The sequence below is a fragment of the Synechococcus sp. GFB01 genome (assembly GCF_001039265.1).
Classification (GTDB): domain Bacteria; phylum Cyanobacteriota; class Cyanobacteriia; order PCC-6307; family Cyanobiaceae; genus NIES-981.
Window position 1 is genome coordinate 1 of record NZ_LFEK01000008.1, and the last position, 47,407, is coordinate 47,407.

General features: G+C 64.1%; 45 protein-coding genes, 1 tRNA gene and 8 pseudogenes. 40 read left to right on the forward strand and 14 right to left on the reverse strand.

The features are described 5' to 3' along the window. Positions 1-155 precede the first annotated feature (155 nt). Positions 156-240: transfer RNA gene (locus SYNGFB01_RS01400), tRNA-Ser, on the forward strand. A gap of 554 nt (positions 241-794) precedes the next feature. Beyond that, on the forward strand, positions 795-1,088 hold the full coding sequence (locus SYNGFB01_RS16055; protein ID WP_072061509.1) for an Arm DNA-binding domain-containing protein: 294 nt from the start codon (positions 795-797) through the stop codon (positions 1,086-1,088). A 143-nt stretch (positions 1,089-1,231) separates the two neighbouring features. On the opposite strand, the pseudogene SYNGFB01_RS01405 reads toward SYNGFB01_RS16055, so the two are convergent. Then, a pseudogene (locus SYNGFB01_RS01405) lies at positions 1,232-2,210 on the reverse strand (IS5 family transposase). 247 nt (positions 2,211-2,457) lie between these two features. On the opposite strand from SYNGFB01_RS01405, the gene SYNGFB01_RS01410 reads away from it, so the two are divergent. From SYNGFB01_RS01410 to SYNGFB01_RS01460, 19 genes and pseudogenes are all read left to right on the forward strand, one after another. Next, positions 2,458-2,766, forward strand: a complete 309-nt coding sequence (locus SYNGFB01_RS01410; RefSeq protein WP_048016624.1) for a nucleotidyltransferase family protein — start codon at positions 2,458-2,460, stop codon at positions 2,764-2,766. Beyond that, positions 2,756-3,109, forward strand: coding sequence for a DUF86 domain-containing protein (locus SYNGFB01_RS01415; protein WP_048016625.1), 354 nt, complete (start codon positions 2,756-2,758; stop codon positions 3,107-3,109). Before SYNGFB01_RS01410 ends, SYNGFB01_RS01415 begins: the two co-directional genes overlap by 11 nt. A 540-nt stretch (positions 3,110-3,649) precedes the next feature. Further along, positions 3,650-4,102, forward strand: coding sequence for a pentapeptide repeat-containing protein (locus SYNGFB01_RS14470; protein ID WP_072061510.1), 453 nt, complete (start codon positions 3,650-3,652; stop codon positions 4,100-4,102). A gap of 427 nt (positions 4,103-4,529) precedes the next feature. Continuing rightward, positions 4,530-4,985 (forward strand): annotated as a pseudogene (locus SYNGFB01_RS16060) (DUF1353 domain-containing protein); the annotation flags it as partial. A 442-nt stretch (positions 4,986-5,427) separates the two neighbouring features. Further along, a complete protein-coding gene (locus SYNGFB01_RS01425) occupies positions 5,428-5,763 on the forward strand; it encodes a type II toxin-antitoxin system PemK/MazF family toxin (RefSeq protein WP_048016648.1) in 336 nt (111 codons plus the stop codon). Between the two features lie 143 nt (positions 5,764-5,906). Further along, complete coding sequence (locus SYNGFB01_RS13950) at positions 5,907-6,416, forward strand: HEPN domain-containing protein (RefSeq protein ID WP_152669461.1); 510 nt, start codon at positions 5,907-5,909, stop codon at positions 6,414-6,416. 285 nt (positions 6,417-6,701) lie between these two features. Then, positions 6,702-6,974: a winged helix-turn-helix domain-containing protein gene (locus SYNGFB01_RS16065; protein WP_082325796.1), complete on the forward strand. Its 273-nt coding sequence runs from the start codon at positions 6,702-6,704 to the stop codon at positions 6,972-6,974. Between the two features lie 181 nt (positions 6,975-7,155). Next, a complete protein-coding gene (locus SYNGFB01_RS16005) occupies positions 7,156-7,632 on the forward strand; it encodes a restriction endonuclease (RefSeq protein ID WP_304413508.1) in 477 nt (158 codons plus the stop codon). A 159-nt stretch (positions 7,633-7,791) separates the two neighbouring features. Further along, positions 7,792-8,034, forward strand: coding sequence for an AbrB/MazE/SpoVT family DNA-binding domain-containing protein (locus SYNGFB01_RS12825; protein WP_072061512.1), 243 nt, complete (start codon positions 7,792-7,794; stop codon positions 8,032-8,034). Continuing rightward, entirely contained in the window at positions 8,034-8,393 is a 360-nt protein-coding gene (gene mazF, locus SYNGFB01_RS01435) for an endoribonuclease MazF (RefSeq protein ID WP_048016626.1), read from the forward strand. Before SYNGFB01_RS12825 ends, mazF begins: the two co-directional genes overlap by 1 nt. Positions 8,394-8,514: 121 nt before the next feature. Beyond that, positions 8,515-8,844 carry a hypothetical protein gene (locus SYNGFB01_RS14755; RefSeq protein WP_152669462.1) on the forward strand — a complete coding sequence of 110 codons (330 nt, stop codon included), beginning with the start codon at positions 8,515-8,517 and terminating at the stop codon, positions 8,842-8,844. Continuing rightward, positions 8,795-9,061 carry a HEPN domain-containing protein gene (locus SYNGFB01_RS16070; RefSeq protein ID WP_161795828.1) on the forward strand — a complete coding sequence of 89 codons (267 nt, stop codon included), beginning with the start codon at positions 8,795-8,797 and terminating at the stop codon, positions 9,059-9,061. The genes SYNGFB01_RS14755 and SYNGFB01_RS16070 overlap by 50 nt, the downstream gene beginning before the upstream one ends. A gap of 416 nt (positions 9,062-9,477) precedes the next feature. Then, positions 9,478-9,759 carry a hypothetical protein gene (locus SYNGFB01_RS13960; protein ID WP_152669463.1) on the forward strand — a complete coding sequence of 94 codons (282 nt, stop codon included), beginning with the start codon at positions 9,478-9,480 and terminating at the stop codon, positions 9,757-9,759. 10 nt (positions 9,760-9,769) lie between these two features. Continuing rightward, entirely contained in the window at positions 9,770-10,750 is a 981-nt protein-coding gene (locus tag SYNGFB01_RS01440; RefSeq protein WP_048016627.1) for an IS5 family transposase, read from the forward strand. 580 nt (positions 10,751-11,330) lie between these two features. After that, a pseudogene (locus SYNGFB01_RS01445) lies at positions 11,331-11,636 on the forward strand (class I SAM-dependent methyltransferase); the annotation flags it as partial. An 819-nt stretch (positions 11,637-12,455) separates the two neighbouring features. Next, positions 12,456-12,995, forward strand: coding sequence for a hypothetical protein (locus tag SYNGFB01_RS13965; RefSeq protein WP_152669464.1), 540 nt, complete (start codon positions 12,456-12,458; stop codon positions 12,993-12,995). A 273-nt stretch (positions 12,996-13,268) separates the two neighbouring features. Next, positions 13,269-13,826, forward strand: coding sequence for a hypothetical protein (locus SYNGFB01_RS01450; protein ID WP_048016629.1), 558 nt, complete (start codon positions 13,269-13,271; stop codon positions 13,824-13,826). After that, complete coding sequence (locus SYNGFB01_RS01455; RefSeq protein ID WP_048016630.1) at positions 13,778-14,218, forward strand: hypothetical protein; 441 nt, start codon at positions 13,778-13,780, stop codon at positions 14,216-14,218. Before SYNGFB01_RS01450 ends, SYNGFB01_RS01455 begins: the two co-directional genes overlap by 49 nt. After that, positions 14,203-14,871 (forward strand): hypothetical protein, encoded by a 669-nt coding sequence (locus tag SYNGFB01_RS01460; protein ID WP_048016631.1) that lies wholly within the window; start codon positions 14,203-14,205, stop codon positions 14,869-14,871. Before SYNGFB01_RS01455 ends, SYNGFB01_RS01460 begins: the two co-directional genes overlap by 16 nt. Positions 14,872-14,982: 111 nt before the next feature. On the opposite strand, the gene SYNGFB01_RS15105 is transcribed toward SYNGFB01_RS01460, so the two are convergent. From SYNGFB01_RS15105 to SYNGFB01_RS01470, 3 genes are read right to left on the reverse strand one after another with little or no spacing between them, the layout of a single operon-like run. After that, positions 14,983-15,498 (reverse strand): hypothetical protein, encoded by a 516-nt coding sequence (locus SYNGFB01_RS15105; RefSeq protein WP_235299850.1) that lies wholly within the window; start codon positions 15,496-15,498, stop codon positions 14,983-14,985. Next, positions 15,456-16,562, reverse strand: coding sequence for a metallophosphoesterase (locus SYNGFB01_RS01465; protein ID WP_235299851.1), 1,107 nt, complete (start codon positions 16,560-16,562; stop codon positions 15,456-15,458). The genes SYNGFB01_RS15105 and SYNGFB01_RS01465 overlap by 43 nt, the downstream gene beginning before the upstream one ends. 9 nt (positions 16,563-16,571) lie before the next feature. Further along, complete coding sequence (locus tag SYNGFB01_RS01470) at positions 16,572-17,678, reverse strand: diacylglycerol kinase family protein (RefSeq protein ID WP_053068253.1); 1,107 nt, start codon at positions 17,676-17,678, stop codon at positions 16,572-16,574. A 140-nt stretch (positions 17,679-17,818) separates the two neighbouring features. Between SYNGFB01_RS01470 and SYNGFB01_RS01475 the strand changes: the two genes are divergently transcribed. The 4 genes from SYNGFB01_RS01475 to SYNGFB01_RS15110 all read left to right on the forward strand — a co-directional run bounded on the left by SYNGFB01_RS01475 (position 17,819) and on the right by SYNGFB01_RS15110 (position 23,574). Continuing rightward, entirely contained in the window at positions 17,819-19,363 is a 1,545-nt protein-coding gene (locus tag SYNGFB01_RS01475; protein WP_235299852.1) for a DUF2252 domain-containing protein, read from the forward strand. 430 nt (positions 19,364-19,793) lie between these two features. Next, entirely contained in the window at positions 19,794-21,929 is a 2,136-nt protein-coding gene (locus tag SYNGFB01_RS01480; RefSeq protein WP_048016633.1) for an HAD family hydrolase, read from the forward strand. Positions 21,930-21,950: 21 nt separating this feature from the next. After that, positions 21,951-22,787, forward strand: coding sequence for an HAD-IIB family hydrolase (locus tag SYNGFB01_RS01485; protein WP_048016634.1), 837 nt, complete (start codon positions 21,951-21,953; stop codon positions 22,785-22,787). 25 nt (positions 22,788-22,812) lie between these two features. After that, positions 22,813-23,574: an alpha-amylase family glycosyl hydrolase gene (locus SYNGFB01_RS15110; RefSeq protein WP_053068255.1), complete on the forward strand. Its 762-nt coding sequence runs from the start codon at positions 22,813-22,815 to the stop codon at positions 23,572-23,574. 179 nt (positions 23,575-23,753) lie between these two features. Here the strand turns inward: SYNGFB01_RS15110 and SYNGFB01_RS01495 are convergent, their stop codons facing one another. The 3 genes from SYNGFB01_RS01495 to moaB form a co-directional block, all read right to left on the reverse strand. After that, on the reverse strand, positions 23,754-25,262 hold the full coding sequence (locus SYNGFB01_RS01495) for an alkene reductase (RefSeq protein WP_369795442.1): 1,509 nt from the start codon (positions 25,260-25,262) through the stop codon (positions 23,754-23,756). A 31-nt stretch (positions 25,263-25,293) separates the two neighbouring features. After that, a complete protein-coding gene (locus SYNGFB01_RS01500) occupies positions 25,294-26,535 on the reverse strand; it encodes a hypothetical protein (RefSeq protein ID WP_048016635.1) in 1,242 nt (413 codons plus the stop codon). Further along, positions 26,532-27,071, reverse strand: a complete 540-nt coding sequence (gene moaB, locus SYNGFB01_RS01505; protein WP_048016636.1) for a molybdenum cofactor biosynthesis protein B — start codon at positions 27,069-27,071, stop codon at positions 26,532-26,534. The genes SYNGFB01_RS01500 and moaB overlap by 4 nt, the downstream gene beginning before the upstream one ends. Here moaB and SYNGFB01_RS01510 point away from each other — a divergent pair. The 3 genes from SYNGFB01_RS01510 to SYNGFB01_RS16080 are packed head-to-tail and all read left to right on the forward strand — an operon-like array spanning position 27,028 to position 27,846. Beyond that, positions 27,028-27,372, forward strand: coding sequence for a MoaD/ThiS family protein (locus tag SYNGFB01_RS01510; RefSeq protein WP_369795443.1), 345 nt, complete (start codon positions 27,028-27,030; stop codon positions 27,370-27,372). The two genes, moaB and SYNGFB01_RS01510, sit on opposite strands and share 44 nt — an antisense overlap. A 13-nt stretch (positions 27,373-27,385) precedes the next feature. Next, positions 27,386-27,586 (forward strand): hypothetical protein, encoded by a 201-nt coding sequence (locus tag SYNGFB01_RS16075; protein ID WP_369795444.1) that lies wholly within the window; start codon positions 27,386-27,388, stop codon positions 27,584-27,586. Continuing rightward, the gene (locus SYNGFB01_RS16080) at positions 27,583-27,846 is read left to right on the forward strand and encodes a molybdenum cofactor biosynthesis protein MoaE (protein WP_369795445.1); all 264 of its coding nucleotides are present in this window, start codon (positions 27,583-27,585) and stop codon (positions 27,844-27,846) included. Before SYNGFB01_RS16075 ends, SYNGFB01_RS16080 begins: the two co-directional genes overlap by 4 nt. A 28-nt stretch (positions 27,847-27,874) precedes the next feature. Here the strand turns inward: SYNGFB01_RS16080 and SYNGFB01_RS01520 are convergent. Both SYNGFB01_RS01520 and moaC read right to left on the reverse strand, forming a co-directional pair. Continuing rightward, positions 27,875-29,128 (reverse strand): annotated as a pseudogene (locus tag SYNGFB01_RS01520) (molybdopterin molybdotransferase MoeA). Next, positions 29,112-29,639, reverse strand: coding sequence for a cyclic pyranopterin monophosphate synthase MoaC (moaC, locus tag SYNGFB01_RS01525; RefSeq protein ID WP_048016637.1), 528 nt, complete (start codon positions 29,637-29,639; stop codon positions 29,112-29,114). The pseudogene SYNGFB01_RS01520 and the gene moaC overlap by 17 nt, the downstream one beginning before the upstream one ends. A gap of 41 nt (positions 29,640-29,680) precedes the next feature. Between moaC and SYNGFB01_RS01530 the strand changes: the two genes are divergently transcribed. The 4 genes from SYNGFB01_RS01530 (at position 29,681) to SYNGFB01_RS01545 (ending at position 33,288) form a co-directional block, all read left to right on the forward strand. After that, entirely contained in the window at positions 29,681-30,133 is a 453-nt protein-coding gene (locus tag SYNGFB01_RS01530) for a hypothetical protein (RefSeq protein WP_048016638.1), read from the forward strand. Positions 30,134-30,157: 24 nt separating this feature from the next. Further along, complete coding sequence (locus tag SYNGFB01_RS01535) at positions 30,158-31,447, forward strand: MFS transporter (RefSeq protein ID WP_152669466.1); 1,290 nt, start codon at positions 30,158-30,160, stop codon at positions 31,445-31,447. Between the two features lie 100 nt (positions 31,448-31,547). Continuing rightward, the gene (locus tag SYNGFB01_RS01540) at positions 31,548-32,609 is read left to right on the forward strand and encodes a sigma-70 family RNA polymerase sigma factor (protein ID WP_048016639.1); all 1,062 of its coding nucleotides are present in this window, start codon (positions 31,548-31,550) and stop codon (positions 32,607-32,609) included. A 7-nt stretch (positions 32,610-32,616) separates the two neighbouring features. After that, positions 32,617-33,288, forward strand: coding sequence for a dolichol kinase (locus SYNGFB01_RS01545; protein WP_235299853.1), 672 nt, complete (start codon positions 32,617-32,619; stop codon positions 33,286-33,288). A gap of 22 nt (positions 33,289-33,310) precedes the next feature. On the opposite strand, the gene SYNGFB01_RS01550 is transcribed toward SYNGFB01_RS01545, so the two are convergent. Together SYNGFB01_RS01550 and SYNGFB01_RS01555 are read right to left on the reverse strand one after the other, a co-directional pair. Then, positions 33,311-33,634: a hypothetical protein gene (locus tag SYNGFB01_RS01550; RefSeq protein WP_048016640.1), complete on the reverse strand. Its 324-nt coding sequence runs from the start codon at positions 33,632-33,634 to the stop codon at positions 33,311-33,313. 143 nt (positions 33,635-33,777) lie between these two features. Then, positions 33,778-34,857: a 3-deoxy-7-phosphoheptulonate synthase gene (locus tag SYNGFB01_RS01555; RefSeq protein WP_048016651.1), complete on the reverse strand. Its 1,080-nt coding sequence runs from the start codon at positions 34,855-34,857 to the stop codon at positions 33,778-33,780. A gap of 139 nt (positions 34,858-34,996) precedes the next feature. On the opposite strand from SYNGFB01_RS01555, the pseudogene acnB reads away from it, so the two are divergent. The 4 genes and pseudogenes from acnB (at position 34,997) to SYNGFB01_RS01575 (ending at position 40,844) form a co-directional block, all read left to right on the forward strand. Beyond that, positions 34,997-37,615 (forward strand): annotated as a pseudogene (gene acnB, locus SYNGFB01_RS01560) (bifunctional aconitate hydratase 2/2-methylisocitrate dehydratase). 62 nt (positions 37,616-37,677) lie between these two features. After that, positions 37,678-38,280 carry a hypothetical protein gene (locus SYNGFB01_RS01565; protein ID WP_048016641.1) on the forward strand — a complete coding sequence of 201 codons (603 nt, stop codon included), beginning with the start codon at positions 37,678-37,680 and terminating at the stop codon, positions 38,278-38,280. Further along, positions 38,268-38,771: a WD40 repeat domain-containing protein gene (locus SYNGFB01_RS01570; RefSeq protein ID WP_048016642.1), complete on the forward strand. Its 504-nt coding sequence runs from the start codon at positions 38,268-38,270 to the stop codon at positions 38,769-38,771. Before SYNGFB01_RS01565 ends, SYNGFB01_RS01570 begins: the two co-directional genes overlap by 13 nt. A 523-nt stretch (positions 38,772-39,294) precedes the next feature. Then, positions 39,295-40,844 (forward strand): annotated as a pseudogene (locus tag SYNGFB01_RS01575) (radical SAM protein). Between the two features lie 3 nt (positions 40,845-40,847). On the opposite strand, the gene purU reads toward SYNGFB01_RS01575, so the two are convergent. Together purU and SYNGFB01_RS01585 are read right to left on the reverse strand one after the other, a co-directional pair. Further along, entirely contained in the window at positions 40,848-41,723 is an 876-nt protein-coding gene (gene purU, locus SYNGFB01_RS01580; protein WP_048016643.1) for a formyltetrahydrofolate deformylase, read from the reverse strand. A gap of 22 nt (positions 41,724-41,745) precedes the next feature. After that, positions 41,746-42,006, reverse strand: a complete 261-nt coding sequence (locus tag SYNGFB01_RS01585) for a sulfiredoxin (RefSeq protein WP_048016644.1) — start codon at positions 42,004-42,006, stop codon at positions 41,746-41,748. 148 nt (positions 42,007-42,154) lie between these two features. On the opposite strand from SYNGFB01_RS01585, the gene psbQ reads away from it, so the two are divergent. From psbQ to pstS, 3 genes are all read left to right on the forward strand, one after another. Beyond that, complete coding sequence (gene psbQ, locus SYNGFB01_RS01590; protein ID WP_200900033.1) at positions 42,155-42,646, forward strand: photosystem II protein PsbQ; 492 nt, start codon at positions 42,155-42,157, stop codon at positions 42,644-42,646. Positions 42,647-42,702: 56 nt separating this feature from the next. Then, on the forward strand, positions 42,703-43,767 hold the full coding sequence (locus SYNGFB01_RS01595) for an FAD-binding oxidoreductase (protein WP_053068257.1): 1,065 nt from the start codon (positions 42,703-42,705) through the stop codon (positions 43,765-43,767). Positions 43,768-43,905: 138 nt separating this feature from the next. Beyond that, a complete protein-coding gene (gene pstS / locus SYNGFB01_RS01600; protein ID WP_048016645.1) occupies positions 43,906-44,910 on the forward strand; it encodes a phosphate ABC transporter substrate-binding protein PstS in 1,005 nt (334 codons plus the stop codon). Positions 44,911-44,996: 86 nt separating this feature from the next. Here the strand turns inward: pstS and dnaK are convergent. After that, a pseudogene (gene dnaK, locus SYNGFB01_RS01605) lies at positions 44,997-46,909 on the reverse strand (molecular chaperone DnaK). Between the two features lie 131 nt (positions 46,910-47,040). On the opposite strand from dnaK, the pseudogene SYNGFB01_RS01610 reads away from it, so the two are divergent. Continuing rightward, positions 47,041-47,407 (forward strand): annotated as a pseudogene (locus SYNGFB01_RS01610) (shikimate dehydrogenase); the annotation flags it as partial.

Sequence of the window (47,407 nt, forward strand, 5' to 3'; positions counted from 1 at the left end):
CCCGCGCCGTGCGGCAGCCCGTCTGGCAGAGCGGAGAGCTGCAGCCCGGCTCCCCCACGGGCTGGCGGGCCAGTGGCTCCAGCGGATCGCTCCAGCGGGCCCTGGGATGACCGCTCCCTAAAGTGACGCCTGAGGTGGCCTGCGGGTCATCGCCTGGAGAGGTGGCTGAGTGGTCGAAAGCGAACGACTCGAAATCGTTTGACGGGCAACCGTCCGTGGGTTCGAATCCCACCCTCTCCGTTTTGAACAGGTACCAGCGGGTTCTGGAAAGTCCCACTTCGCTGTTGGGGCGGGCAATTTGACGCGTTCACAAGTCTTAATAAGCTCTTGGTGGTGCCATGAGGTCTCGGTCCTGTGTTGTGGGATGTGTTGTGGGATTTGGGAGATGTGTTGTTGGAATGGGTTGGTGTTGTTGGATTGGCGCCCAGGGTGCATTTCCCGAAATATCTTCAAGCACTCCCTACGACTTAGATTCTGACTAGCGGCATAGAAATTGAGACCTACAACGCATTGCTGGGAAAAGAGCTCCGGGGCAAGCGAGGAAGAGAAAAGGCGCTAAATGGCTGCGGTAAAAAGGGTGCCAGTCTCGCAAGTGGCACATAATATTGCAATTCTGCGGAAGCAAGGGATAATTTTAGGTCAATGCAGGGGGAAGCGCTTAGCGTACCAACTTTGCGAGAAGCGATTATAATACAAATAACTAGATCGCTCACTATTTGCGTTTACACTGATCTAATCAACATGAACGCATTTTTGTTGCAAATAACTTATCTAATATTTAAGGAGTTTAACCTATGAATTTAAATGATGCTCAAATTCGTTCACTTCAACCAGGGGATCGTAGACAGAATAAGTCTGTCGGTGACTCACTGTTCTTAGTTATTGAACCAACTAAAGCAGGTGGTGGCAAATCCTTTGAGGGAAGAATGCGTTTCCCAAGTGGACGAGGAGGTAAACAGATATCAGTGCGAATTGGTGTCTATGGAAGAGGATTAGGTCGCTACACATTAAGCGAAGCAAGGGTTGAATGGACACGCATAAAGAACTGGTCAAGAACTAAGGATGCTCTGAGCAACAAGCCCGCATAGAGCGGCTTGAGCGTCAATTTGCTTGTTGTAAACAGTTTTTAGGGCTGATCAAGCGTCATTCAGCCAGATTCTGGTACTTTTTCCGGCCTGATCTCGTCCAATTCCGAGCAATGCTGCCCCTGGCAGGCACACCTCTCCCATAATCACGTCTTGCATAGCAACAGATGACGAGCCATGAATAGGTTCGCGAGGGCTGCCAGCACGTTGACCTTGCAGCCATTCTTGAGCATGCCGCGCAGGCGGGTCTTCTGAAAGCCGAATTGGCGCTTGATCACGCGGAATGGGTGCTCACCTTTGGCGCGGATGTGAGCCTTGGCGGTTTCGATCAGATCATCCAGCCTCCCTTCCGGTGTATCGGGTAGAGCACGCCGCTTCCCCGGCCGCATAGCGACGCGGAAGCCGATAGCCTTGCTTTTCATCTCTTCTCTCTTCTCAATCCCCTGGTAGCCGGAATCGGCGTAGACCATCGTCTCCTGTCCATGCAGCAGCTCTGCGGCCGGGGTCAGGTCATGCACATTGGCAGAGGTCGTTCGATTGAGTGGATCAAGCCGTTGTCCTTGTCCACACCGATGTGGACCTTCATCCCGAAATACCACTGGTTCCCCTTCTTGGTCTGGTGCATCTCGGGATCTCTCTCGCCCTTCTTGTTCTTTGCGGAACTGGGGGCTGCGATCAGGGTGCGTCGATGATCGTGCCCTGCTTCATGGCCATGCCGTTGGCCTTGAGGTGGGCTTTCACCGTCTCAAAGATCTGCTTGCCGAGATCGTGCTTCTCCAATAGATGGCGGAAGCTGAGGATCGTGGTTTCATCCGGGATCCTGTCGCTGATCAGGTTGATGCCCGCAAAACGACGCATCGTCGGGACCTCGATCAGCGCATCCTCCATTGCTGGATCACTGAGGTCGTACCACTGCTGCATCAGGTGAATCCGCAGCATGATTTCCAACGGGTAGGGAGGGCGGCCGCCTTTGGAACCAGTCTTGGGGTAGTAGGGCTCAATCAGATCGATCAGCGCCTTCCAGGGCACAACTGCCTGCATCTGGCCCAGAAAATGCTCCCTCTTGGTGCGTTTCCTCGCGGTGGTCTGCTCGTAATCACCGAATCCGAGCTGCTTGCCGCCCATGAAAACCAGCCATGCCCAGCGATCACAGAGACATTGTCGCGTGGATTGGCCGGGTTATCCAGAGTTTCCTTAATTAGTGCAATCCAACATCAAGATTCAGCGGACGGTAGTCTGGTTTTCTGTATCTCGCCCCACCTCCTGCCCGCCGCTGATCTTGGCATTAGTTTGACGTGGCGGGAGGGCTGGAGGGCCACCACTGGTAGTAAACGCGTTCTTTGGCTAGGGTGGCCGTGGGAGGCATTCGACCATGACGATCTCTGTTGACGAACAGCAGGACGAGATTGCGGCCGCTTGCAGGGAATATGGCATCGAGCGGCTCTTTATTTTTGGCTCGGCAATAAGAGATGACTTCAGGCCTGGAGACAGCGACATCGACCTCCTTGTCGAATTTGGTCCAATTGAGGTTACCAAGAAGTTTCACGCTTACCTTGATGCACGCGAGGCTTTCCGGCGGATCTTCCAAGCTGATGTTGATTTAGTAATGCGTGGAGCGGTCAAGAATAAGGTTATTGCAAATGAGATTGATCGCACCAAGAAGCTCATCTATGCCGCGTGATCTCACTGCCTACTTGCAGGATATCTTGGATGCTTCTGCTGCCATTGCCGATGTCATGCGTGGCGTATCCATTGAGGATTATCGCAACACTCGGTCTATCAGATCGTCTGTCGAGCGTGAATTCATCATTATTGGCGCGGCATTGCGTCGGATCGGCGATCTTGATGCAAGGCTCTTCGCCTCAATCTCAAATTCGAGGGCGATCGTTGATTTCAGAAATCTGCTGGCTCATGACTATGGGGCGATAGATGATGATTCAGTCTTCGGCATTGTGTACTCAGATCTGATTGTCTTGCAGGCGGAGGTGGCGGAGCTCCTCCAAAAGCTGACTTCCGCAAACTAACCCGCCCATGCACCTGAGCCGCCACCTCAGATTTTACTTGCCCTCTGACCATCTTGACCTATGTCTCTCTGCGGGCAGGTGATGGCCAGCGTTAGGCTCTACGCTCTCAAGGTTTATGGCATAACTATTGCCTTCGGTAGTTAAATAGATTTAACCTCAGACCTCCCACACTTAATCTTTCTTCAATGAGTCATACAACAGGAGTTCTCTTCTTACTCACAATAATCCTTATACTTATAACAGGCAACTGGGGATGGATGTCATCGCATGTGCTTCCGAATACAACGTGGGGGGCTTTACTCAAAGTCGTTCTTCGAGAATGTGCTTGTTGAGGCTCATGGAACAGTTCTCGACTTGGTCTTCATTGGCTCCCTGCTATTCTACTTCGATCAACGGCGTAATCGGCAGAATGAGAGGAAGCGACTTGAAGAGATGCTATCTGACTTGCAATCGTATCGAGCGCCCGATGCTTCCTACCGAGTCCTAGGGACGATTCGAAGACTGCTGTCCCTAGGAATACGAGATCTGCATCTATCTGAGATGCAACTCAATAATCTCAAAGTTGCCGATATCATACTGAAGAGAAGCAATTGCCATGCAGTTGTCTTTGCTGACAGCCTGCTAGTTGATGTTCGGTTCGAGCATTGCGAATGTGACGCGGCTATCTTCGCTGGCGCCAAGTTGAACCATGTTGAATTTTGCCACTGCAGCCTTAGACGCGCCAAGTTTCATGGCGCGAAGTTAGACGGTATTGATTTACGTAGCTGTCAGATTCAAGGTGCCGACTTTACAAGTGCAAGCCTTAAGAGCGCTAATTTCCGTGGCGTGGACTGCAAGGGGTTAAAGCTTAAAAATGCTGATTTGCGTTCGGCAAACTTCATAGACGCAAAGAATCTAGATCCTGCTGCCATCTCGTCAGCCAGAATAATCAAGGACTTGAAATCGAATGATCCGGCTATCTTAGATTTAGTGAAGCAGTCATCTAGTAATTAACTGGGAGGGAATCGAACCACTCTTCCGGGTTGCCCCGTCTCCCGGGTTTCCCCGTTAACAGCACCAGCCAGTTGAATCTAGAGCTTACCACATCCATGGGTATGCCTAACACGGCCATCCACCTGACCCGCTCCCACAGATTCACTGCCCTCTGGGATGTACTGACGCGTCAGCCCCTGCGGGCAGGTGATGGCCAGCGTTAGATGCACGGTAACAGAAGATAAAGTGTCAGGGTTGCGCTGATTGAATCTCTGGCGGCATGAGTAGGGTTCGCTTAGTGCTTGACCGCCTTAACTGACATGACCCAGGATCATGGAGTCTTCTCTGGGGAGCCACTAACTAGATGGCTCACGGAAGACAAACCAGATAGAAAGATGCTTCTCGAAGAGGCCTTCACGTTTACTGATCCCGAAGGAAAGTCTGGGATGCTCCTAAAGGCTACTCGATAGATGGTGCTTCGATACCCAAAGCTTTATGGGCGCTTATTGGCTCGCCATACACAGGCGACTACAGGAGGGCTAGCATTGTCCACGACAAGGCATGTGATGAAGCAAAGAAAGACTTCAATGCTCGTCGTGCTGCAGATAGAATGTTCTACCACGCATGCAGGGCTGGCGGATGCAGTGCGGATGAAGCGAAGGCTCTGTACTTGGGCGTCAGGATAGGAGCGCTGAAAGATCAGGTTCCACTATGGTCGGATAGCATTACTGAATCATTTTCTCCAAGACCAAGAGTTGCGATTCCTTTAGGCGACCGTCGAATCGAAACAGACTTTCGGCTTGCTAGTGATGTACTGAGCCGTGAGGTGGAAACAGATGATCCCTTTGAGCTCGAAGCACAGGTCGACAGAGCCCTTGAGCATGTGGGAGCAGGCACACCATGAGTTTTCGGCATAACTAGTTGATGTCATAACTTGAGTGAATAGGGACTGGCATCTAACAAGCCCCTCGAGTGGACAGGCCACCAGCAACACTCTGCTTTCCCAACCCAAGGTCTCTGCCTGCCACTCAGGGGCAGCGTTAGCCAGAGCAAGGGATGCGCGGTGGCTCCCAACGTGGCTACAATGTGAGCACGTCTGGCGGGTGTGGTCGTGGTTCGAGCGAAGCTGGTCAAAATCGGCAACTCGAGAGGGATACGCCTCGCCAAGCCGCTGCTTGAGGTTGCGGGGTTGGCAGACGAAGTCGAGATCGAGGCAGCTCCAGGGTTCTGACCATCAGGCCATCGGCTCATCCGAGGGCTGGCTGGGCAGTAGCGGCAGCGTCTTTCGAGCCGGAGGGACTTCTCGATGAGATGAGCGCCACTAGGTTTGATGATGAAGAGTGGTCATGGTGACTGATGAACAAGTCTCAAGAGGCGATATCTTCCTTGTCGCGTTGAATCCCACGCGAGGATCTGAAATCAGGAAGACGAGGCCATGTGTTGTAGTGTCGCCGGACGAGCTAAATTCTAACCTTTGCACTTTCATTATTGCACCGCTCACAACTGGCGGACATCCATACCCCTTTCGTGTACGTTGCAGGTTTGATGGCAAAGACGGTCATGTTGTGGCTGATCAGCTGAGAGCTGTGGATAGGGACCGTCTCGTCAAGCGATTGGGGAGTCTGTCGGAGACTACGCTGAATGAGTTGCTGGGTGTTCTTCAGGCGATGTTCGCTGTGTAGAGGCCTGGCTAACACGGCCATGCACCTGACCCGCCCCCTTCAATTCCCCCAAGCCCAACGAGGTCCCGAACCAGCAGCTCTCTGCGGCCAGGTGATGGCCAGCGTTAGGCTTTCACGCAGACAGGCTTTTGGGGCATGCGATGGTGTCACAAGCAAAAGATCGTTTTGACCAACAGAGAGGAGACATCGATCAGCTTTGGGGGATCCACCAAGAGGTCGCAGGTCAAGGCGCTGGTCGAAAGCATGGAGTAGATGTCATCAATCGGGCTGCAATTGTATTCATAACAGCATGCTGGGAGTCCTATGTCGAAGATGCATGCCTTGAGGCCTATGACTTTCTTCTCGCCAACGCTTCAGAGCCAGACAACTTCCCGGCAAGAGTTAGAACTCTTGCATCCAAGTCACTACGAGAAAGTCTCGACCATACTCAGATCTGGCGACTTGCTGGCGAAGGCTGGAAGCAAGTCTTAACCGATCACAGAGATGCGGTGAAAACAAAATGGCTTGACACGTTAAACACCCCCAAAACAGCCCAGGTCAACGGCTTGTATAATGAGTTGCTTGGATTGGCAAATCTGTCAGGCTCTTGGTCATGGCAGAGAATGAGTTCCCAGCAAGCATCTGAAAAGCTGGATAACTACATTACTGTCTGAGGTAATATCGCGCATAGACTAACTCATGACGAAACCGTCTATAAGGATTGGGGCACTGACTACTTGTCACACGTAGAGCGTCTTGTCTCTAAGACTGACGAAAGAGTCCGTAGCCACATTGAATCACTTGTTGGCACTCCACCATGGCACCCTTGAAGGCGAAGCCTAACAACAAGATCCAGCGGCCGGGATCCAATTATGAATAATGAGGGGACAGAGCCCTCGCCCGCCGCTGATCTTGAGCGTTAGGTAGTCCAGCAAGCCAGCGGCCGTTACCATGAAACCATGGCTGTCCCCACATACGATCTGTTCATTGAGCCGGTGCTCAGGTATCTGGCTGCTCATCCAGAGGGTGTATCCGCCAAAGACGCTCATGAAGCGGCTGCAGATGTTCTTTGCGTATCCGACGAAGACAGGCAAGAGCTCTTACCAAGCGGTGCTCAGCTTATCTACAAGAATCGAGCAGGGTGGGCCCACGACAGACTAAAACGTGCAGGCTTGTCAAGCAGCCCACGGCGAGGAACATGGAAGATACTAAGGAGGGACTTGATTTTGTAGCGTCACATCCAGAACCTTTCTCATCACAGACGTCAACCCAGTTGGCGATGGGATTTATCGGTGTCAGGCTCAAGCCAGAACCAACGAATGGTGATAAAGCCGAGCAAGAGCAGGCAGTGCCTTCCCTTATTTCGTCAACTGTTGCTAGCCTGATGATCGACTTGGTGAGGCCCTTCGCGAGATCAGACAGACAACAGAATCAGAGTTACTTGAGCTTCTCGGAAATGTATCTCCTTCATTCTTCGAGTCCATAGTGTTAGATCTTCTTCATGCTATGGGGTATGGCATAAGCCGAGCAGATCTTCAGAGGGTTGGCGGTGCAGGTGATGGGGGCATTGATGGGGTGATTTCTCTTGATAGGCTTGGGTTGGAGAAGGTGTATGTTCAAGCAAAACGTTGGCAGAGCAGTGTTGGCAGGCCAGATCTTCAGGCTTTTTACGGGGCACTTGCAGGGCATAAAGCCAGAAAAGGAGTGTTTATCACAACATCTTCTTACACTGCTCAAGCAGTAGAGTTTGCCCGCTCTGTTGAAGGTATCGTTCTTGTTGACGGCCTTCGGCTCGCAGGTTTAATGATCGACCATGAGATTGGGGTCAATGCTCGTGTTTTGCGTATTCCCAAAATTGACAGTGACTACTTCGATGAAGAGGCTACCTAACATGCCATACACCTGACCCGCCACCGCAGAGTCACTGCGCCCTCTGAAAACCTTCATATATGGCTCTCTGCGGGCAGGTGATGGCCAGCGTTAGAGAGATGGGGGCGAAGCGGCTGCCACCCAGAACGGGTATACTCTCTGTATAGCCGCCGGGTTGCTGTGCAGACGCGCGTCCAGAAATGGGGGAACAGCCTCGGGGTGCGGATCCCGCGTGGCCTTGCTGAGGAGGTTGGCCTCGGTGCTGGCACTGAAGTGAGCTTGAGTGCCAAGGATGGCGAGCTTGTCGTGAAGCCTTCTGTTCCTGCTCGCCTCAGCCTCGATGATCTGTTGGCAGACGTATCAGAAGAGAACCTCCATTCCTCTATCGATACGGGTTCAGCCGTCGGTGCGGAGATGTTCTAGTGACTGCTGCGTATGTTCCTGAACGGGGCGACCTGGTCTGGCTTGAATTCACACCGCAGACGGGTGGTGAGCAGGCTGGAAGGCGACCTGCTTTAGTGATCTCGCCGAGGGCCTACAACGCGAAGGTTGGCTTGGCCTTGTTCTGTCCAGTGACATCACGCGTCAAGGGCTATCCCTTTGAAGTGGCCTTGCCCGAGGGTAGTGGTGTGGTCGGTGTCGTTCTCGCCGATCAGCTGAAAAGCCTTGACTGGCGCGCCAGGAAGGCGAAGCTGATTGAGCGTGCTTCGGCTGATGTGTTGGCGATGGTGACAGCGAGGATCCTGCCCCTGCTTGTTCCCGACAACGCTGCCACTCTCTAACACGGCCATGCACCTGACCCGCCACCGCCGAATCACTACGCCCACTGAGAACATACATCCATAGCTCTCTGCGGGCAGGTGATGGCCAGCGTTAGGCTTGACCACAGCCATAATGAGATGAATGCCCTCAGCAGCCAGAGGAAATCTAGCTAATCGATTCCAAGATATTGAACAGCTCCTAAATGCGCATACAGCAATTGTCCAGATTTCCAAAGCCAGTCGCATTGCCAATGCTCCAGCTGGCTCTCCAACAGCTGCCCTAAATGCCTTGGTAACCAATCCAGGCCGCGGGAGACCAAGGCAGGTGGATGCACTTAATAGAGCAGCTTTCATTCTCTCCACCTCTCACTTTCAAGGATATATTGATGAACTGCACAATGAGACAGGACTCATTGTGTTAAGTGGTCGCGCCGCTAATCCAGCAAAAAACAATAAAACTGGTTGGGAATAATACGGCCAATCCCCATGTTGACGTAATCAATAAGATGTTTGCAGGAATTGGAATTTACGACTTGATGGATACAATAAGCTGGCAGAACTGCTCCAACGAGTCCGTCAAAAGTAGGCTGAAGAGCTATCTAGAGACGAGGAACTCTATTGCCCATGGAACAAGATCTAAAATAACCAAAGCACAGGTGGAGACAGCCAAGAAGTTTTGTTGCTTTTAGGCGACAATATAGATGACGCAGTTAAGCTGAAAGCCCATGCAATCACCGGGCAGGCGCCATGGCCATAATCGCAACCTAGCATTCTTGTCTGATTACTCAATTTTATTCGATTTGCCAAAGGAAATGGCTCTAACGTCTAACTTCTTAAACCAGAATATCGTTCGCCTAGAACTACTTGCAGTAGGCAGAAATATCGGAACTGCTACTGGGTTTTTCATGAAATGGAGCGACCAGTGGTATCTAGTATCGAATTGGCACGTGTTCTCTGGTCGTGAGCCATTAACAGGGCAGCCCAAGCATTCAAGTTGTGCAGTGCCCGATTCTTGCAGGTATTCTGTTCTATGCCTAAGCGGAGAAGCTCTAAGTGTTGCCAGCTACGAGCTTCACCTAGGAAGTGCTGATGAAGATACCGCGAGATGGTATCAGCATCCAACCATGGTCAAGATTGTGATATCGCTGCCATTCCAGTCGATGCGCAATCGATCAGATACGCAAAGGATCTACTGGATGAGGGCGGTCATGACCCAAGGATGGTGGTGGATTTAGGTGGAGAGTTGTTTTTTGCCTGGCTATCCGCTGGGCCTATCGTCAAACGGATGTATGGCTATCTGGAAGAGAGCCAGCTTGGCTTCTTCACTAGGGAGACTCTGGGAAACCAGGGCAGTCCAGGCGAGAATTGGCCTGTGAATGCAGGCTAGGGCTGGATTGATGGGCGGCAAGCAACTTGGCTTCTCTGACTACGAGCAGGCAACCGCCAAGAAGCAGACCAAGCGCGAGAAGTTCCTTGCGGAGATGGAGGTCGTTGTGCCCTGGGATGCCCTCATCGCGCTGATCGAACCGCATTACCCCAAAACCAGCAAGAAGGGTGGGAGACCTCCGTACCCACTGATGACGATGCTGCGCATCCATCTGCTGCAGCAGTGGTACTCCCTCAGCGATCCCGCCATGGAAGAGGCCCTGATCGAGGTGCCCACCATGCGCCGCTTTGCCGGCATCGATCTGGTCAGCGACCGGATCCCTGATGAGACCACGATCCTGACCTTTCGCCACCTGCTGGAGAAGCATGAGCTCGGCGAGCAGATCTTTGAGACCGTCAAAGCCCACCTCAGTGCGCGGGGTATGACGATGCGCCAGGGCACGATCGTGGATGCCACCTTGATCGCCGCTCCCAGTTCCACCAAGAACAAAGAGGGGAAGCGGGATCCTGAGATGCACCAGACCAAGAAGGGCAACCAGTGGTATCACGGGATGAAAGTCCATATCGGAGTCGACAAGGACTCAGGCCTGATCCACTCAGTCGTCACAACGGCTGCCAACGTTCACGATCTCACCCCAGCTGCTGAGCTGCTGCATGGTGATGAGAGGGTGGTTTACGGCGATGCCGGCTACCAAGGCATTGCCAAGAGACACGAGATGGCGAGCAAGACAACGACGTTTCACGTGGCGATGCGACCAGGCAAACGCCGGGCATTGCCTGACACTGCAGAGGGCAGACTGCAGGATCTGATCGAGGCGGCCAAAGCGCACATCCGCGCCAAGGTCGAGCACCCATTTCGCGTGATCAAGCAGCAGTTCGGATTCCAGAAGACCCGACTGCGAGGAATGGCCAAGAATCGCTGCAAGGTCAACGTGATTGCTGCGCTGACGAATCTGTTCCTGGCGCGGCGGCTGTTGCTTTCGGCGATATGAACGGCTTGTGGAGTGCCTGTAGGGCCTAATCGGGCCTCCGACAGCACCCAAAGGCGTGGAGACAAAGAGGCAGCGCGTCGACAGGGAGGCTTTTGAGTCAAACCAGAGGCCAACCGGGCGAGAGATGGACCTCAGTTGCTTCTAAAACCCCTGTTGCCCAGAGATTCCCTAAGACTTGGGCACAGATCAAAAGCTATGCATAATCAATGCTTCCATCCTCCTCTGCAGTTGGGCGCTCCGTGGCACACAGCTGTCGAAGTCCACGGCAGCGGGGCTTTCAGGTCAACCCAATGTTTGATTAGGCTACAAAGCGTGGATGCCCATAAAATACAACAAGCATAACCTCGGAGACCTCAGTGAAAAGCCTAGAAACGCACTATTCGGCAACCGAGATTGAAAGCCGAATTCTGGCTGCATTACGAACTGCCGGGCTGAACCCCGAGAAACGCTTGTTTCCCACGCAGCTCGCGGCGCTTGATCACTTTCACACCGGAGGATTTCGCGCTTCACTTCTCTTAAGGGACTTGGCACAGATTCGGATCGATGACCGCATTCTTGATCTCGGTGCTGGACTGGCGGGACCCGCAGGATGCTGGCTGCCTTGCCAGGCAGCCATGTTGAGTGCATCGATATGTCGCAAGACTATTGCGTCGCAGCCAAATTGCTGAACCGGCTCACGGGCCTCGAGGAGCTCATCGAAGTTAACGTTGGCAGCGCCCTCGACATTCCATTCTCGGACAACTCGTTTGATGTTATCTGGATGCAGAATATCGGCATGAACATAGCAGACAAGCAGAGACTTTATGAGGAAATCAACCGAGTCCTGAAGCCTGGTGGCCGATTTGCATTCCAGGAAATGGTCGCAGGGGAAACTGCTTCCTCTTAGTTTCCCCTGCCTTGGGCGACCGTTTCCACGGACAACTAACTCATTGCCGCTGAAGAATTTGGCGCTCTGCTTACAAGAAGCGGATTCGAAGCCATTTACTTTGCAGACGTGAGCGAAGAATCTTTGACGCTACCTGCCAGTGGAGGTCCAGAAGCTGTCACGCAGGCGCCAGTGAGTCTGTCAGTCTACGTCAATGACCTTGCCGAGAAAGCTGATAATGCGGCTCGCAGTCTTCGAGAGCGTCAGATTCGCCTCTACAGAGGTGTGTTCAGGGCGATATGACTCACGATTCAGAGCCGCCTAACATCCAGATTCAGAATGCGGGAGCAGGAGGTGGCTTATGGTATATCAAAGCCCTGCCCGCTTCTGAGCTTGAGCGTTCAGCTCAATAGCCCCAAAAGGGGCCCATGGCATCCAGCAGCACGCGAAACAACCAGGTCGGGGCATCAAGCTGGAGATCCTTTCGCCAGGCTTGCAAGTCGTTTGCTTCATAACGGCCCGTCGTGTGGATCATCAGGAGTGCACTCGGCCCTCAAGGAGCCATAGGCGTGCAGATAATGGTGGCAAGTCTCAACGACAGATCGGTGGCATGTGGAAACGAACAGCCCTATCCATTGCCACCCTTTCACTGGCAAGCGCTGGCTGTACACGCACCAGCCCTGCGCTGCCCAAAAATCTCAATGACCTCGTCGTAACGATTCAGCTTGAGCAACAAAGCACGGCCGACTACTCCCGCGACAGCTTCGTGCCGAGCTGGCGAATCGTGATGGCACGGTTATTGAACAGGATGAGACCCACATCGAGGTCAATGGAACCAGGATGCAATTCAGGGCCAGGGAAGGGATATATTACAACCGCTACGCCTATTATTATATCGACACCCATGCACACAAAGGCTTCCGGCTATTGCCATCAACAAACTATAGCTTTGTATTGGTAATGCCAAATGGCTCGCGCCGCCAGTTGACAACTCTGAAAACCCCTTTCGCGGTTTCCCTGAACCAATTCGGCTTTGCCAGAATCCCGTCATCACCCCCAGCTGCGGCCTTCACATGGAGCGATCTTGCCGGCCCCATGCGGCTCTCCATTGCGCGTACGGATCAGATTCCCGATGCCGCCGGACAGCTGGTGTCGGTGGTTGGTAATCCCGACAATCAGGACTCGCTTCACCGCACGATTGGTCCAGGTTGGTTTCGCTCCCGGAGTGGCAAGTGGCTGCTGCCGCAACGCTTTCTGGTCTCGAGCCCCAAGCGCCGACTGGAGATGTTGGAGGCGTGGATCCAAGCCGAAACAAGGGCGCCTGTGCCCAACCCTTCTCCAGGAAGAGCTCGGCAACAGCCAAGCGGAAGCTGGAACTGACCTTGGAGTGGCCCTTGGCAGCCAGGAACGGGACAGCAGAGCCTTGACCTTCTTGCTTGCCTCGATCCGGTAGTTGAGCGATTTGCTGGTGATCGTTCCACAGGCACCTCAGCAGGTGCTGGGCATGGGATTGGGGCATCCCTCAGGGGCTCGAGTTCGGCTCATCCATGGCCGGCCTGAGAAGGACCTCGCACGTGTTCCCAGGTCCGATGACACCTAGCCAGCCCAGAAAAGACTGGCTAGCAAAGGGGTGACAGAGCCCAGGGATGACCCATGGCAAGCCAGGTGACCACTCCAGGCCAGCTTGCCGTGCTGCGTTACAACGCCTACCCCCTAGGCGGCAGCCCCTGCTTCAGCCACATGCTGATCAGCAGCACCGCGCCGCTGGAGGCGGAGCTGCCCTACCGCAGCGACATGGAGCCCGACGACCTGGAGCGCAGCGCTGAACGTGTGCTGGAGCTGCGCCGGCATCTCGATCAATTCTTCCGCACACCGGGTGCCGGCACCGGCAACCAGTCCCTGCGGCTGGTGGTGCGGATCCACGGCTACAACGTGCCGTTGAACAGCGTGAAGAACGACTACGCCGCGGCCGAGCGCAAGTTCCAGCGTGACGCCCAGCGGATGGCCACGGATCCCCCGGACGACTACGTGCTGTTCGTGGATTACGCCTGGCCTTCCGAGCGAATCGGCGCCGGCGGCCCCTGCGCTGGATCCGGGCCATGCCGGTGGGTCTGCTGCTGCTGTTCGTGCTGGGCGGCGTTCTCAGCATCGCCGCGAATGGTGTGGCTGCCGCGCTGGGCCTGCTGCTGCTGGGCATCGGCATCACCCTGACGCTGCTGCGGGTGGTGGTGTACTTCCGAGACCGCGATCGGGCCGGCAGCTTCGGCGTGTTCGACGCGGTGGAGATGATCCGGGCACTCCATCACCTGGTGCGGGACATCTCCAGCCACACCGGCTCCATCACCCGTCTGAAGCAGAGCGATGCAGGGCGGGTCAGCCTCAGCTTCCTGGGGCACAGCATGGGCACCTTCCTGACCACTGCGCTGATCCGCGTGCTCAGCAATGTGTTCGACGCCGGCGCCGACCGCCACCTCTGGGAAGACAACCCACTGACGGGCCCGTTCGCCGGCCCCAGCTGCCCCGCGCCGCCAGCGAGGAGGAGCGCGACGAGATTCGGCGCCAGCTGGCCGGCATCGGCGAGCTGTTCATGCTCGAGCGATTGATCCTGGTGGCCGCCGACATCCCGGTGTGGGCCATCACCACAGGCCGCTCCAACTACCTGGCCAGCTGTCTGCGCCGCTTCCGCAACACCTTCCTGTTCGTCAACGACGCCGACATGGTGCTGCGGCTGGCCTCCACCCTGGCCAACTACTTCGTGTTTCCCTCCGGCACCCGCATCGGCGGCTATCGGCTCGGCAACCTGAGCATCAGCGGGCGGGGCCGGACCGATGGCTATGGCTGGCGTTCCTCGGATCTGAGGGATCTCGAACTGCACGGGGTGCTGCAGGCCAGACCGCTGTCCGAGCAGCCCTTCCGCTGTCCTCAATGGATCGACTACCCGCTCGATGTGATCGACTGCACCGACTACACCGATCAAGGCCGCCATCTCAGTGCCTTCACCGCCGGCAACGCCCTGCTGCGGCCCCTCAACTACGCCGCCACCCTGGTGCTGATGCTGCTGGCCCCCCTGGGCATCGGCCAGATCGACAGCCATGGCGGCTACTTCCGCGGCCGCTTCTGCATGGACATGCTCTATGAATTGGCCCTGCGCGGAGTTCCTGACCAGAAGGAGCGATGGGACCAGATCCAGGCCGGCTTGAAGCAGCACCGCATCAGCTGGATCAGCATCCCCAGTGGAGCGGACGCCGCGCCCTGAGCAGGAGCAGGCGAGGCAAGCACTGGTCTGATGAACTCTCATCCGCAGCAANGCTGGTGCGCTCAGCCGTGCTGTTTGCGGATGACTGGCCCAAAGCGTGGGTCCACCCAGTCAGGGCGCGAATGGCGGCAGCCGGTAGCACCGCCACTGGCCCCCGGCCCGCTCCGCCACCAGCGGTGTGAGCGTGAGGCGCAGGGGTGTGCCGGCCGCCACGTCCACGCGCAGGGCGGAGTAGGAACGGCGCAGGCCTGAGCCGCGGCCGCTGCGACCCAGAAACAGCCGTGAGCGCGCCAGCTCCCGTTCGGCGCCGGGCGGCCCCTCAAGCAGCACCGGGCCTTGCCGGCGTTGGCGCCGCAGGCTGTAGCCACTGCCGCCGCAGATCAGCCAGGGGATCTGGGCATCACCATGCCCTGTGGCGCCCACCCGCAGCGCCTCCAGGCAGTGGGCATGGCCGGCGAAGGCCAGATCGAGCAGGGGGCGGCCGGCGGGCCGATCCCCCAGCGCCGCCGCCACCCGGTCGAGGGTGCCGCGCAGCTGGTGGCGCACCGCCAGGGTCTGGCCCTGGTCCCACTTGCTGGCCTCGGTCACCACCGGCGGGTGATGCAGCACCAGCAGGCGGCCGCGCACGGCCGGATCGCGCCACGACTCCACCAGGGCGTCCGCGAACCAGTCGAGCTGTTCACGGTCGAGCGGCGGCGGCTCACCGGCCCGGGCGGCGGCACCGCTGGCGAGGCGCTTGTCGATGTCGCGGATCTGCTCGTCGAGCTGCTCGGCCTCCGCGAGGCGGTCATCGAGCAGGTCGTCGTCGGGCCCGTCGTCATCGGGGGGCGGGGATCGGCCAGGGAGCGCAGCAGGGTGGCGCGCCTGGCGTCGAGGTGGCTGCGGCGCGCCCGCAGCACCCCGGGATCGTGCCGCTCCACGTCGACCCCGGGCGGCAGGGGCTGGTTGAAGGTGTTGGAGTCGAGCGCGAAGATGTCGACCCCGGCCCAGCGGACCGCGTAATAGCGGTTCGGCAGGCGGGTGAAGGCGCCGGGGCGGCAGAGCAGACAGTGCCGGCCGTTGAGGCTGGCGCTGCGGGTGCGGCGCAGGTGCTCGGCCAGCTGCGGCTCGGGCACGGCGGCGAGCACGTCGAGGAAGGCACGGCTCCAGGCCTGCCCCACGAAGGAGCCGTGCCAGCCCACATCGAGGTCGATCCAGGAACGCAGCAGGCGGCGCGGCGGGCCGGTGAGGCCCGCCAGCAGGCCAAGCGGCAGGGGCAGGTCGTAGTAGTCGTGGTTGCCGGGCACGGCGAGGAACGGCAACCGGAACACGAGGCGGTCGTAGCGCAGGCTCCGCCAGTCGTCGCCGCCCACGATCCACTCGCGGTAGGGCTGGATGAAGTTCTCGGGGTACTGCTCGCTGGAGCCCACCAGGTAGACCACATCGCCGGTGTGCAGCAGGAAGCGGGCGTCTCTGCCGTGGGCGAGGAGCTGCTCGGCCACCTGGCGCTGGGGGCGACAGCGGCGGCGGCGGCCGCTGCCGCTGTCGCCGAGCACCAGGAAGCTGAAGGCCTCCGCACCGCCCGGATCGCCTGCGATCGCCAGGCGGCAGGGATCGATGCCCTGCCGCGCGAACTCGGGATGGCCCCAGCGCACCCGCTGCGCCATCCGCTGGATCTTGGTGGCGATGGCGGCTTCGCTGGCGAGATTCACGGCAGCGAGTCAGGCAGCGGCCAGGGGCGCGAAGACCCGCAGGGAAGCGGGCAGGCAGGTGAAGCTGACCGGATCGGCCTCGAGCATCTCGCCATCGATCACGAGCGTCTGGGGCGGATCGGTGGTGATCGTGATGTGCCTGGCCCGCAGACACAGCAGGTCGGGATGGGTGGTTGGCGACTGGACCACGGCGGAGGCGGCCAGGGCAGCGAGGGCGTTGAGGCCCTGCAGGCGGCTGGCGGGCGAGGCGATCGTGATCTCCAGCAGCCCGTCGTCGGGGATCACCCGGCCGAAGCCCTGCGCCAGCACCGACGTGGCCGGCGCCACGTTGGCCACGGTGATGGCGGTGGCCTGCACCTCGGTGACGGCGCCGTCGATCGCGATGCGGGCGGCGAAGGGCTGCTGGCTCACGAGCTGCTGGGCGCCAGCGAGCACGTAGGCGAGCGGGCCGAGCATGGTCTTGAGTTCGCGGGTGGCGCGATTCACCATGCCGGCCTCGAAGCCGAGGCCCGCCAGCAGGATCATCGGCTGGTCGTTGCAGCGGGCGGCATCCAACAGCTTGGTGTGGCCGGCGAGGATCGTGGCGCAGGCGCCGGCCGGATCGAGGGGAATTCCCAGAGCGGCAGCGAAGGCGTTGGCGGTGCCGCGGGGGATCACTCCGAGGGGAATGCCGGTGCCCACCACGGCCCCGGCCACCGCAGACACGGTGCCATCGCCGCCGCAGGCGACGATCATCACGCTGCCGGGCTCACCCTGCGGCCGCGCCTGCAGGATGTCCACGAGCTCGCGGGTCTGCTCGGCCGGATCCACCTCGGGCCGGGTCAGGAGCACGTTCAGCAGCAGCTGGGGTTCCAGCAGCGATCGGATCAGCGCGAGGTCGGTGTTGGGGTCGCCCTGGCCGGCCACCGGATTGAAGAGGAGATAGGCGGTGCGGCCATGGCTGAGGCCGCGCAGCACCAGATCGGCGGTGGCGGGGTTCGGCGCCAGGGGCACACCGGCGATGCTGCAGGCTCGCAGCAGCAGGGCGCGATCAAGCGCGGTACCGCCCGGATCGTGCGGCTCGAGGAAGGCGATCACCGCAGCCACCTCACCGGAGAGCACCCGGGCGGCGGCCACGATGTCGCCGCCGGCGGCGAGGGCGGGCAGTTCCTCGAGCCCCTGGTGGCCGGCAGGGAGGGCCGCACGCAGCGAGGGGCAAGCCCGGCCGTGGCCAGCAGCGGCAGACCGGAAAGCACCGAAGACTGCCGCTCGAGCCAGTGGACAAGGTCCTCGGCGCTCGCCGCACTCGCCAGCAGCAGCAGGGCGTGGGCCATCGCCCCGCAGATTACGGCGGAAGCAGCGTCAGGATCGGAGCCCAGGCTCTGCCACGCAGGCTGGATGTCGATCCCAACCAGAGGCATGGCGCCATGAATCACGAACCAGACATGGATCGTTCGGAGGCCACTCAGGCTCCATTCCGATCCCGCACGGAGCGCATCCAGGTCNGCAAGTCGTTGCGTGATTCAGTGCCCCGCAACTCCCATGCCATTTGGCGACCGCCGGCTAACCGGCGCGATCCGATCGATATCCTCGAAGCCTCCAACCAGGATCGACTTCCAGAGCTGATTCCGATCCGCTATGGGCGGATGTTACGCAGCCCTTTCACCTTTCTACGGGGTTCTGCTGCGTTGATGGCGTACGATCTGTCCAGCACCCCGAATACCGGCATTCAGGTGCAAGCCTGTGGCGATTGCCACCTCCTGAATTTCGGCTTGTTTGCCACTCCTGAGCGGAATTTAGTCTTCGGACTGAACGATTTTGACGAAACACATCCCGCCCCCTGGGAATGGGATCTGAAGCGCCTCGTCGCCAGCATGGTGGTCGCGGCACGGGATAACGGGATCAGCGATGACGATGGTGAAGCGGCAGCCATTGAATGTGCACGTTCCTATCGCGAACACCTGCGAAAATATAGCCAGATGAATCCACTGGAAGTGTGGTACAGCCGGCTCGATGCGGAGACCATCATTGCCATGTCACCCGACGCCAAAGCGAAGAAGCTTCGCGAGCGCATGGCGGAAAAAGCCCGCCAGCGGATCATCGAACATCTCTACCCCAAGATCGTCACCCAGGTTGGCGGGAGACATCGTTTTGTCGATCAGCCGCCGGTGGTCTTTCATGTCACGGAAGAAGGCTTCGAGCAACGCTCGCAGCAGGCCCTGGAGGCGTACCGCGAGAGCCTTTCGGATGAACGCCGTGTGCTGCTGGATCGCTATCGGTTGGAAGATTACGCCACGAAAGTCGTCGGTATCGGCAGCGTCGGGACACGCTGCTTCATTGCCCTGTTCTTCTCCGAGGAAAACCACCCATTGATTCTGCAGGTCAAGGAGGCACGCCGCTCTGTTCTCGAGCCCTACACCAAGACCAGCCGATACGAGAATCAGGGCCAGAGGATTGTCACAGGACAGCGGCTGATGCAGTCGTCAAGCGACATCTTTCTGGGCTGGGCACGAGGGCAACGGGGCTACGACTTCTATGTACGCCAACTACGGGACATGAAGATGTCTGTGCCGATCGAGGGCCTATCTGCGATCCAGCTGATTCGCTATGCCGAGATCTGCGGCTGGACCTTGGCCCGCGCGCACGCGAAATCCGGGGATGGCGCAACGATCAGCGGCTATCTCGGCAAAGGCGACCAGTTTGACCTGGCCATGGGCCGGTTTGCCCTGGCGTATGCCGATCAGACCGTGCGGGATCACCAGGCCCTGGTGGAAGCGGTTGAGACAGGACGCGTGGAGGCGCTGGTGGAAGAGGATCTGTAGTGCTGACACCTCCAGCCAGCAGCCATGGGTCTCGCGGTCCATGAAGCCGCGGTGGGCCGGCAGGGATCCATCGCGGGCAGGGAGTTGGGATGCGGGATCCTGCAGGGCCCTGGTCGTTGGGGCTGCTCTCACGCCCGCCGGGATCGCCAGGGTTGCGGCAATCTCCCGGTGCATGGCTGCCCAGACGGTCTCCGGGAAGCAGCTGAGAATCAAGCACTGGCCAACGAAGCGGGCGGACTTCTCAGGCCCAGGCCACCTGGATTGCAAGAGCATGAACATCAAAAACTTGACAGATTCGTGCTTGTCGATAATGATTCGAGAATAGTCATCGCTGTTTGCCACATCATCTGCCCGGATTTTGATTCGGTGAGTCAGCTCATGGCTGACCTACCGATGGAAAGCGGTGATCTGGCAAGCACGGCCCGAGGATATGGCAATTGTTGACAGAAAAAAGTCGCCATCGATCCTCCTGATCAGCATCCATGGGCTGATCCGGGGGCACGATCTCGAGCTTGGCCGTGACGCCGACACTGGCGGTCAGACCAAGTATGTGGTGGAGCTGAGCAAGGCTCTGGCCCGCCATCCCAACGTTGCACAGGTGGATCTGGTGACTCGCCGGATCGTGGATCCCCGCGTCAGCAACGACTACGCCAATCCCTGCGAGATGCTGGCCGGGAATGCCCGCATCATCCGACTCGATGCCGGGCCTGAGGAATACCTTCCGAAGAAGAGCCTCTGGCCTCACCTCGACGCCTTCGCCGACAATCTGTCTGCCTGGTTGCAGCGGCAGCCCCGCCAACCCGACATCCTCCACAGTCACTACGCCGATGCAGGNTACGTGGGGGCGCGTCTGACGCGGGCCACCGAAATCCCGCTGGTGCATACGGGCCACTCTCTCGGGCGCGACAAGTGCCGCCGGCTGCTGGGCCTCGGTCTGCCGATGGCGCGGATCGAGAGCAATTACCACATGAGCGAGCGGATCGCGGCCGAGGAGGAAACGCTGGCCACCGCCTCGCTGATCATCACCAGCACCCGCAACGAGATCGAGGATCAATACGAACTCTACGACTTCTACACCCCCGAGAAGATGGCGGTGATTCCTCCAGGCACCGACCTGGAGATGTTCTTTCCGCCGCGTCCGGGCGTGCCGTGCACCGACCGCCCACCGCTGGCGCGGTTCCTCCACGATCCCGGCAAGCCGATGATCCTGGCCCTGTCACGCCCCGATGAACGCAAGAACATCATCACCCTGGTGGANGCCTACGGCGAATCCTCGGCCCTTCAGGAGAAGGCCAATCTCGTGATCGTGGCGGGCAGNCGTCAGGATCTGCGCGAACTGGGCGAGAACGCCCAGACCGTGCTCACCGATCTGCTGATCACCATCGACTGCCACGACCTCTACGGTCTGGTGGCGATCCCCAAGCACCACAGCCCCGAGGAGGTGCTCCTGCTCTACCGCCGGGCCGCCGCCTCGGGCGGGGTGTTCATCAATCCAGCCCTCACCGAACCGTTCGGACTGACGCTGCTCGAGGCCGCTGCCAGCGGCCTGCCGCTCGTGGCCACGGAGAACGGCGGTCCGATCGACATCCTCGCCAACTGCAGCAACGGCCTGCTGGTGGATCCCCTCGACCGCAACGCCATCGCCGCCGCCCTGCTGCGGATCCTCGACGACGCCGAACTCTGGCGGACCTTCTCGGCCAACGGCATCCGCAACGTGGCGCGGCACTACTCCTGGGATGCCCATGCGTGCAGCTACCTGGAGGCGATCCAAGCCCTGACGGCAGCGCGTCGGCCGCTGCCGCAGACCACCGGTGGGCCGCGGCCGCAGACCCACCGCACCCGCGTCATCGTGACGGCCATCGACAACACCCTGCTGGGCGATGCCGCGGCCCTGGCCGAATTCATCGCCACGGTGCGCCGTCACAGGCGGCAATTCGTCTTCGGCATCGCCACTGGACGGAGGCTCGATTCGGTGCTCACGATTCTCAGAAACAACGGCATTCCCGCTCCCGACGTTCTGATCACCAGCCTGGGAACTGAAATCCACTACTCCGCCCAGCTCATCGCCGACATCGCCTGGGGCCACCACATCGATCACACCTGGACCCCGCAGGTGCTGCGCCGGATCCTCGAGACCGTGCCNGGGCTCCGNCCCCAGCCGAAGACCGGGCAGAGCCGGTTCAAGGTCTCCTACTACGTGGATGCCGCCGTGGCGCCGCCGATCGCGGAGATCCAGTCGCTGCTGCGTCAGCAGGAGCTCTCGGTGAACGCCACCCTCTCCTTCGGCCAGTATCTCGACATCATTCCGGAGCGGGCCTCGAAAGGGCAGGCGCTCCGCCCTGTGGCCAGCCAGTGGAACATCCCACTCGATCACATCCTGGTGACCGGTGGCTCGGGTGGCGACAACGACATGCTGCGCGGCAACACGCTCGGCGTGGTGGTGGCCAATCGCCACTGCGAAGAGCTCTCCGGCCTGAGCGAAAGCGAGCACGTGTACTTCGCGGAGGGCGCCCATGCCCGCGGCATTCTCGAAGCGATCGATCACTACGACTTCTTCTCCACTTGAGCCATTCCCCGCCGCGGCCGCATGCCCGATTTCCTGCTCTGCACCGACCTCGACCGCACCCTGCTGCCGAACGGCGAACCGCCCGAGTCCCCCGGGGCGCGCCGTCTGTTCCGCCGCGTCGCCCACCGCGANGACGTGCAGCTGGCCTATGTGACGGGCCGCGACCGGCGCCTGGTGGAGGAGGCGATCGAGCAGTACGCCCTGNCCACCCCGAACTGGCTGATCGCCGAAGTGGGCACCTCGCTGTACCGGGTGCAGCATGGCCACTGGCATCGCAGCGCCGACTGGGACGCCCGGCTGGAGCATTGCTGGCGCGGCCGCAGCTCGGAGGATCTGGCCCCCCTTCTGGCCGACCTCAAGGAGCTCACCCTGCAGGAACCCATCAAACAGGGACGGCACAAGCTGAGCTTCTATCACGCCCCGGAGGCCCCCTCCGGCGCTCTCCAGGCGCGGATCCAACAGCGCCTCGACGATGACGACCTGGCCGCGAAGCTGGTCTTCAGCGTTGACGAAGCGGCCGGCGTGGGCCTGCTCGACATCCTGCCGGCCATGGCCGACAAGCTGCAGGCCGTGCGGTTCCTGATCGAGCAGCACGACTACCGCCGCGAGCACACCCTCTTCGCCGGTGACAGCGGCAACGACCTCGAGATCCTGGTCAGTGACATCCCCAGCGTGATCGTGGCCAATGCCCGTACCGACGTGATCCAGCAGGCGCAGCAGCTCTCCAGCCAGGCGGGCACCCAGGCACAGCTCTATGTGGCCGGCGGTGGCTTCCTGGGCATGAACGGCAACTACGGCGCCGGCATCCTGGAGGGGGTGGCCCATTTCCATCCCCAGCTGATCGGCGATCTTTCCTAGAACGAAACCCGGCAGCAGAGCAGGAATGTACGAACAGGTCGCACAATCTCTTCTGAACTCCATCCTCGATGATCTCAAGCCTGAGATCCGTCGACAGGATCTGCGGCACCTCTACACCCGGCTGGGCGCCAACTTCTACAGCATCCATTCCCTATTCTCGATCCTCTTCGGCCATCGCGAGGATGTCCAGCAGCAGGTGCTGAAGCTGGTGGAAACGATGGCATCAGGCTATATCGGCCGCTCTGCGGAGCTTGAACAGCTGGACAAGGAGCGGGAACGCGACCACACCTGGTTCCTCTCCCAGCAATGGGTGGGGATGGCCCTCTACACCAACGGCTTCGCCGATAACCTCTCCGACCTGGCCACCAAAATCAGCTATCTCCAGGAGCTGGGGATCAACATGGTGCACATCATGCCGATCCTGAAATGTCCGGCCGGCAGGAGTGACGGCGGCTATGCCGTGAGCGACTTCCGCCGGATCGACGAGCGGGTGGGAAGCCTGGAGGATTTCCGCCGTGTGGCGACCGAATTCCGCCGGCACGGCATCCTGCTGGTGCTGGATATCGTGCTGAACCACACCTTCGCCGACCGCAGCATCCCTGACCTGTTCGAGCAGACGATGCCGGAGGTTTTTCCGGAGAGCAGCTCCGGCAACTTCACCTGGAACCGGGAGATGGGGCGGTGGGTGATGACCGTGTTCCACGACGATCAGTTGGACCTCAATGACTCCAATCCTGAGTCTTCATCGAGATGCTCGACATCATCCTCGGGCAGCCCCGGGGTCTGACCTTCAACCGCGATGTGTACACCGGCGACGCCCGCACCTGCGGCACCCTGGCCTCACTGGTGGGCCTGGAGACCGCGATCGAGAGCGCGGATCCTGCTGCTGCATGGGCTGATCCTCTCGTTCGGCGGCATCCCGCTGCTCTTCAACGGCGATGCGATCGGTTCGCTCAACGACTACGGCTACCAGGAGGATCCGAGCAAGCGGGAGGACAGCCGCTGGTTGCGCCGCGGCCGGTTCGACTGGGAGCGGGCGGAACGCAGGAAACAGCCCGGCACTGTGGAGCACGCCCTGTTCAGCCAGATCCAGAAGCTGATCGCCGTGCGCAAGGAGCTGCCGGCCTTCGCCGATTTCAACAACCGCGAGCTGCTGCCGCTCGACAATCCCCACCTGCTGGGGCTGCTGCGCAGCAATCCGCAGCGGCGTTCCGACAATGTGTTCGTGATCGCCAATTGCGACACCCGGCCACACGTGCTCGACATCCAGACGCTGTCGCGCCAGGGGCTCAACCCCCGGGGCCGGCTGGTGGATCTGTGCAGCGGCCGGGGCCCGGAAGTGCAGGAGGCACGCATGGCCGTGGCCGCCCTGCAGTTCTGCTGGCTCACCGAAACCTGAGCGCGGCCCTCAGGCCTCCGCAAGGCTGGGGTAGTCGGTGTACCCCGCCGGCCCGGGGCTGTAGAAGGTGGCCGGATCGGCGGCGTGAGAGGAGCGCCGCGGCGGAAGCGTTCGGGCAGATCGGGATTGGCCAGGAAGGCCGTGCCGAAGGCCACCGCATCCACGCCACCAGCGGCGATGGCCGCCTCGGCCTCGCTGGCGTCGTAGCCCATGTTGCTCACCAGCACGCCGCGGTAGTGCTCGCGGGCGGGGCTGAGCACATCACCCTGCTGGCGGCCGAGCAGATCGCCGCGCATCAGGTGCAGGTAGGCCAGGGGCAGGTCGTTGAGACGGCGGGCCAGCCAGGTGATCAGGCCGATCGGATCGCTGTCGGCCATGGCGTTGTAGCTGTTGAGGGGCGACAGGCGCAGGCCCATCAGCGGCGCCTCCCCGGCCACCGCCTCCAGCACCTCCAGCAGCAGCCGGGCCCGGTGCGCGATCGGCCCGCCGTACGGGCCGCTGCGGTGGTTGCTGCCGTCACGCAGGAACTCATCGAGCAGGTAGCCGTTGGCGCCATGCACCTCCACGCCGTCGAAGCCGGCGGCCATGGCATTGCGCGCCGCCAGGCGGAAGCCTTCCACGATCGCCGGGATCTCGTCGTCGCCCAGTTCGCGGGGCACCACGTAGGGCTGCTTGCCCTCAGGCGTGTGCACCTCATCGCCGCTGATCGCGATCGGGCTGGGCGCCACCGGCACGCGACCGCCGTTGAGCAGCGGATGGCAGGCGCGACCGCCGTGCCAGATCTGCAGCACGATGCGCCCGCCGGCGCGGTGCACCGCCTCGGTGGTGAGCCGCCAGCCCTCCAACTGGGCCTGGCTGTGAATTCCGGGTTCATGCCAGAAGGCCGAATGGCCCTCCATCGCCATGGTGGCCTCCGCGATGATCAGCCCGGCACTGGCCCGCTGCGCGTAGTACTCGGCCATCAGCGGCCCGGGCACATGGCCGTCCTCAGCCCGGCAGCGGGTGAGGGGAGCCATCCAGATCCGATTCGGGAGCTCCAGGGCGCCCAGGACCATCGGTGAGAAGAGACTGGGCATCAGAGAAGGTGAAAGCGAGGGTGATCCCAGTTCAGTCAAAGACATGGCCATGGGCATAGCGCTCCTGCTGGCCGGCTGCCTCCGTGAGGGCGGCGACATTGTCGCGCGTGAAGAAGCCGTCGTAGCCCAGGCAACGCTGCACGTATTCGGTGATCAGCAGGGAGTGGGGTGAGCTTCTCGAGAAGATCTGCTTGAGGTTGGGCTGGTCGGTGCATTCGCCCACCACCTCGGCCAGGAATGGCACGCCCTGCTCTTTGAGTCGGCGCACCACGACATCCACATGCTTCTCGCCATCGATCTCGCCATCAAGCACTTCAAAGGCCATATGGTGCATGCGCCGACCGAAGTTGCGCACGAATTCCTCGGTGGGCATCGGCAGATTCACCAACGAATTGAGATACGATGGCGTGTTGTTGGCGGTGAACACCCTGGCCGGCGAGCACTTCTCATCGCTCACCACAGGACTGCGCGTGACATTCGTGGAGGAGTTCATCTCGTTGATGTTATAGGCCCCCCAGAAGTAATAAGGCGCCATCGTCAGATATTCCAGGATCGCGTCCTCCCGCTCGCCCGCCAACACACGGGTGGCCATGTGATCCAGGCCCAGGATCAATCCTTCCAGACCCAGCTCGCGGTGTCGCTCCCCGGCCTCGAGGATCGGCCGCTCGGTGTCGTCGTCGAGCAGAACCCGGTCGCCCAGATCCAGCGCCGCCAGGGAATCGAGCGGCACATCCACGTAACCAACCCGGTTGAAGGTGTAGTCGGACAGGAACGTGAACGTGAGGTTGGGCTGGGCGTAGAAGGGATTGGCGACTTCGCCGGGGTACACGAAACGAATGNTCTGGTCCTCCAGCAGACGCCGCACCTCGGCGGTGGACTGGCAGCTGTACACCTCGCCGATGTAGCGGGCGTTGGGGCTGCCGGCTGCGAGCGGATACATCGCGTTCCAGCGCGTCACCTCGTCTTCGAAGCTGTCGGTGAGGGGCTCGAGAACGATCAGCCGCGGCCAGGCCGGCGCGGCCGCCATCAGATACACCCGATGCGTCTCCATCAGCCAGCATTCGCGGTAGCGGTAGGGGCCCATCAGCGTGAGCTCCGCCATGTAGGCCACGGCATGGCCGTGGTCCACCTGGATCACCACGGCCGCCATGGTGCCCACCAGCTGATCGAGGCCGCTGCGGGCCCGCCGCTCATAGACCCGGGGCAGATGCTCCTCGAAGAAAGGAGTGTTGCGCTTGTCGCCCCGCGGGCGGTAGCTGGCCAGATCGATCATGAGGCGGTGGCAGGCGTCGGATCCGGAAGCTGATCGGGAGCCTCCCCCAGGCNGGGCAGCAGCACCGCCAGGTTGCAGGGGCGGGTGGCCGTGTCGAGCTGGGCGCGGATCAGCCGGTCCCAGGCCGTTTCCACCGCATCCAGCGAGCCGGGCAGCACGAAGATCACCGTGCCATTGGCCACCCCGGCCAGGCAGCGGCTCTGGAGGCTGCTGGTGCCGATCGTCTCGAACGACAGCACACGGAACAGCTCGCCGAAGCCTTCGATCGTCTTGTCGAGCAGAGGCGCCACGGCCTCGGGCGTGCCGTCGCGGCCGGTGAGACCGGTGCCGCCGCTGCTGATCACCACCTGCACGGCCGGGTCGGCGATCCAGCGGCTCAGCTCGGCCCGGATGCGGTAGCGATCGTCGGGCACGATCAACCGCTCCACGAGCTGATGGCCGGCGGCCTCCAGCCGGGCCTGCAGGGCATCGCCGCTGCGGTCGTCGGCCCGGGTGCGGCTGTCCGACACCGTGAGCAACGCCATCGTCAGCCCCACCGGTCCGCTGCTGTTGGAGCCATTGTGGGGGGCATCGCCACCGCCACCGCGTCATGGGCGCCTCCCGGGAGCTTCGCGTGCTGCTGTTCGCCGCCCTGCGCGAGCGGGCCGGCTGGCAGGAACGGCGGGTCACGGCGGCAGCGGTGTCACCCCGGCGACGATCTGGAGCCAGCTGCAGCTGGAGCCCCCCGATCCCTCCGCCACGATCCGGGTGGCGATCAACCAGCGGTTCGCCGCCTGGGACTCGCCGCTGGCCGGCGGCGACGAGCTGGCCTTCCTGCCGCCGATCAGCGGCGGCTGATCCACCAACGCCCATGTCCGCCCCGCTGCTCACAATCCAGCTGGAAGCCGAGCCGTTCGAGCCGCTGGAGGCTCTGGAGCGCTGGCACAACGAGGTGCACACCCACCTGGGCTGCCTGCCCGCCGCCGAGAGCAGCTTCATGGGCCGCGTGCGGCCCCGCAGTGCCGAAGGCGGCCACTGGCCGCCCTGGAGCTGGAGCACTACCCCGGCATGACCGAGACCCAGCTGCAGCAGCTCGCCGCCTCGGCCGCCAGCCGCCCGGAGGTGGCCGCCGTGCTGGTGCGGCACCGGATCGGCCGGGTGCTGCCGGGCGATCCGATCGTGCTGGTGGCGGTGGCTGCCGACCGCCGCGGCCCAGCCCAGCGCTGCTGCCTGGAGCTGCTGGAGGCCCTCAAGCACCAGGCCCCGTTCTGGAAGCGGGAGTGGCTGGCCGATGGCAGCGGCCACTGGCTGAGCGGCAACACCCCGCTCTGATCGCTCCGGTGCGGCCGCCGCCGACCCCTCAGAAGATCGGCAGTCGCAGCAGCTGGGCCCAGAGCTCGATGCCGGCTTCCAGATCCCCCTGCTCCGCGGGGATCTCCAGCAGCAGGTCGGCGCCCTGCAGCGAACCGATGCGCGAGGAGGCCTGGGAGCCGCTGACCCGGGCCAGCAGGGCGCCATCGGGGGCCACCAGCAGCTGGGCCCGGGCCAGTTCCGGCCGGCCGCGCCGCGGCGCATCGGGGCCTCCAGCCGCACCTTCAGACGCGGCAGCAGCTGAATCTCCGCCCCCTCCAGCCGCTGCAGGGCCGGCCACAGCAGCTGCAGCGCCGTGATCGCCGCCGCCACCGGGTTGCCCGGCAGACCGAAGAACGGCACCCCCGCCACCTGGCCCCAGGCGAAAGGCCGACCCGGCTTCAGAAACAGCTTCCAGAAGCGCACCTCGCCCAGCTCCGCCACGAGGGAGCGGATCCAGTCGGTGTCGCCGGCCGACACGCCGCCGGTGCTCAGCACCACATCGCAGCCCGCCGCCAGCCCCACGAGCGCCTCCCGCAGAGGCTCCGGCTGATCAGCCACCAGCCGCTGCTCGGCAACGGCAAAGCCCAGGCGCTGCAACAGGGCCGCAAGCAGGCTGGAATTGCTCTCCCAGATCTGCCCCTCGCCCCGCTCCACGCCAGGGGGCAGCAGTTCATCACCGCTGATCAGCAGGCCGATCCGCGGCCGGCCGGCCATCTCCAGCCGCTCCACACCGCAACTGGCCAGAAGCCCCAGATCCGCCACCCCCAGCCGCTGGCCCGCCGGCACGAGGAGCTGGCCTGCAGCCGCCTCCTCCGCGGCGCCGCGGATCCAGACATTGGCACCGCAGGGCCGCAGCAGCTCCACCGTCGCACCGGTTGGGCTCTGTCGGCATTGCACCAGTTCCTGGGGCAACACCCGACCACTGCCTGCGGGCACCACGCGCCGGTGAGGATGCGCACGGCTTCGCCGGGCGCCAGGGATCCCTGAAACGGTGCACCGGCAGCCGAGCGGCCCACCAGCCGCCAGGTGCTGCCCAGCTGGGGCAGATCGAATCCGGCAATGGCGTAGCATCCATGATCGAAGCCTGAAAGCCGGGCACAGCCGCCCGGGCATGAACCGGGGCTGCCGTGGTGCGGCCCAGACAGGCGGCCAACGGCAACCACTCGCGGCGAGCCAGCGGCTGCAGCTGGGCCAGGATCCGCTCACGGGCCACAGTCAGCGGCAGGCCTTCACGGCCAAAGGGCTCAGCCATCGACGCCATCACCGCCTTCACCGCCATCACCTCCGCGTTGCCAGTCACCGCTGCGCCCGCCGCGCTTGGCGATCAGCCGCACCGGCCCGATCGTCATGGCTCGATCAGCACTCTTGAGCATGTCGTACAGGGTGAGAAGACCCACCTGCACGGCCGTGAGCGCCTCCATCTCCACGCCCGTGGGCCCGGTTGTGCGCACGCGGGCCTCACAGCGCAGACCCACCGACCCGCCATCGGGAAGCACCGTTTCGCTGATCGCCACCTCCAGCCCAGTGAGCGGCAGCGGATGGCAAAGCGGAATCAGCTCGGCGGTGCGCTTGGCGGCCTGGATCGCCGCCACCCGCGCCACCGCCAGCACATCGCCCTTGCCGGCACGCCCCTCGCGCACCAGGGCCAGGGCCTCAGGGGCCAGGGCGAGAAAGCCCTCGGCCACCGCCTCCCGCGCCGTGGCGGGCTTGCCGGCCACATCCACCATGTGCACCTCGCCGTGCGGGTTGAGGTGGCTGAGGCCTGGCTCCATCCCCCTAGGTTGCGAGAACGCTCCCCTGCATTCAAGCCGCGATGAAGGCCCGCACCCTGTTCGTGCTGCTGTCGATCAGCCTGGCCGGCACCCCTTGGCTGCCGGCCCCCGCCACGGCGGGCCCGGCGATGCGACGCCTTCAGGAACGCAAGGCCTGCAAGGAGCTGGCCAGCAAGCTGGAGGGGGTGAGCGGCAATCCACAGCAGGCCCAGGAGGTGTACCAGCAGGGAGTGCTGAAGCTGATCGAGCAGTTCGGCGAGAACCCCTGCGGCGACATCCCGGCACCCACGGCCTCCACCACCCCGGCCACTGCCCCAGCCACGACAACGGCGCCCGCCAACCCGGAGCAGGCCCAGGCCTGCCAGCAGTTCGCCGCCAAGCTGCAGGCGGCCCAGGGCAACCCCGCCCAGGCCCAGCAGATCTACGCCACCGGCAGCCAGAAACTCAGCAGCCTCTACGGCCCCAACGCCTGCCCCAACGTGCCCAAGCCCTGAGCCGCCAACTCCGGAGAACCCACTGTGCGGCTGCAGCGCCCCTCCGTTTATCTGTGCGCCTTCCTGACCCTGCTCAACGACCGGCTGGGGGAATCGCTGATCTTCCCCCTGCTGCCCTTCCTGCTGGCCAACTTCACCAGCGACGGCCGCGTGCTCGGCCTGCTCACGGGCAGCTACGCGATCGCCCAGTTCGCCTTCACGCCGCTGATCGGCGCCCTCAGTGACCGGTTCGGCCGCAGGCCGGTGATCGCCGTGTGCGTGAGCGGTTCGGTGCTGGGGCTGGGGCTGTTCTCGATCACGGTGGCGATCGACTGGCAGGCGGTTCCCTGGGCCGCCGGCACCTCCCTGCCGCTGGCGCTGCTGTTCGCCGCCCGGCTGATCGATGGGGTGAGTGGCGGCACGGCAGCCACCGCCGCTGCGGTGCTGGCCGACATCTCCCCGCCGGAGCGGCGCGCCAGGGCCTTCGGCCTGATCGGCGTGGCCTTCGGACTGGGCTTCATCATCGGACCGGCCCTGGGAGGCCTGCTGGGTCGCATCGATGTGAATCTGCCCCTGCTGGTGGGTGTGTCGATCGCCGCCCTCAACCTGGTGCTGGTGCTCACGCTGCTGCCGGAAACCCACCCGATCCAGGCCCGCATCCCGCTGCCGCGCAAGCGCGACCTGCAGCCCTTCAGCCAGCTGTCGCGGGTGTTCCGCAATCCGCAGGTGCGGCGGCTCTGCGCCGCCTTCTTCCTCTTCTTCCTCGCCTTCAGCGGCTTCACCGCCGTGCTGGTGCTCTATTTCAAGCAGGCCTTCGGCTGGGGCCCTGGGCTGGCCGGCGCCGCCTTCCTGGTGGTGGGGGTGGTGGCCACGGTGGTGCAGGGCGGCCTGATCGGCCCTCTGGTGGCGCGCTTCGGCGAGTGGCGGCTCAGCCTGGCCGGGCTCGGCTTCGTGATCGCCGGCTGCCTGATGGTCGCCCTGGCCGACCGCGGCAATGCCACCACGGTGGTGTTCGCGGCCCTGGCCGTGCTGGCCCTTGGCACAGGCCTGGTCACCCCCTGCCTGCGGGCGCTGGTCTCGCGTCGCCTCGACGACGCCGGTCAGGGCGCGGCCCTGGGAAGTCTGCAGGGCCTGCAGAGCCTGGGTGGCTTCATCGGGCCGCCGCTGGCCGGACTGGCCTACGAAACCGTGGGGCGCCAGAGCCCCTTCTGGCTCGGCACCCTCCTGCTGCTCGGGGTGATCCAGCTGGTGGCCGGCGGCATGAATCGGCAGCCCGCGGGACCACCGGCAACGGCAGCACAAAGAACGGCATCAAAGGACACCAATCCAGGCTGACGTTGAGCGCAGCAGCACTAAAGAAAGTTTTCCATTTCCAGCCGGTGCATCCCCGGATGCAGTGCTACATTCCGGCCAAATTCAATTCGGAGGCCTGGGTGTGGGGACGCCTAAGCAATCCGCTTCGGGTCGGTCTGACAAGACTGCCCTGAGGCCATCAAGCATTTTACAGCAGGCCTCGCAGACTGCTGAAGCACCAACCGCACCGACCACTGCGGTTGCCAGCCGTGCCGCCGCAGCGGCAAGAACGCCAGGATCCCAGGGGCGCCAGGGTGGGCGGCTCGGCGCCGACTCGATCGGCTGGTATCTCAGCAGCATCGGCCGGGTGCCGCTGCTCACCCCCGCCGAGGAGATCGAGCTGGCCCATCATGTGCAGGCCGGTAAGCGTTTGCTGGAGCGGCCCGCCGGCGAGCTCACCCCGCAGCAGAAGCGCCAGATCCGCATGGGCCAGCGGGCCCGCGACCGGATGATGGCGGCCAATCTGCGGCTGGTGGTGAGCGTGGCCAAGAAGTATCAGAACCAGGGGCTCGAACTGCTGGATCTGGTTCAGGAGGGCGCGATCGGCCTGGAGCGCGCCGTCGACAAATTCGATCCCGCCATGGGCTACAAGTTTTCCACCTACGCCTACTGGTGGATCCGCCAAGGAATGACCCGGGCGATCGACAACAGCGCCCGCACGATCCGACTGCCGATTCACATCAGCGAGAAGCTCTCGAAGATGCGGCGGATCAGCCGGGAGCTCTCCCACCGCCTCGGCCGCCAGCCCAACCGGCTGGAACTGGCTCACGCCATGGACATGAAGCCCGAGGAACTGGAGGAGCTGATGGCCCAGAGCGCTCCGTGCGCCTCCCTCGATGCCCATGCCCGTGGCGACGAGGACCGCAGCACCCTGGGCGAGTTGATCGCCGATCCCGCCAGCGGTGAGCACTTCGACTCGATGGATCGCCATCTCCAGAAGGAGCATCTCGGGGCCTGGCTCTCTCAGCTCAACGAGCGCGAACAGAAGATCCTGCGGCTGCGCTTCGGGCTGGAAGGCAGCGAACCCCTCACCTTGGCCGAGATCGGCCGGCTGATCAACGTGTCGCGCGAGCGGGTGCGACAGCTCGAAGCCAAGGCGATCATGAAGCTGCGGCTGATGAGCAATCTGCAGCAGGCGGCCTGAGCAGCGGGTGCCGTTCTGGGCCCCACAACTGATCGGCATGGCGGCCGTGGCCGGCTGGCTGACCCTGCTGGCCGCCGCCGCCATGGCGGTGCGACGCCGCTGGAACGGACAGCGGGAATGGAGCCGCAAGCTCGCCCACATCGGTACCGGTGCCGTGATACCGATCGCCTGGGTGTGTGGCATCGACCGCCGCCTGGCCATCCCGGCGGCTGGGTTGATCACCCTGCTGACGGCCTTCAACCACCGCTGGCGGGTGATCCCGGCCATCGAGGATGTGGGCCGGCACAGCTACGGCACGATCGCCTACGGGGCCTCGATCACCTGCCTGCTGCTGCTCTACTGGCCGGCGGAGCCTGCCAGCGTGACCGCTGGGGTGCTGGTCATGGCGCTGGGCGATGGGCTCGCCGGCCTGCTCGGTCCGCTGGTGCCCTCGCCGAGCTGGACGATCTGGGGCCAGCGCAAATCCCTCGTGGGCACAGCCGCCATGGCAGGCGGCAGCGTGGCGATGCTGCTGCTGGTGCAGCGCCTGGCAGCGGCGACGGGGCAGAGCCACCCCGGGACCCTGGGACTGCTGGCGATCGCGGCGGTGGCCGTGCTGCTCGAGCAGGCCGCCGTGGCCGGCTTCGACAATTTCAGCGTGCCGGTCGTGAGCGGCTGGCTGTGGCACCAGTTGAGCTGATGCCGGCCGCCGCTGCGGCGGCTCAGGCCAGCAGCAACTGCTCGCAGCGCTCCTCCCAGTCGCGCTGGGTGCCCAGCCCCGCCACCACCAGCCGATCGGCCGGCTCGTCACGCAGGCGCAGCTGCCACTGACGGATCAGATCGGCCCGTTCGATCCAGGCCTCCATCACCGCCCGTTGAATGGCCTCGACGTCCCAGTGGCGCTGGCCGGCGATGGTCTGCGACCAGCCGAGCAGATCGTCGAGCTGAAAGGGGCGGAATCCGGCGAAGGCCGGCCCGCGACCCTGCTCGAGATAGAACAGCTGGAGCGGATCCGTGAGCCCGCAGAACTGGAGGAGATAGCTCATCGCCCATCACCTGAAACCGGGGCTTCAAGCTATCCGTCACGTGCGATGAAAGAGTTCACGAAGAACTCTTGTTTCGCTCCGTCATCATTCAGCACTCGCATCTTTTGAGTGCCAGGCAGCAGAAATCGGGCTTCTCTGTGGCCTCAGAGCGCAGCCACCGGCTGGCGATCTCCGGCATGCCGCACGGCTGCGGCCAGGTGCTCCAGCACCGCTGNCGTGGTGGCCAGGTCGATGCAGGCGTCGGTGATGCTCTGGCCGTAGGTGAGCTGAGAGCGATCCGCCACGAGCTTCTGGCTGCCGGCCACCAGGTGACTCTCCAGCATCACCCCCATCACATGGTGAGAGCCTCCGCGCACCTGCTCGGCCACCTGTTCCGCCACCTCGGCCTGGCGCCGGTAGTCCTTGTTGGAGTTGCCATGGCTGCAGTCCACCATCACGCGGCTGGGCAACGCCACCTTCTCGAGCTCGGATGCGGCTTCCTCGATCGCCTCGGGGTGGTAATTGGTGCCGCGTTTGCCGCCCCGCAGCACCACATGGCCATCGGGGTTGCCGGTGGTGGTCACGATCGAGGCATAGCCCTCCTGGTTGATGCCCAGGAAATGATGCGGGCGCGAGGCCGCCTCCACGGCGTTGATGGCGGTGGCGATGCTGCCGTCGGTGCCGTTCTTGAAGCCGATCGGCATCGACAGGCCCGAGGCCATCTCCCGGTGGGTCTGGCTTTCGGTGGTGCGGGCACCGATGGCGGTCCAGCTGATCAGATCGGCGATGTACTGGGGCACCACCGGATCGAGCAGTTCCGTGGCCGCGGGAAGGCCCATCTCGGCCACGTGGAGCAGCAGGCCGCGGGCCAGCCGCAGGCCCGTGTTGATGTCGTAGCTGCCGTCGAGATGGGGGTCGTTGATCAGCCCCTTCCAACCCACGGTGGTGCGCGGCTTCTCGAAATACACGCGCATCACCACCTCGAGCGCATCGCGGTGCCGCTGGCGCAGCTCGGCGATGGCGGCGGCGTACTCCCGGGCCGCCGCCACATCGTGCACCGAGCAGGGCCCCACGATCACCAGCAGCCGGGAATCCCGGCCGTGCAGGATCGCCTGGATCCGCTCGCGGGCCTGCTGCACGGTGGCGGCGGAGCGGTCGGTGAGCGGCAGCTCCCTGTGCAGCACCACCGGCGGCACGAGGGGCCGGGTTTCCACCACATGCAGATCAGAGGTGGTGGCGTGCATGGGGATCGGGCTGCCTGAGGTGCCGGGCGGGAACATCACAGCCTAAACAGCGGCGCCGGTGGGCCGGCTTCTGCAGCCGTTCACACCATNGGGGCGNCCCCCGGCCAAGAACAATGGATGCAGATGGACTGCGATCGCGATGACAGCCAGCACCTTCCTCGCCGACTACCGCGCCGCCGCCGCCGAGCGCGAGGCTCTGGGGGTGCCTGCCCTGCCGCTCACGGCCCTGCAGACCGCCGACCTCACCGAGCTGCTGTCCAGTCCGCCCGCCGGCGAGGAGGCGTTTCTGCTGCATCTGCTCTCCGACCGCATCCCGCCGGGGGTGGATGAGGCCGCCTACGTGAAGGCGAGCTGGCTGAGCGCCGTGGCCCGGGGCGCATCCTCCAGTCCCCTGGTGAGCCCGGTGGAGGCCGTGCGCCTCCTGGCCACCATGATCGGCGGCTACAACGTGGGCGNCCTGATCGAACTGCTGAGCAGCGCCGATGCCTCGANTTGCCTCGGCGGCCGCCGAGGGCCTCAGCCGNCACCCTGNCTGGTCNTACGACGCGTACCACGATGTGCTCGAGCTGGCGGAGAGCAACCCCCATGCCAAGCGGGTGATTGACAGCTGGGCCGCCGCCGAGTGGTTCACCGCCAAGCCCGAGCTGCCCACCGAGATCACGGTCACCGTGTTCAAGGTGGAGGGCGAGACCAACACCGACGACCTCTCCCCGGCCACCCACGCCACCACCCGCCCGGACATCCCCCTCCACGCCCAGGCGATGCTCGAGACCCGCATGCCCGGCGGGCTGGAGCTGATCGCCGAGCTCAAGGCCAAGGGTCATCCGGTGGCCTACGTGGGCGATGTGGTGGGCACGGGCAGCTCGCGCAAATCGGCGATCAACTCGGTGCTGTGGCACACCGGCGACGACATCCCGCACGTGCCCAACAAGCGCAGCGGCGGCGTGGTGCTGGGCGGCAAGATCGCACCGATCTTCTTCAACACCGCCGAGGATTCCGGCGCCCTGCCGATCGAGTGCGACGTCACGGCGCTGAGCAGCGGGGACGTGATCACGATCCGCCCCTACGCCGGCACGATCGAGCGGGCCGCCGGTGAGCCGGGCGCCGGTGAGATCGTGGCCCGCTTCACGCTCAAGCCCAGCACGATCACCGATGAGGTGCGCGCCGGCGGCCGCATCCCCCTGCTGATCGGCCGCTCCCTGACCGACAAGGTGCGCGCCCAGCTGGGGCTGCCCGCCAGCGAGGTCTTCATCCGTCCGGTGGCCCCGGCCGACACCGGCAAGGGCTACACGCTGGCCCAGAAGATGGTGGGCAAGGCCTGCGGCCTGCCGGGCGTGCGCCCCGGCACCAGCTGCGAGCCGCTGATGACCACCGTGGGCTCCCAGGACACCACCGGGCCAATGACCCGCGACGAGATGAAGGAGCTGGCCTGCCTGGGCTTCTCGGCCGATCTGGTGATGCAGAGCTTCTGCCACACCGCCGNCTATCCCAAGCCGGTGGATCTCAAGACCCACGCCGAGCTGCCGGAGTTCATCAGCTCCCGCGGCGGCGTGGCCCTGCGCCCCGGCGACGGCATCATCCACAGCTGGCTGAACCGCATGCTGCTGCCCGACACGGTGGGCACCGGCGGCGACAGCCACACCCGCTTCCCCCTGGGCATCTCCTTCCCGGCCGCTCGGGCCTGGTGGCCTTCGCCGCCGCCATCGGCGCCATGCCGCTCGACATGCCCGAATCGGTGCTGGTGAAGTTCACGGGCTCGCTGCAGCCGGGCGTGACCCTGCGCGATGTGGTGAACGCGATCCCCTATGTGGCGATCCAGCAGGGGCTGCTCACGGTGGCCAAGGAGGGCAAGAAGAACGTGTTCAACGGCCGGATCATGGAGATCGAGGGGCTGCCCGATCTGAAGCTGGAGCAGGCGTTCGAGCTCACCGACGCCACCGCCGAACGCAGCTGCGCCGGCAGCACCATCAAGCTCTCGGTCGACACGGTGAGCGAATACCTGCGCAGCAACGTGGCGCTGCTGAAGAACATGATCGCCCGCGGCTACGGCGATGCCCGCACGCTGGCGCGGCGCATCAGGGCGATGGAGGCCTGGCTGGCGGATCCGCAGCTGCTGGAGGCCGATGCCGATGCCGATTACGCGGCGGTGATCGAGATCGACCTGGATGCGATCACCGAGCCGATCGTGGCCTGCCCCAACGACCCCGACAACGTGAAGACGCTGAGCGAGGTGGCCGGCGACCGGATCGACGAGGTGTTCATCGGCTCCTGCATGACCAACATCGGCCACTACCGGGCGGCGGCGAACGTGCTCAAGGGGCAGGGCGAGAACGCCGCCCGCCTGTGGGTGTGCCCGCCCACGCGGATGGACGAGGAGAAGCTGAAGGAGGAGGGCTACTACGCGATCTTCGAGGCGGCTGGGTCGCGCATGGAGATGCCCGGCTGCTCGCTCTGCATGGGCAACCAGGCCCGCGTGGAGGACAACACCACCGTGTTCTCCACCAGCACCCGCAACTTCAACAACCGCCTCGGCAACGGCGCGCAGGTGTACCTGGGCAGCGCCGAACTGGCCGCGGTGTGCGCCCAGCTGGGCCGCATCCCTTCGAAGGAGGAGTACCTGGCGATCGCGGCCGAGAAGATCGACCCCTACGGCGATGAGCTCTACCGCTACCTGAACTTCGATCAGATCGAGGGCTTCGAGGATTCCGGTCGGGTGGTGAGCGTGGAGGAGGAGGCCAGGGTGCTGGCAGAGGTGTGAGGAACACCGCTGGACACCGGTCAAGGGCCTTTGCGGCTCACTCCCGGCGGCTGGCCGCGACCATGCTGACGCTGCTGGGCTGCCTTGCGGCCCCTGGTCAGGCCCGGGCCCTGGATGCGGTGGGCGAGCCCCTGGTGGCCTGCCGCAACCCGACCTTCCCCTCCGGCAATCAGGCGTTCGAAGCGATTGGCTTCACCTCCGGCAGCACCGCTCTGCTGTTCTGGTGCGGCGACCGCCAGGGCCGGCTCGATCTGGCCAACCGCCGGCTGGAGCTGCTTCCCGTGGGCACGATCATGGTTCACAGGCCTGACCGGAGCCTGCAGGTGCTCGGTACCCAGGTCCACTCCGCCGAGGAGGGCGAACTGCCGGAAGGCTTCTACTTCTCCGGCGATGGGGGGACGTTCGTGATCGCCGGCAATCAGGGCCTGGAGCTGCGCGCGGCCAATGGGGCACTTCTCTCCAGAGCCACCTATGACGAAACCATGCCGGTGGACGGCTCACCGCTGGCGGCAGCCTGGCGCCGGACGGTCGCACCCTGGCGATCGGCTTTCGCGACGGCCTGGTACAGCTGTGGGGACCGGAAGCAAAGCTCCAGCGTGCCGTCCGGGCTCAGCCCTCCCCTGGCTCCGATCGGGAGCGTGGCGATGGCAACGTGCGGTTCGTAGCCTTCCTGCCGGACAGCGGGTCGTTCCTGGCGGTCACAGACGCAGGCTGGGTGCATCACTGGCGACTGGAAGGAACCCTGATTCGTTCCTTCGGCACGGGGGCCGCCGCCGACGCCACCCGTCCCAACGTGGATCTCTCTCCCGATGGCACGACGCTGCTGGTGTCCGGGCGGGAAGGGAGACCCTCCCTGTGGTCGCTGCAGGGGGAGAAGGGGAGGGTGCTGGCAGATCCGGAAACCAGCGGCGACCCCTACCCATCTACCGAGGCCGTGCGCTTCAGCAACGACGGCACCACCCTTCAGGTCCAGACCTTGGACACGATCCAGATCTGGAGCCGGCAAGGCACGCTGCTGCAGGACATGGCGACAACACAGGGGGAGCCGCCTGCGACCCAGAACACCAGCCGCGATGTGCTCTCCCCCGATGGCCGCTGGCTGGTGACGGTGAACGAAGGCAAGGAGGTGAAGCTGCAGCTCTGGAAGGTGCCCTGACCGCCAGGTCCAGGCGGCCAGGGCAGCCAGCCGGAGGCACTCCACAGCTCTGCGAGCACCAGAAGCGTGATGACGAACACGGCTGAGTGCCGATGAAGCAGGATCCTCCTCAGGGCATGCCGCAGATCGGAACGTCTGACCGCGGCCGTGTCGTGTGCCTGGGACACGTTCCGTTGTCTGCAGGGATCAGGGGTTTGCGATCACAACGCCATGAAGGGCCGACCTATGGCGCTCATTCCGTTAGTCGTGCTGGCCTCCCGCCTGCCCCCACAGGACCTGAGCAGGGGATTCGCATGGCTGCGGCCGGCTCGGCTTCGATCTGCAGCTTCCAATCATCGGGATCCTTGGGAAGATCCCACACGAAAGCCATCGGCAGGCGCCAGGTTGCTGGCCTAGGTCTGACGGGCCGGCGGCACCCCGCCCAGCACAGTGAGACGCTGGACTCACCCCCCATCCGCGAGCCCTGAACCAGGAGACCCTGCTGTTCGAGCCCGCCGTGCCCGAGGCCGGCGCGCTGCGGGCCGTGCTGGCCTTCCCCAGCACCTACAGCGTGGGCATCACCAGCCTCGGATACCAGGTGGTGTGGGCCACCCTGGCCCGTCGCCCCGATGTGGATGTGCGGCGCCTGTTCACCGACCGCGGCGATCCACCCCACCNGGGCCACCGCGACGGNCGGGCTGGATCNTCTTCGGCCTGTCGCTGAGCTGGGAGCTCGATGGGCCGGTGCTGCTCGATCTGCTCGAGCAGCAGCGCATCCCNGCTCTGGAGCGCCGAACNGNCGGCGACGCCGATCCGATCGTGTTCGGCGGCGGCCCAGTGCTCACGGCCAACCCCGAGCCGCTGGCCCCGTTCCTCGATGCGGTGCTGCTGGGCGACGGCGANNNGCTGCTGCTGCCGGCCTTCATCGACGCGCTGCAGGACTGCCGCGGCGCATCGCGGGCGGAGCGGCTGCGACGTCTGGCTGCCGTGCCGGGCGTATACGTGCCGGCGCTCTATGCCCCCCGCTACGACGCCGAGGGGCAGCTGCTGAGCGTCGAGCCGATCGAGCCCGGCATCCCCGCCACGGTGGCCAAGCAGACCTGGCGCGGCAACACCCTCAGCCACTCCACGGTGATCACACCGGAGGCGGCCTGGCCCTCGATCCACATGGTGGAGGTGGTGCGCAGCTGCCCGGAGCTGTGCCGCTTCTGCCTGGCCAGCTACCTCACCCTGCCCTTCCGCACCCCCAGCCTCGACGACGGCCTGATCCCCGCTGTGGAGAAGGGCCTGACCGCCACCCAGCGCCTAGGCCTGCTGGGAGCCTCCGTCACCCAGCACCCGCAGTTCGGCGAGCTGCTGGCCTGGCTGGATCAGGATCGCTTCGAGGGTACCCGCGTGAGCGTGAGCTCGGTGCGGGCCGCCACGGTGACGCCGGAACTGGGGCGGATCCTGGCCAGGCGCGGCAGCCAGTCGCTCACGATCGCGATCGAGAGCGGCAGCGAGCGCATGCGCCAGGTGGTGAACAAGAAGCTGGCCACCGAGGAGATCTTCGCCGCGGCGCGCTACGCCAGGGAAGGCGGCCTCACCGGCCTGAAGCTCTACGGCATGGTGGGTCTGCCCACCGAGGAGGAGGCCGATGTGGAGGCCACCGCCGAGCTGCTGCTGGCCCTGAAGAGGTCCACGCCTGGGCTGCGGCTCAGCCTGGGGGTGAGCACCTTCGTGCCGAAGGCCCACACCCCCTTCCAGTGGCAGGGGGTGCGGCCGGAGGCGGAGAAGCATCTGAAGCTGCTGGCCCGGCGGCTCAAGCCCAGGGGCATCGAGCTGCGCCCCGAGAGCTACGGCTGGAGCGTGATCCAGGCCCTGCTCTCCCGCAGCGACCGCCGCCTGGCCCCGGTGATCGCCGCCGCCCGCGGCCGGCACGAGAGCCTCGGCGGCTGGAAGCAGGCCTACCGGGAGCGGGCGGCGGATCTGCCCGCCTGGCACGAGGTGATCCACGGCCAGTGGAGCCCCGATCGGGTGCTGCCCTGGCAGCATCTGGAGGGGCCTCTGCCGCTCAGCACCCTGGCAAAGCACCAGGCGGAGGCGCTGGCCTGATCGTCAGTCGAACACCGCCGTGCGGCCGCGGTAGACCATCACCTGGCGGCGCAGGTGAAGGCGCAGAGCCCGCGCCAGGGCCAGGCGCTCGCAGTCGCGGCCCTTGCGGATCAGGTCGTCCACCTCGTCGCGGTGGCTCACATGCACGGTGGCCTGCTCGATGATCGGCCCCCCATCGAGCTCCTCGGTCACGTAGTGGGCCGTGGCGCCGATCAGCTTCACGCCCCGCTCCCAGGCGCGGTGGTAGGGCTGGGCACCCTTGAAGGCCGGCAGGAAGGAATGGTGGATGTTGATCACCTGCTGGCCGCTGCCGCCGGCAGCCCGGAAGGCCTCGAGAAAGCAGGGGCTGAGCACCTGCATGTATTTGGCCAGCACCACCAGCTCGATGCCGTGCTCGGCCAGCAGCCCCAGCTGGGTGTGTTCGGCCTGGGCCCTGGTCTCGGCCGACACCGGAACCTGCACGTAGCGGGCGCCGAAGCCTTCGGCCACCTCCCGCAGATCCGGATGGTTCGACACCACCAGCGGCACGGTCATCGGCAGCTCGCCAGCACGGGTGCGCCAGAGCAGATCCACCAGGCAGTGGTCCTGCTTGCTCACGAAGATCGCCACCCGCGGCAGCTGATCGGAGAAATGCACCTCACCCTCGCCGCCCAGCCGCTCGGCCAGGGCCGCCACCGCCNGGGCGATCGCCTCCCGCGGCAGCCCGAAGCCATCGAGCACCCACTCGATGCGGCTGAGAAACAGGCCGGCGCCCAGATCGGTGTGGTGGTCGGCGTGGCGGATGTTGCCGCCGTTGGCCGCCACCCATCCCGACAGCTCGCTGACGAGGGCGGGGCGATCCGGACAGATCACCTGCAGGATGGCGGTGGCGGACGACATCAGACCCCATCGGCCCTACGGCCTACCTCAGGTGCATGCGTAGCACCGCGCGGTTGGCGCGGCGCACCCGGGCGCGGATGCTGGTCAGGCCGAGGCGCTCATGGGCCGTCACCCGGTGGCAGCCGTTGAAGCCCCAGAACTGGCCGTCCACCTCCAGCACATCGATGGGCTCCCGCTGGCCCTCGGCGGCGATCGACGCCATCAGCGCCGCCAGCTTCGCCTCATCGAGGGCGCGCTGCAGCGGACGACGGATCGCGGCGAGCGGCAGCACGGCCTCATGCATCGGACCAACCCATAGTCATTCCGTTTTAACGCGGCCGGCGTGGCCCGGCTGGCGAGCTCCCCTGATTGCGAGCGGCTACAGAGCCGGCGCAGAGCCACTGCGACACCGATAAAGTCGCCGCCACGATCAGCCCCCGCCGCCGGTGTCGATGTCCGCCCCCTTCCCTGCTCTGCTGCGGCAACTGCGCCGTCTGGCCCTGGTGCTGCTGGCCGGCGTGCTCTGCTTCGGCCTCACCGCCTGCGGCGACGGCACGACCAGGGCTGCCACCCTCACGCCGGACGACATCGCCGCCATCGAACGGCAGGCCGAGGGCTTCCTCGCCGCCCGCGATCGGCTCCCCGAACTCGCCACCCTGGTCAACGAGCGGGACTGGACTTTCACCCGCAACGTGATCCACGGCCCGATGCAGGAAGTGGGCCGGCAGATGCTCTACATCAACCAGCGCCTCCTGCCGGCGGATCGTGCCGAGGCCACCAAGCTCGCCGATCAGCTCAAGACGGCCCTGGCGGAGCTTGATGAGGCGGCCCGCCTCCAGGACGGCGACAAGCTGCGCAAGTCCTACATCAAGGTGGCCAGCGGCTTCGGCCGCTATGCCCAGGTGCTGCCGGAGCAGGTTCAGGCCGATCTGAAGCAGGCCTGATCCCGGCGACCGCGGAACGAACCGAACCCGACCACGGCCCCTCCACCCCTCAGCAGGTGCTGGTGGTGGGGGCCGGTGTTCTGGGTCTGGCGGTGGCCTGGCAGCTGCTGCTGCGCGGGCACAGCGTTCGACTGATCGATCCCGGGCTCGACAGCCCCGATCCGGCCCGCAGCGGCAGCTGGGCGGCGCTGGGAGTGCTGATGGCCGACGTGTTCCATCGCTCCAGCGGCCGGGCCTGGCGCCTGCGCCAGCGCTCCCGGGTGCTCTGGGAGGGGTGGCTGGCCGATCTGGAGGCATCAGGGCATCCCGTACAGCGCCGCCGCGGCCTGCTCCTGCTGGCCGACGGTCCCGCGGAGCTGGAACGGCAGCAGCGGCTGGTGGAGCAGCGCCAGCGCGCAGGGATACCCCTGGAACTCTGGGATCCGGCAGAGCTGGCCGCTCTTCATCCCCCCGTTCCCCATGCCGCCGCAGGGGGCCTGTATGCGCCGCGGGACGGCCAGCTCGACCCCGCCAGCCTGCTCACCGCTCTGTGGCAGGAGGCGCGCACGCGAGGCCTCGACACCAGCCGCGATGCGGTGGCCAGCCTGGAGCGATCGGGCCGTGACTGGCTGGTGCGCTGCCGCGGCGGCACCAGCCACACCGCAGCCTGGCTGGTGATCTGTGCCGGGGTGTCCAGCAGCGCCCTGCTGGAGCCGCTGGGCCACCGGCTGCCGCTGCAGCCGGTGCTGGGCCAGGCGCTGGAGCTGCAGCTGGCCAACGCCCCGGAGTGGAACTGGCCCGGCACCTGCGTGTGGCGGGGCTTCAACCTGGTGCCGCGCCCTGACCGCAACGGCGGGGCCCGCTGCTGGCTGGGAGCCACGCTGGAGCCCGGTGAGCAGGCATCGGCCCAGTCCCTGGCCGACCTGCGCGGCTGGGCCGCGGCCGAGTTGCCCTGGCTGGCGGCTGCAGAGGTGGTGCGGCACTGGCAGGGTCTGCGCTGCCGTCCGGCGGGCCGCCCGGCACCGCTGCTGGAACAGCTCGAGCCAGGACTGCTGCTGGTGAGCGGCCATTACCGCAACGGGGTCCTGCTGGCGCCCGCCAGCGCTGAATGGGCCTGCCAGCAGATCGGGGCCGGCCGCTGAACGATCGCGCAGAGGGGACAGCGGGGACAGAGCCCCCCAGACCGCGGGGTGTTTACCTGGTCTTAATCATGATGATCCAGCTGCCCCATAGGGTCGCCTCAAGCAGCTGGACTCCGCCAGCACGTCTCCGTTTCGATCATGCGTCGATCCCTTTCCGCCCGAACGCTCACGGCCGTTGCCGGCCTCACCACCGCGGTCGGCCTGGCCGCCTGCTCCCCCGGCGGCGAGGGCGGCAGTCAGGTGAGGGGCAGCCTCAGCGGTGCTGGTGCCTCCTTCCCGGCCGCCATCTATCAGCGCTGGTTCCAGGATCTCGCTGCCAAGGGCATCACCGTCAACTACCAGTCGGTGGGATCCGGTGCCGGCGTGCGCCAGTTCATCGCCGGCACGGTCGATTTCGGGGCGAGCGATGCGCCGATGAAGCCCGATGAGGTGGCCAAGGTGAGCCGCGGGGTGCTCCAGATCCCGATGACCGCCGGCGCCATCGCCGTGGCCTACAACCACCAGGGCTGCGACCTGAAACTCAGCCAGGAGCAGCTGGCCGACATCTTCCTCGGCAAGATCACCAACTACAAGCAACTCNGCTGCGCCGACAAGCCGATCTCCGTCGTGCACCGCGCCGACGGTTCCGGCACCACCTACAACTTCACCAAGCATCTGGCTGCGATCAGCGAGGCCTGGAAGAACGGCCCCGGCGCCGCCAAGTCGATCTCCTGGCCCACCGGCCTGGGGGCCAAGGGCAATGAGGGTGTGGCCGCCCAGCTCAACCAGATCGACGGCGGCCTCGGCTATGTGGAGATGGCCTATGTGAAGGGCAAGCTGCAGGCCGCGGCGCTCACCAATGCTTCCGGTGAGCAGGTCAAGCCCACCAACGAGACCGAGAGCACCGCTCTCGCCGCCATCGACCTGGGTCCCGATCTGATCGGCGGCAATCCCAATCCCGACCGGGGCTACCCGATCGTCACCTTCACCTGGATCCTGGCCTACAAGAGCGGCAACGCCGACAAGACCGAGCTGCTCAAGAAGACCTTCGAGCACATGCTCTCCGAGCAGGCCCAGAGCCAGGCTCCCGAGCTCGGCTATGTGACCCTGCCCCCGGCCGTGGTGGAGAAGGCCAGGGCTGCCGTGGCTCAGATCAGCCCCTGATCGGGTGATCCGGGCCAGCAAAAAGGGGCCCCGATGGGGCCCCTTCCCTTAGCGTTCATGGTGATGCGGCTGGCATCACCCCTGGATCACTTGCTCTCGGTGAACTCGGCGTCGATCACATCGTCGGTGCTGGAGCCCGCGGCGCCGGCACCAGCGCCATTGCCACCGGGAGCCTCTCCGCCGGCCGCTTCGGCGCCGGCAGCCTGCTGGTACACGGCGGCACCGGCGGCATAGAGGGCCTGCTGCAGGGTCTCGAGTTCCGCCTTGATGGTGGCGAAGTCCTCCTTTTCGATCGCCTGCTTGAGCTTGGCGGAGGAGGCCTCCACCTTGGCCTTGTCGTCGGCTCCCACCTTGTCGCCGAGCTCGCCCAGCTGCTTCTCGGCCTGGTACACCAGGGTTTCGGCCTGGTTCTTGAGGTCGATGCGCTCGCGCTTCTCCTTGTCGGCGGCGGCGTTGGCCTCGGCGTCCTTCACCATCTTCTCCACCTCGGTTTCGCTGAGGGTGGAGGCTCCGGTGATCGAGATGCTCTGCTCCTTGCCGCTGCCCTTGTCCTTCGCGGTCACGCTCAGGATGCCGTTGGCGTCGATGTCGAAGGTCACCTCGATCTGGGGTACGCCGCGGGGAGCAGGGGGGATGCCGTCGAGCCGGAAGGTGCCCAGCGACTTGTTGTCGCCGGCCATCTCGCGCTCGCCCTGGAGCACGTGGATCTCCACATTGGTCTGGCCGTCCACCGCCGTGGAATAGGTCTCGGTCTTCTTGGTGGGGATGGTGGTGTTGCGGGGGATCATCTTGGTCATCACGCCACCGAGGGTCTCCACACCGAGGGAGAGCGGAGTGACGTCGAGCAGCAGGATGTCCTTCACCTCACCGGCGAGCACACCGCCCTGGATGGCGGCACCCACGGCCACCACCTCATCGGGGTTCACGGTCTGGTTGGGCTCCTTGCCGGTGACGCGCTTGACCAGCTCCAGCACCGCGGGGATGCGGGTGGAACCACCCACCATCACCACCTCGTCGAGCTCGGCGGCGGAGAGCTTGGCGTCCTTGAGGGCCTGCTCCACCGGCACGCGGCAGCGGTCGATCAGCTTGCTGGCCAGCTCCTCGAACTTGGCCCGGGTGAGGGTGAGGTCGAGGTGCTTGGGACCCTCCGGCGTGGCTGTGATGAACGGCAGGTTGATCTCGCTCTGGGTGGCGCTGGAGAGCTCGATCTTGGCCTTCTCGGCGGCTCGGTGAGGCGCTGCAGAGCCTGCTTGTCGCTGCGCAGGTCAATGCCCTCGTTGGCCTTGAAGCTGTCGGCCAGGTAATCCACGATCACCTTGTCGAAGTCGTCGCCTCCCAGGTGGGTGTCACCGGAAGTGGAGAGCACCTCGAACACGCCGTCGCCCACCTCCAGCACCGACACGTCGAACGTGCCGCCACCGAGGTCGAACACCAGGATGCGCTCGTTGCTCTTCTTGTCGAGGCCATAGGCCAGGGCTGCCGCCGTGGGCTCGTTGATGATGCGCAGCACCTCGAGGCCCGCGATCTTGCCGGCGTCCTTGGTGGCCTGGCGCTGGGAGTCGTTGAAGTAGGCGGGAACCGTGATCACCGCCTGGGTCACGGATTCGCCCAGATACTTGCCGGCGTCGTCAGCCAGCTTGCGCAGCACCTCGGCCGAGATCTCCTCCGGCGCGAACTGCTTGCTGAGCACCGGGCACTTCACCTTCACGTTGGCACCAGCCTTCTCCACGGCATAGCTCACCTCCTTCGACTCCTCGTTCACCTCGTCGACGCGGCGACCGATGAAGCGCTTCACCGAATAGAAGGTGTTCTCGGGGTTCATAACCGCCTGGCGCTTGGCGATCTGACCCACCAATTTGTCCTGATTCTTGGTGTAAGCCACCACCGACGGAGTGGTGCGGAATCCCTCGGCGTTGGCGATCACGGTGGGCTTGCCGCCCTCCATCACGGCGACGCAGCTGTTCGTGGTGCCGAGGTCAATGCCAACAACCTTTCCCATGGATTCCCACCTCCAGAGTGGTGATGATTCGGTTCCTGCATCTTCAGCAGCCGGACCGGGAGCAGGCGAGGGGTGGTTCCCGAACAGAACCCGTCCAGACACGTACGGTGCGGCGAGCATCCAGCGGCTCCATGGCCCGGCCGATCACCGCCCACACAGCCCTGGTGGGGGTTCTGGGGGATCCGGTGCGCCACTCGCTCTCGCCGGTGATGCACAACGCCGCCCTGGCGGCCCTCGGGCTCGACTGGGTGTATCTGGCCCTGCCCACGCCGGCCGACCAGCTGCAGACGGTGCTGCAGGGGCTGGAGGCGATCGGCTGCCGCGGCCTCAACGTCACCATCCCCCACAAGCAGGCGGTGGCGCAGCTGTGTCGCCGGCTGATGCCCCTGGCTGAACGGGTGGGGGCGGTCAACACGCTGCTGCCGCTCGAGGGCGGCGGCTGGCTGGGCACCAACACCGACGTGGAGGGCTTCCTGGCGCCCTGCGGAGCGGTGCCGA

Coding starts and splice junctions, on each gene's coding strand:
- SYNGFB01_RS16055 (WP_072061509.1), top strand. CDS start 795: ATGAATTTAAATGATGCTCAAATTCGTTCACTTCAACCAGGGGATCGT.
- SYNGFB01_RS01410 (WP_048016624.1), top strand. CDS start 2,458: ATGACGATCTCTGTTGACGAACAGCAGGACGAGATTGCGGCCGCTTGC.
- SYNGFB01_RS01415 (WP_048016625.1), top strand. CDS start 2,756: ATGCCGCGTGATCTCACTGCCTACTTGCAGGATATCTTGGATGCTTCT.
- SYNGFB01_RS14470 (WP_072061510.1), top strand. CDS start 3,650: ATGCAACTCAATAATCTCAAAGTTGCCGATATCATACTGAAGAGAAGC.
- SYNGFB01_RS01425 (WP_048016648.1), top strand. CDS start 5,428: ATGGTGACTGATGAACAAGTCTCAAGAGGCGATATCTTCCTTGTCGCG.
- SYNGFB01_RS16065 (WP_082325796.1), top strand. CDS start 6,702: ATGGCTGTCCCCACATACGATCTGTTCATTGAGCCGGTGCTCAGGTAT.
- SYNGFB01_RS14755 (WP_152669462.1), top strand. CDS start 8,515: ATGCCCTCAGCAGCCAGAGGAAATCTAGCTAATCGATTCCAAGATATT.
- SYNGFB01_RS13960 (WP_152669463.1), top strand. CDS start 9,478: ATGGTATCAGCATCCAACCATGGTCAAGATTGTGATATCGCTGCCATT.
- SYNGFB01_RS01440 (WP_048016627.1), top strand. CDS start 9,770: ATGGGCGGCAAGCAACTTGGCTTCTCTGACTACGAGCAGGCAACCGCC.
- SYNGFB01_RS13965 (WP_152669464.1), top strand. CDS start 12,456: ATGCAATTCAGGGCCAGGGAAGGGATATATTACAACCGCTACGCCTAT.
- SYNGFB01_RS01450 (WP_048016629.1), top strand. CDS start 13,269: ATGGCAAGCCAGGTGACCACTCCAGGCCAGCTTGCCGTGCTGCGTTAC.
- SYNGFB01_RS01460 (WP_048016631.1), top strand. CDS start 14,203: ATGCTCGAGCGATTGATCCTGGTGGCCGCCGACATCCCGGTGTGGGCC.
- SYNGFB01_RS15110 (WP_053068255.1), top strand. CDS start 22,813: ATGTACGAACAGGTCGCACAATCTCTTCTGAACTCCATCCTCGATGAT.
- SYNGFB01_RS01495 (WP_369795442.1), bottom strand. CDS start 25,262: ATGCCCAGTCTCTTCTCACCGATGGTCCTGGGCGCCCTGGAGCTCCCG.
- SYNGFB01_RS16075 (WP_369795444.1), top strand. CDS start 27,386: ATGTCCGCCCCGCTGCTCACAATCCAGCTGGAAGCCGAGCCGTTCGAG.
- SYNGFB01_RS16080 (WP_369795445.1), top strand. CDS start 27,583: ATGACCGAGACCCAGCTGCAGCAGCTCGCCGCCTCGGCCGCCAGCCGC.
- moaC (WP_048016637.1), bottom strand. CDS start 29,639: ATGGAGCCAGGCCTCAGCCACCTCAACCCGCACGGCGAGGTGCACATG.
- SYNGFB01_RS01530 (WP_048016638.1), top strand. CDS start 29,681: ATGAAGGCCCGCACCCTGTTCGTGCTGCTGTCGATCAGCCTGGCCGGC.
- SYNGFB01_RS01550 (WP_048016640.1), bottom strand. CDS start 33,634: ATGAGCTATCTCCTCCAGTTCTGCGGGCTCACGGATCCGCTCCAGCTG.
- SYNGFB01_RS01565 (WP_048016641.1), top strand. CDS start 37,678: ATGCTGACGCTGCTGGGCTGCCTTGCGGCCCCTGGTCAGGCCCGGGCC.
- SYNGFB01_RS01585 (WP_048016644.1), bottom strand. CDS start 42,006: ATGCATGAGGCCGTGCTGCCGCTCGCCGCGATCCGTCGTCCGCTGCAG.
- psbQ (WP_200900033.1), top strand. CDS start 42,155: ATGTCCGCCCCCTTCCCTGCTCTGCTGCGGCAACTGCGCCGTCTGGCC.